The 57,671-nt window shown below is 60.4% G+C and carries 44 protein-coding genes, 1 pseudogene and 1 riboswitch (2 of these 46 only partly in view); of the genes and pseudogenes, 32 read left to right on the forward strand and 13 right to left on the reverse strand.

Features of this window, described 5'->3' with window-relative positions; all coding sequences use genetic code 11:
- The 8 genes from glnE to CFII64_RS24755 all read left to right on the forward strand — a co-directional run.
- On the forward strand, window positions 1-159 hold the end of the coding sequence (gene glnE, locus CFII64_RS24720) for a bifunctional [glutamate--ammonia ligase]-adenylyl-L-tyrosine phosphorylase/[glutamate--ammonia-ligase] adenylyltransferase (protein ID WP_020293600.1). It extends 2,799 nt beyond the left edge of the window; only the last 159 of its 2,958 coding nucleotides appear in the window; its start codon lies off the left edge, out of view; it ends in the stop codon at window positions 157-159.
- 227 nt (window positions 160-386) lie between these two features.
- Window positions 387-1,421 carry a lipopolysaccharide heptosyltransferase II gene (gene waaF / locus CFII64_RS24725; RefSeq protein WP_020293601.1) on the forward strand — a complete coding sequence of 345 codons (1,035 nt, stop codon included), beginning with the start codon at window positions 387-389 and terminating at the stop codon, window positions 1,419-1,421.
- A 1-nt stretch (window position 1,422) separates the two neighbouring features.
- Window positions 1,423-2,490 carry a lipopolysaccharide heptosyltransferase I gene (gene waaC, locus CFII64_RS24730; protein WP_020293602.1) on the forward strand — a complete coding sequence of 356 codons (1,068 nt, stop codon included), beginning with the start codon at window positions 1,423-1,425 and terminating at the stop codon, window positions 2,488-2,490.
- Entirely contained in the window at window positions 2,490-3,614 is a 1,125-nt protein-coding gene (locus tag CFII64_RS24735) for a glycosyltransferase family 4 protein (RefSeq protein WP_020293603.1), read from the forward strand. Before waaC ends, CFII64_RS24735 begins: the two co-directional genes overlap by 1 nt.
- Entirely contained in the window at window positions 3,611-4,417 is an 807-nt protein-coding gene (rfaP, locus tag CFII64_RS24740; protein ID WP_020293604.1) for a lipopolysaccharide core heptose(I) kinase RfaP, read from the forward strand. Before CFII64_RS24735 ends, rfaP begins: the two co-directional genes overlap by 4 nt.
- Entirely contained in the window at window positions 4,417-5,151 is a 735-nt protein-coding gene (locus tag CFII64_RS24745; RefSeq protein ID WP_020293605.1) for a lipopolysaccharide kinase InaA family protein, read from the forward strand. The genes rfaP and CFII64_RS24745 overlap by 1 nt, the downstream gene beginning before the upstream one ends.
- Window positions 5,148-5,927 carry a lipopolysaccharide kinase InaA family protein gene (locus CFII64_RS24750; RefSeq protein ID WP_020293606.1) on the forward strand — a complete coding sequence of 260 codons (780 nt, stop codon included), beginning with the start codon at window positions 5,148-5,150 and terminating at the stop codon, window positions 5,925-5,927. The genes CFII64_RS24745 and CFII64_RS24750 overlap by 4 nt, the downstream gene beginning before the upstream one ends.
- Window positions 5,927-7,366, forward strand: a complete 1,440-nt coding sequence (locus CFII64_RS24755) for a lipopolysaccharide kinase InaA family protein (RefSeq protein WP_020293607.1) — start codon at window positions 5,927-5,929, stop codon at window positions 7,364-7,366. The genes CFII64_RS24750 and CFII64_RS24755 overlap by 1 nt, the downstream gene beginning before the upstream one ends.
- 268 nt (window positions 7,367-7,634) lie before the next feature.
- Here the strand turns inward: CFII64_RS24755 and CFII64_RS24760 are convergent, their stop codons facing one another.
- Window positions 7,635-13,805, reverse strand: a complete 6,171-nt coding sequence (locus tag CFII64_RS24760) for a membrane-targeted effector domain-containing toxin (RefSeq protein WP_020293608.1) — start codon at window positions 13,803-13,805, stop codon at window positions 7,635-7,637.
- 603 nt (window positions 13,806-14,408) lie between these two features.
- On the opposite strand from CFII64_RS24760, the gene CFII64_RS24765 reads away from it, so the two are divergent.
- The 6 genes from CFII64_RS24765 to CFII64_RS24790 all read left to right on the forward strand — a co-directional run bounded on the left by CFII64_RS24765 (window position 14,409) and on the right by CFII64_RS24790 (window position 21,904).
- The gene (locus tag CFII64_RS24765; protein WP_020293609.1) at window positions 14,409-16,166 is read left to right on the forward strand and encodes a carbamoyltransferase; all 1,758 of its coding nucleotides are present in this window, start codon (window positions 14,409-14,411) and stop codon (window positions 16,164-16,166) included.
- Complete coding sequence (locus CFII64_RS24770) at window positions 16,150-17,280, forward strand: glycosyltransferase (protein WP_020293610.1); 1,131 nt, start codon at window positions 16,150-16,152, stop codon at window positions 17,278-17,280. The genes CFII64_RS24765 and CFII64_RS24770 overlap by 17 nt, the downstream gene beginning before the upstream one ends.
- Window positions 17,280-18,176, forward strand: coding sequence for an antimicrobial resistance protein Mig-14 (locus CFII64_RS24775; RefSeq protein WP_020293611.1), 897 nt, complete (start codon window positions 17,280-17,282; stop codon window positions 18,174-18,176). The genes CFII64_RS24770 and CFII64_RS24775 overlap by 1 nt, the downstream gene beginning before the upstream one ends.
- On the forward strand, window positions 18,173-19,582 hold the full coding sequence (locus CFII64_RS24780; protein ID WP_044901651.1) for a PIG-L deacetylase family protein: 1,410 nt from the start codon (window positions 18,173-18,175) through the stop codon (window positions 19,580-19,582). The genes CFII64_RS24775 and CFII64_RS24780 overlap by 4 nt, the downstream gene beginning before the upstream one ends.
- Before the next feature lie 28 nt (window positions 19,583-19,610).
- Complete coding sequence (locus tag CFII64_RS24785) at window positions 19,611-20,567, forward strand: glycosyltransferase (RefSeq protein WP_020293613.1); 957 nt, start codon at window positions 19,611-19,613, stop codon at window positions 20,565-20,567.
- 236 nt (window positions 20,568-20,803) lie between these two features.
- Complete coding sequence (locus tag CFII64_RS24790) at window positions 20,804-21,904, forward strand: glycosyltransferase (protein ID WP_020293614.1); 1,101 nt, start codon at window positions 20,804-20,806, stop codon at window positions 21,902-21,904.
- A gap of 18 nt (window positions 21,905-21,922) precedes the next feature.
- Here the strand turns inward: CFII64_RS24790 and CFII64_RS24795 are convergent, their stop codons facing one another.
- Window positions 21,923-22,528 carry a toluene tolerance protein gene (locus CFII64_RS24795; protein WP_044901652.1) on the reverse strand — a complete coding sequence of 202 codons (606 nt, stop codon included), beginning with the start codon at window positions 22,526-22,528 and terminating at the stop codon, window positions 21,923-21,925.
- Between the two features lie 625 nt (window positions 22,529-23,153).
- Between CFII64_RS24795 and CFII64_RS30345 the strand changes: the two are divergent.
- The 3 genes and pseudogenes from CFII64_RS30345 to hldE form a co-directional block, all read left to right on the forward strand.
- Window positions 23,154-23,561 (forward strand): annotated as a pseudogene (locus CFII64_RS30345) (O-antigen ligase family protein); the annotation flags it as partial.
- Between the two features lie 264 nt (window positions 23,562-23,825).
- Window positions 23,826-25,634, forward strand: coding sequence for a lipid A export permease/ATP-binding protein MsbA (gene msbA, locus CFII64_RS30350; protein WP_044901676.1), 1,809 nt, complete (start codon window positions 23,826-23,828; stop codon window positions 25,632-25,634).
- Window positions 25,635-25,761: 127 nt separating this feature from the next.
- Window positions 25,762-27,183 (forward strand): bifunctional D-glycero-beta-D-manno-heptose-7-phosphate kinase/D-glycero-beta-D-manno-heptose 1-phosphate adenylyltransferase HldE, encoded by a 1,422-nt coding sequence (hldE, locus tag CFII64_RS24805; RefSeq protein WP_020293617.1) that lies wholly within the window; start codon window positions 25,762-25,764, stop codon window positions 27,181-27,183.
- Window positions 27,184-27,314: 131 nt separating this feature from the next.
- On the opposite strand, the gene CFII64_RS24810 is transcribed toward hldE, so the two are convergent.
- Genes CFII64_RS24810 through CFII64_RS24825 form a run of 4 tightly spaced genes read right to left on the reverse strand, consistent with a single transcriptional unit; the run spans window position 27,315 to window position 30,680 of the window.
- Window positions 27,315-28,274, reverse strand: a complete 960-nt coding sequence (locus CFII64_RS24810) for a hypothetical protein (protein ID WP_020293618.1) — start codon at window positions 28,272-28,274, stop codon at window positions 27,315-27,317.
- 36 nt (window positions 28,275-28,310) lie between these two features.
- Window positions 28,311-29,126: an aldo/keto reductase gene (locus CFII64_RS24815; protein WP_020293619.1), complete on the reverse strand. Its 816-nt coding sequence runs from the start codon at window positions 29,124-29,126 to the stop codon at window positions 28,311-28,313.
- Window positions 29,123-30,298: an FAD-binding oxidoreductase gene (locus CFII64_RS24820; RefSeq protein WP_020293620.1), complete on the reverse strand. Its 1,176-nt coding sequence runs from the start codon at window positions 30,296-30,298 to the stop codon at window positions 29,123-29,125. Before CFII64_RS24820 ends, CFII64_RS24815 begins: the two co-directional genes overlap by 4 nt.
- A gap of 49 nt (window positions 30,299-30,347) precedes the next feature.
- Window positions 30,348-30,680, reverse strand: a complete 333-nt coding sequence (locus CFII64_RS24825) for a multidrug efflux SMR transporter (RefSeq protein WP_020293621.1) — start codon at window positions 30,678-30,680, stop codon at window positions 30,348-30,350.
- A 93-nt stretch (window positions 30,681-30,773) separates the two neighbouring features.
- Between CFII64_RS24825 and CFII64_RS24830 the strand changes: the two genes are divergently transcribed.
- Together CFII64_RS24830 and waaA are read left to right on the forward strand one after the other, a co-directional pair.
- Window positions 30,774-31,658, forward strand: coding sequence for a LysR family transcriptional regulator (locus CFII64_RS24830; protein ID WP_020293622.1), 885 nt, complete (start codon window positions 30,774-30,776; stop codon window positions 31,656-31,658).
- 14 nt (window positions 31,659-31,672) lie between these two features.
- Window positions 31,673-32,956 (forward strand): lipid IV(A) 3-deoxy-D-manno-octulosonic acid transferase, encoded by a 1,284-nt coding sequence (gene waaA, locus CFII64_RS24835; RefSeq protein WP_020293623.1) that lies wholly within the window; start codon window positions 31,673-31,675, stop codon window positions 32,954-32,956.
- A 69-nt stretch (window positions 32,957-33,025) separates the two neighbouring features.
- Here waaA and CFII64_RS24840 read toward each other — a convergent pair whose 3' ends face one another.
- Complete coding sequence (locus CFII64_RS24840; protein ID WP_020293624.1) at window positions 33,026-34,468, reverse strand: TolC family outer membrane protein; 1,443 nt, start codon at window positions 34,466-34,468, stop codon at window positions 33,026-33,028.
- Between the two features lie 158 nt (window positions 34,469-34,626).
- A riboswitch (TPP riboswitch) is annotated at window positions 34,627-34,731 on the forward strand.
- 155 nt (window positions 34,732-34,886) lie between these two features.
- Between CFII64_RS24840 and thiC the strand changes: the two genes are divergently transcribed.
- Together thiC and cytX are read left to right on the forward strand one after the other, a co-directional pair.
- A complete protein-coding gene (gene thiC, locus CFII64_RS24845; RefSeq protein WP_020293625.1) occupies window positions 34,887-36,776 on the forward strand; it encodes a phosphomethylpyrimidine synthase ThiC in 1,890 nt (629 codons plus the stop codon).
- Between the two features lie 107 nt (window positions 36,777-36,883).
- Window positions 36,884-38,173, forward strand: coding sequence for a putative hydroxymethylpyrimidine transporter CytX (cytX, locus tag CFII64_RS24850; RefSeq protein ID WP_020293626.1), 1,290 nt, complete (start codon window positions 36,884-36,886; stop codon window positions 38,171-38,173).
- On the opposite strand, the gene CFII64_RS24855 is transcribed toward cytX, so the two are convergent.
- Window positions 38,142-38,888, reverse strand: a complete 747-nt coding sequence (locus CFII64_RS24855) for an RsiV family protein (RefSeq protein ID WP_020293627.1) — start codon at window positions 38,886-38,888, stop codon at window positions 38,142-38,144. The two genes, cytX and CFII64_RS24855, sit on opposite strands and share 32 nt — an antisense overlap.
- Window positions 38,889-39,108: 220 nt before the next feature.
- Here CFII64_RS24855 and CFII64_RS24860 point away from each other — a divergent pair, with 220 nt between their 5' ends.
- From CFII64_RS24860 to CFII64_RS24900, 9 genes are all read left to right on the forward strand, one after another.
- Window positions 39,109-39,726, forward strand: coding sequence for an NUDIX domain-containing protein (locus CFII64_RS24860; protein ID WP_020293628.1), 618 nt, complete (start codon window positions 39,109-39,111; stop codon window positions 39,724-39,726).
- On the forward strand, window positions 39,717-40,169 hold the full coding sequence (locus CFII64_RS24865) for a DUF1249 domain-containing protein (RefSeq protein WP_020293629.1): 453 nt from the start codon (window positions 39,717-39,719) through the stop codon (window positions 40,167-40,169). Before CFII64_RS24860 ends, CFII64_RS24865 begins: the two co-directional genes overlap by 10 nt.
- Before the next feature lie 98 nt (window positions 40,170-40,267).
- Window positions 40,268-41,077 carry a 3',5'-cyclic-AMP phosphodiesterase gene (gene cpdA, locus CFII64_RS24870; protein ID WP_020293630.1) on the forward strand — a complete coding sequence of 270 codons (810 nt, stop codon included), beginning with the start codon at window positions 40,268-40,270 and terminating at the stop codon, window positions 41,075-41,077.
- A 96-nt stretch (window positions 41,078-41,173) separates the two neighbouring features.
- Window positions 41,174-41,791, forward strand: coding sequence for a YqiA/YcfP family alpha/beta fold hydrolase (locus tag CFII64_RS24875; protein WP_020293631.1), 618 nt, complete (start codon window positions 41,174-41,176; stop codon window positions 41,789-41,791).
- Window positions 41,792-41,853: 62 nt separating this feature from the next.
- Window positions 41,854-43,758, forward strand: coding sequence for a DNA topoisomerase IV subunit B (gene parE, locus CFII64_RS24880; protein ID WP_020293632.1), 1,905 nt, complete (start codon window positions 41,854-41,856; stop codon window positions 43,756-43,758).
- The gene (locus tag CFII64_RS24885; RefSeq protein ID WP_020293633.1) at window positions 43,758-44,738 is read left to right on the forward strand and encodes an esterase-like activity of phytase family protein; all 981 of its coding nucleotides are present in this window, start codon (window positions 43,758-43,760) and stop codon (window positions 44,736-44,738) included. Before parE ends, CFII64_RS24885 begins: the two co-directional genes overlap by 1 nt.
- Window positions 44,735-45,256 (forward strand): TIGR02281 family clan AA aspartic protease, encoded by a 522-nt coding sequence (locus CFII64_RS24890; RefSeq protein ID WP_020293634.1) that lies wholly within the window; start codon window positions 44,735-44,737, stop codon window positions 45,254-45,256. Before CFII64_RS24885 ends, CFII64_RS24890 begins: the two co-directional genes overlap by 4 nt.
- Before the next feature lie 10 nt (window positions 45,257-45,266).
- Window positions 45,267-47,531, forward strand: coding sequence for a DNA topoisomerase IV subunit A (gene parC / locus CFII64_RS24895; protein WP_020293635.1), 2,265 nt, complete (start codon window positions 45,267-45,269; stop codon window positions 47,529-47,531).
- 178 nt (window positions 47,532-47,709) lie between these two features.
- Window positions 47,710-48,405 carry a membrane integrity-associated transporter subunit PqiC gene (locus CFII64_RS24900; RefSeq protein ID WP_020293636.1) on the forward strand — a complete coding sequence of 232 codons (696 nt, stop codon included), beginning with the start codon at window positions 47,710-47,712 and terminating at the stop codon, window positions 48,403-48,405.
- Between the two features lie 283 nt (window positions 48,406-48,688).
- Here the strand turns inward: CFII64_RS24900 and CFII64_RS24905 are convergent, their stop codons facing one another.
- Complete coding sequence (locus CFII64_RS24905) at window positions 48,689-50,239, reverse strand: HAMP domain-containing protein (RefSeq protein ID WP_020293637.1); 1,551 nt, start codon at window positions 50,237-50,239, stop codon at window positions 48,689-48,691.
- Window positions 50,240-50,369: 130 nt separating this feature from the next.
- Here CFII64_RS24905 and serB point away from each other — a divergent pair, with 130 nt between their 5' ends.
- Window positions 50,370-51,584 (forward strand): phosphoserine phosphatase SerB, encoded by a 1,215-nt coding sequence (gene serB, locus CFII64_RS24910; protein ID WP_020293638.1) that lies wholly within the window; start codon window positions 50,370-50,372, stop codon window positions 51,582-51,584.
- Window positions 51,585-51,782: 198 nt separating this feature from the next.
- Here the strand turns inward: serB and CFII64_RS24915 are convergent, their stop codons facing one another.
- From CFII64_RS24915 to CFII64_RS24930, 4 genes are all read right to left on the reverse strand, one after another.
- On the reverse strand, window positions 51,783-53,570 hold the full coding sequence (locus tag CFII64_RS24915) for a hypothetical protein (RefSeq protein ID WP_020293639.1): 1,788 nt from the start codon (window positions 53,568-53,570) through the stop codon (window positions 51,783-51,785).
- A 209-nt stretch (window positions 53,571-53,779) separates the two neighbouring features.
- Window positions 53,780-54,679, reverse strand: coding sequence for an archaetidylserine decarboxylase (asd, locus tag CFII64_RS30095; RefSeq protein WP_177325452.1), 900 nt, complete (start codon window positions 54,677-54,679; stop codon window positions 53,780-53,782).
- Between the two features lie 51 nt (window positions 54,680-54,730).
- Window positions 54,731-55,546 carry a thiosulfate sulfurtransferase gene (gene rhdA / locus CFII64_RS30100; RefSeq protein ID WP_020293641.1) on the reverse strand — a complete coding sequence of 272 codons (816 nt, stop codon included), beginning with the start codon at window positions 55,544-55,546 and terminating at the stop codon, window positions 54,731-54,733.
- Between the two features lie 46 nt (window positions 55,547-55,592).
- Complete coding sequence (locus CFII64_RS24930; protein WP_020293642.1) at window positions 55,593-57,128, reverse strand: HDOD domain-containing protein; 1,536 nt, start codon at window positions 57,126-57,128, stop codon at window positions 55,593-55,595.
- A gap of 210 nt (window positions 57,129-57,338) precedes the next feature.
- Here CFII64_RS24930 and motA point away from each other — a divergent pair, with 210 nt between their 5' ends.
- Window positions 57,339-57,671 carry the 5' end (the start) of a flagellar motor stator protein MotA gene (motA, locus tag CFII64_RS24935; RefSeq protein WP_020293643.1) on the forward strand. The gene runs 519 nt beyond the window's last position, so only the first 333 of its 852 coding nucleotides appear in the window; the start codon lies at window positions 57,339-57,341; its stop codon lies off the right edge, out of view.

The following is a 57,671-nucleotide window of genomic DNA, read 5'->3' on the forward strand; positions in this document are numbered from 1 at the left end:
GCCACCGATGCCAACCTGTTGCGGGAGGCGTATAAAGTCTATCGCTCGGCCGCTCACCGCCAGGCGTTGCAGAACGAAGCCGGCGTGGTCCGGGGTGATCAGTTCGAGCCTGAGCGGCGTGAAGTGATGCGGATCTGGGGTGAGTTGGGATTGGGTTAAGCTAGGTCCGTAAGTGCGACTGTAGGATCGACCGTAGGAGCGAGAGCGTCAATTGCCCTCCCGGCTAAAGCCGGTCCTACAGTTGTGAGAGCATTAATGCTCTCCAAGCTAAAGCCGGTCCTACAGCGAGCCTCGCTCCAACTATATAAAGCTAAGACAGGGAGGCGTCAGGTTGTGTGGGAATGTCACGCAGTCTGACCGGCCTCCCTGGTCGTTTTGGAAGAAGCATGAGAATTCTGATCGTTGGGCCTAGCTGGGTCGGTGACATGGTGATGGCGCAAACGCTGTTCCAGTGCCTGAAACAGCGTTATCCCGAATGCGAAATCGACGTGTTGGCGCCCGAGTGGAGCCGGCCGATTCTTGAGCGCATGCCAGAAGTGCGCGCGGCGCTGAGCTTTCCACTGGGTCACGGCGCGCTTGAACTGGGCACGCGGCGCAGCATCGGTCGGTCCCTGAAGGGCCAATACGATCAGGCCATCCTGCTGCCCAACTCGCTCAAGTCGGCTCTGGTGCCGTTTTTTGCCGGCATCCCGAAACGTACCGGCTGGCGCGGCGAATTCCGCTACGTGCTGCTCAACGACGTGCGCACCCTCGATAAAGAACGTTATCCGTTGATGATCGAGCGCTTCATGGCCCTGGCGTACGAGCCGGGTGCCGACTTGCCGCAGCCGTATCCGCGACCGAGCCTGCGTATCGACATCGCCACCCGCGACGCTGCCTTGAGCAAATTCGGCCTGACGCTGGATCGTCCGGTGTTGGCCCTGTGCCCCGGCGCCGAGTTTGGCGAGTCCAAGCGTTGGCCCGCCGAGCATTACGCGCAAGTCGCGGAAGCGAAGATTCGTGAAGGCTGGCAGGTCTGGCTGTTCGGTTCGAAAAAAGACCATCCGGTGGGCGAAAGCATTCTGGAACGCCTGATTCCCGGCCTGCGCGAAGAAGCCGTTAACCTGAGCGGCGATACTTCCCTGGCCGAAGCCATTGATTTGCTGTCTTGCGCCGATGCCGTGGTGTCCAACGATTCCGGCCTGATGCATGTAGCTGCGGCGTTGAACCGTCCGTTGGTCGCAGTCTATGGTTCCACATCGCCAGGCTTCACGCCGCCGCTGGCCGATGAAGTGGAGATCGTGCGTCTGGGCATCGAATGCAGCCCGTGTTTTGACCGCACCTGCCGTTTCGGTCACTACAATTGCCTGCGCCTGCTTGAGCCTGAGTCGGTGATCAATGCGCTCTCAAACATGGGCGGCACGCCGGTGGAGGTTGTCTGATTTGCGGGTCTTGCTGATCAAAACTTCGTCCCTCGGGGATGTGATTCACTGTCTGCCAGCGATTACCGACGCAGCGCGGGCCTTGCCCGGTATTCAGTTCGACTGGGTGGTCGAGGAAGGTTTCGCGGAAATTCCGACCTGGCATCCGGCGGTGGGCGAGGTCATCCCGGTGGCGATTCGCCGCTGGCGCAAAAACCTCTGGCAGACGTTCAAGACCGGCGAATGGCGCCGCTTCAAGCAACGTTTGCGCGACACCCGTTATGACCTGGTGATCGACGCCCAAGGCCTGTTGAAAAGCGCCTGGCTGACCCGTTATGTGAACGCACCCGTGGCCGGGCTGGATAAAAATTCTGCACGCGAGCCGCTGAGCAGCCGCTTTTATGACCGCACCTTTCCAGTGGCGCGCGGCCAGCACGCAGTGGAACGCTTGCGCCAGTTGTTCGCTCAGGCGCTTGGCTATCAAGTGCCTGCGGGGCTGGGCGATTACGGACTGGATCGCCAACGATTGCTGGACGCGGATGCAAATCAGGCACCGTTCGTGCTGTTCCTGCACGGCACGACCTGGGCCACCAAACACTGGCCGGAGCTGTACTGGCGGCAATTGGCCGAGCGTATGGTTGAGCGCGGCCTGCAAGTGCGGCTGCCGTGGGGCAACCCGGCGGAAAAAGCCCGGGCCGAACGTATCGCCCAAGGGCTGGAGCACGCGGTGGTCCTGCCCAAACTGAATCTGGCTGGCGTCGCCAAGGTGTTGGCCAGCGCTCAGGCGTGCGTCGCGGTCGACACCGGCATCGGCCATCTGGCCGCAGCGCTGGATGTGCCGACCTTGTCGCTGTTCGGCCCGACCAACCCCGGCCTGACCGGCGCCTACGGCAAGTCGCAAGTGCATCTGGCCGCTGATTACCCAGGCTGCGCGCCGTGCCTGCAAAAGAAATGCACCTATCAACCGACGGATGAAGACCGCCGTCAGTTGGATCTCAAACGCGAGTGGCCAGTGTGCTTCACTCGCTTGAATCCCGAGCGAGTGGCGAGCCAACTGGGCGCGCTGTTGCTGGCAAAGGAACCTGTCTGATGCAACTGGCTTTCGTACTCTACAAATACTTCCCGTTCGGCGGGCTGCAACGCGACTTCATGCGTATCGCTCTGGAGTGCCAGCAGCGCGGGCATCAGATTCGCGTCTACACCCTGATCTGGGAAGGCGAAGTGCCGCCGGGTTTCGAAGTGCTGGTTGCCCCGGTCAAGGCGTTCTTCAACCATCGACGCAATGAAAAGCTCTCCGCCTGGATGGCGGCGGACCTGGCCAAACGCCCGGTGGATCGCCTGATCGGCTTCAACAAAATGCCGGGCCTGGACGTGTATTACGCCGCCGACGGCTGTTTCGAGGACAAGGCGCAAAACCTGCGGCACTCGCTGTATCGCCAATGGGGCCGTTATCGCCACTTCGCCGAATACGAGCGTGCGGTGTTCGCCAAGGACGCGAAAACCCAGGTGCTGATGATTTCCGAAGTGCAGCAGCCGCTGTTCATCAAGTATTACGACACGCCGTTGTCGCGCTTCCATCTGCTGCCGCCGGGCATTGCTCAGGATCGTCGCGCACCGCCGCAAGCGCCGCAGATTCGCGCTGAGTTCCGCAAGGAATTCGGCCTGGCCGACGACGATTTGCTGCTGGTGCAGATCGGCTCCGGGTTCAAGACCAAGGGCGTGGATCGCAGCCTCAAGGCGCTGGCCGCATTGCCCGCCGAGCTGAAAAAACGCACGCGGCTGTTTGTAATCGGCCAGGACGACCCCAAAGTATTCCAACTGCAGAGCGCCACCCTGGGCTTGGGCGATCACGTGACCTTCATGAAAGGCCGCAGCGATATCCCGCGTTTCCTGATGGGTGCCGACGTACTGATTCATCCGGCTTACAACGAAAACACCGGCACCGTGTTGCTTGAAGCGCTGGTTGCCGGCTTGCCGGTGCTGGTCAGCGCCGTATGCGGTTACGCCCACTACATTGCCGAGGCCGACAGCGGGCTGGTGCTGGACGAGCCGTTCGATCAGGCTCAGCTCAATCAATACCTGAAAACGATGCTTGCCGACGACGCCGCGCGTGCAGCGTGGAGCAAGAACGGTCTGGCTTTCGCCGATTCAGCGGACCTGTACAGCATGCCGCAGCACGCGGCCGATGTGATTCTGGCGGAGCACTACCCATGAAGTTGTTCCTTGCTGAACCTTTCAAGACGCTTTGGGCCGGACGCGATGCGTTCGCCGAAGTCGAGCGTCTGGACGGTCAGGTTTATCGCGAACTCGAAGGTCGGCGCACCCTGCGTACCGAAGTCGAGGGGCGCGGGTATTTCGTCAAGATCCATCGCGGCATCGGTTGGGGCGAAGTCGCCAAGAACCTCATTACCGCCAAATTGCCGGTGCTGGGCGCGGGCAAGGAATGGGAAGCCATCGCCCGCCTCAAGGAAGTCGGCGTGCCCACCATGACCGCCGTGGCTTATGGCGAGCGGGGCAGCAATCCGGCGGCGCAGCATTCGTTCATCGTCACTGAAGAGCTGGCGCCCACCGAAAGCCTGGAAGACGTCAGCATCAATTGGCGCAACGAGCCGCCGGAGCCGCGCCTGAAACGGGCGTTTATCGCCGAAGTGGCGCGCATGGTCGGCATGATGCATCGCGCCGGGGTCAACCATCGCGACTGTTATATCTGCCACTTTCTGCTGCACACCGACACGCCGGTGACCGCTGATGATTTCCGCCTGTCGGTGATCGACCTGCATCGCGCCCAGACGCGCCGGGTGATTACCCCGCGCTGGCGCAACAAGGATCTGGCGGCCCTGTATTTCTCGGCGCTGGACATCGGCCTGACCCGACGCGACAAACTGCGTTTCCTCAAAGGCTATTTCCAGCAGCCGCTGCGCCAGATTCTCGCCGAGGAAGCCCGGCTGCTGCGCTGGCTGGAAATGAAAGCCGACAAGCTGTATCAGCGCAAAGTGCGTTACGGGGATGCGCTCTGATGGCGGGTTGGAATCTGGAACCGGCTTACGCCTTTCTCGCCGAGGACTTCGGCAGTCTGGACGCCGTGTTCGCCCTGCAAGGCGAGCGCCTGACTCGCGACCCCTTGTCCGAAGTGATCCGCGTGCAGCGCGATGGGGTCAATTACTACGTCAAACGTTACGTCGGCGCGGGCAAAGGCTTGCGTCGCTATCTGGGCCGCCCTCGGGTCAAGTCCGAATGGCAAAACCTCAAGCGCTTCGCCAAATGGGGCATTCCCACGGCGGACGTCATTGCCTGGGGCCTGGAGCGCAAGGGCACATCGTATGACCGTGGCGCATTGATCACCCGCGAACTACCCAACACCGAAGACTTGTCAGCATTGGCGCTGCGCAACGATCCGCTGCTGGCTGATCGGCAGTGGGTCGATGGCGTCAGCCGCCAACTGGCGCGCTACACCCGCGCCATGCACGATCAGCACTTCACCCACAACGATTTGAAGTGGCGCAATTTGTTGGTGGATGATCAGGCCAAACTGTTTCTGATCGACTGCCCCAACGGCGCTTTCTGGTGGAGTTTCATGCTGCGCTACCGGATCACCAAGGATCTGGCCTGCCTGGACAAAGTGGCGAAATATCATCTGTCCGCCACTCAGCGCCTGCGCTTCTATCTGCAGTATCGGCAGCGGGCGCGACTCAACGCTTCCGACAAGAAACGTATCCGCCATATCGTCAGCTTTTTTGAGGGACGCGAATGACCGATTTCATTGCACAAACCGAGCGGCCTTTGCTGGAACGCCACGGCCTGGCTGATTTTCAGTCGCTGTGGGAAGTCCAGCTGGATGCCGTCGATGAGCCCAACACCGGACGCGGCGGCTGGAGCAGTGTGTTTCGTCTGGAGCTGGAAGGCTCGGGCTTCTATCTGAAACGGCAGAGCAATTACCTGATGCACACCTGGCATCACCCGTTTGGCGAGCCTTCGTTCTCACGGGAATTCCGCAACATCAGTCGCTACGAAAAGCTCGGTATCCCGGCGCTGCACGCGGTGTTCTACGGTGAGATCAAGATCGGGCCCGAGCGCCGGGCCATTCTGTTGACCCGTGCGCTGGACAGCTGGACCGATCTGGATACCTTGCTGCAGCAATGGCCGGAACTGACCACGTCCCAGCAATCGGCGATCCTGCAAGCCTGCGGCCAACTGGCGCGCACGCTGCACGGCGCGGGGCAGGTGCATGGCTGTTTTTATCCCAAGCATATTTTCCTCAAGGCCAAGGCCGATGCCTACCTGGCACAGCTGATCGATCTGGAGAAAACCCGGACGCTGCTGTTCGGCAAGCGGGATCGGGTCAAGGATCTGGAGCCGTTGTTGCGCCGCGCGCCGATGTGGAGCGAGTCCCATGTTCGCGAGCTGCTGGCGGCGTATCTGCAATCGGGCATCGACAGCCCGGTTGTCGATCAATGGTGCGCACGCCTGGGCAAGCGCGGCAGTCACAAGCGCAGTCTGCAGCGCAATGACCAGAAAGAGACCCGCTGATGCGTTTGTCTGAACTCAAGGCGGCGGGCCGTACGCCTGCAATGCCAATGAATCTGGCTCTGGCCGACGCGGCAGGCCCGGCCGAGCTGCAACTGTTGAGCTTGTTGCGCGTGCTGCCGGGGCAACGTTATGTCGGCGCTGGCGTGTGGCGCGGGCGTCCGGTACTGGCCAAATTACTGGTTGGGCCCAAAGCTGCGCGACACTTTCAACGCGAACTGGCCGGTGTCCGGTTGCTGGCTCAGCAAGGGCTGACCACGCCGCTGCTGTTGGCTGACGGCTTGCAGGAAGGCGAGGGCGGCTGGCTGTTGTTCGAACTGCTGGAGCCCGCGCAAAGCCTGGGCAATGCCTGGGCAGAAGTGGAAAACCAGACGTCGCTGAGCGATGAACAGCAGAGCGTATTGGCCGAAGCACTGACCGCCATCGCGCAGTTACATGCCAAGGGCCTGTGGCAGGAAGACCTGCACCTGGACAACCTGCTGCGCCACGACGGCAAGTTGTACTTGATCGACGGCGCCGGGATTCGTGCCGAAGAAGCTGGCAAGCCGCTGTCCCGGCAAAAAGTGCTGGAAAACCTCGGCGTGTTTTTCGCGCAACTGCCCAAGGCGTTCGAGCCGTTCATTGAAGAATTGTCGGTGCATTATTTGCTCAGCAACGGCGAACATGGCTTGCCCATGGAAGCCTTGCAGAAGCAGATCGACAAGGTGCGCAGCTGGCGCCTGAAAGATTTTCTCGACAAGACCGGGCGTGATTGCAGCCTGTTCAGTGTCGTTGACGGCGCGTCCGAACTGCGGGCGATCCGCCGCGAAGAAGAAGCGGCGATGTTGCCAGTGCTGGCCGAGGCCGATGCGCTGCTTGACCAAGGTCATCTGTACAAGACCGGCGGCGCGGCGAGCGTCGGCAAAGTCCAGGTCGACGGCCGTACGCTGGTCATCAAGCGCTACAACATCAAGGACTTTGCCCATTGGCTGAAACGCTTCTGGCGGCCAAGCCGGGCATGGCATTCCTGGCGCGAAGGCAACCGGCTGATGTTCCTCGGCATCGCCACGCCCAAACCGCTGGCGGTGCAGGAGCAACGTTTCCTTGGCTTGCGGCGCACGGCTTATCTGGTGACCGAGTTTCTGCCGGGGCCGGACATCATCGAACGATTTGCGCCCTATGTCGCATCGGGTGAAGCGCCGGAGGCGGAGCTGGTGGCACTGGATAACCTGTTCGCGCAGCTGATTGGCGAGCGCATCAGCCACGGCGATTTGAAGGGCCACAATGTGTTCTGGGATCAGGATCGCTGGGCCTTGATCGACCTTGACGCCATGTGCCAACACAGTTCGGCAGCGTCCTTCGCCACCGCCTTCGCCCGCGACCGCGCCCGCTTCATGCGCAACTGGCCAGTGGACAGCGCGCTGCACCAATTGCTGGAGCAGCGCTTGCCGAAGATAGTTTGACCTGGGTGGGCCGTACTCGTGGGACCGGACTTGTCCGGGAAAGCGGTCGGTGCAGGTACCGCGTTGGTCAGGCTCATTTATGCTGGCCCAGCTGACGCCATCGGGGACAAGTCCCCTCCTACCGGGTTGCATATCACTTGTAGGACCGGACTTGTCCGGGAAAGCGGTCGGTGCAGGTACCGCGTTGGTCAGGCCCAATGATGCTGGGCCATCTGACGCCATCGGGGACAAGTCCCCTCCTGCCAGCTTTGCAACAGCAATTTGCTTATCAAGCCATGCGCGTCAGGTTCATTTCCTCCAGTGCTCTGATCAGCGCATCCATGTCGTCGAAAGGCTGGGCATGCACCGGGCGCCAGGTGGGGCGCTCGATGTAGATCTTGCCTTCAGCGTTAACCTCGACCGGGGTGTGCAGAATGCTGCTGTCCCGGGAGTGGTGAATGATGGTCATTTGTCCACCTGCGTGGGGCTCGATGGCGAACATGCCGGCTCGCGGCAGGCGTTGTTCGATTGACAGAGGCATTGGTGCGCGTGGCTGGGCCGGCGCGACGGCGGTATCGAGCTCTACCCGATAATCGCTTTTGAGAAAACTGGATGTGCTGCCCAGCTGATCGCTCACCGTGGCACCCGTGTCAAAGGCCGGAGGCCTGGCTTGGCCTGGCCTCACGTCGATCACGCGCAGGCCGATCCCGCCTTCAAGTTCGGCCAGCCCGGGAACGATTTTCTCGAACGTATTGACATGAGTATTGCCTACCAGGGCGATCCACTTATGTGCCCCGATGACGTCCTGATGCCTGCGAATCGTGCGGGAAGCGTAATAACTGAACATCTGTTGACGCGTGGTGGGTCCGGAATCGATACCTTTGATGTGGTAACTCGCGGCGCAGTCCAGGGCGCGCACTTCGATGCCGTTCTGCCGGGCTTTGATCACCAGATTTTCGAAGGTGTAGATTTTGCCGGGGTCGGTCATATGGCCGCTGTCCATTTGCTTCAGTTCGTGCAGCAATGTTTTGGTTATCTCGCCGGTTTCGAAAAAACGCTCCAGATCGGCCTGGTGCAGGTCGCTGAGCAGATGCTCCATGTACAGCGTCTTGACGTTGTGCTTTGTCAGCAGTGGCAGGTTGTCGAGGATCAGTTTTTTACTGGCAACCGACGCGTGAGCCTCTCCCACCACTACGCTATCGGTCTTCGCATAGAGGGCGTTCAGGAAATCCGCCAGGCTGGTGTCAGGCGTGATAACCGGCAATTCAGGCCGTGGCGGCAAGTCTGCGGTGATGATGGCGCGGGCGTCCTGTTGCAGTTTGCGGCGTAGCTCGAAAAACTGTTCCTGCACGGCCCTTAGTTCCTCGTCACGGAGGAAATAACCCGAGTCAAGCCCGCGCCGCTCGAAGTTTGCCAATTGATGCAGCGTATTGCGTGAAGGAACCGGTATTTCGTAAACCGGGTCACTGAGTGACAGTGCGATAGCGGTTGGCGGATGCTCAGTGGCCCAGCTTTGCGGGTCAACCCGGTCCCAGCCTTTGTAGGCGTCCCAGCGGAACCCGTGTGCGCCGGCGTAGCGATCAGTTCTCGGTTTGCGGGTGGTCGCGACTTCCAGCGTAGAGGGGTTCAGATGAATCTCCACTGGCGCCTCGCCGGTCAGATATAAATACAGTTTGTCGTCCAGACCCTGGGTATGACTTTCCGTGAATACCGGTGTCGGAGCGGCTTCGGGAATCGCCGGGTTGGCAACTTGCAGCCGAAAGTCCGCCTTGGCTGCCGGGTCGCTGGGAATATAGCCGGCGACATCAGGAGCAATACGGGTTGAGGTTCGCGCGGGCACATCTTCGATTCGTACGCTGATAACACCTTGCAGCTCAGCGATGCCAGGTAGTTCTTTGTGGGTGGTGGCCAGCTTTTGGTCAAGCAACGCTATCCAGCGCCTGGCCGGATGCGCCGCGACGTCGCTGCTGATGAGTTTGTGGCCGAAGAAATTGCTCATTTTCTGAGCAGCTTCAGGGTCGCCCACTACCGCCTTCATAGGATGGTCGGCGTAGGGGTAGCTGACCGCAGAACTGAACGGGCGGACCTCAATGTCGTAACGATGGGCGGTTTTCACCAGGTGGTAATAGTCGAACTCGGCGACTTCGGTATTCAATTCGCCATCGTTGAGCGACCGCAGGTGATATCTGATGTTGTGGGAGCCCGAACGATTGTTTTGGGCGAGCTTGCGATATTTCGCCAGTTTTTCCAGATGCTGGTCGGTGAACAGGTGTTCGATATACAGCACCTGGACCCGGTGTTCTGCCAGCAGTGGCATGTTGAGGATAAGCAAACGCTTGCTCGCCACGGATCTTGGCGCTTCAGCTATGACCAGGCCATTGGTCTGTGCGTAGGCACTTTCCAGTACGCTCTGCAGGCTGGCCGATGCATCCAGCGCTGGCAATGTCGGGTGTGGCGGGAGCGGCGGATGCGCGAAAAAGGCGTTGGCGTCGCGGTATAGATCCTGACGCAAGGTTTGATATCTGCCACGCATCACGGCGTATTGTTTGTCAAAGTAACTTTCCAGGCCCAGCCCGGTCGGATCGAGACTCTTGTGACTGATGATCTGTGCCAGATGCTGGCGCATGTGCTCGGGCAGTTCATAGTTGCTCAGCGCCGACAAGTCAGCCGTCTCTTCCTGCAGCGCCGTGAACCCCGTCTGACCCTCGCGCCCGCCGCCTTGCAAGCGGGTGCGGTCGATCAGTTGCCACTTGCCCTGCTGGTCCAGGCTTACCGGCTGCTTGCCGAAGAACGCGTACGGATTTGCCGGATCAACGATGTTCCAGACCCGCATCCGGGCATCGAATTGCACTTGATAGGTGGCTCCGCTCAGCTCGATGTAGTGCTGGCCGTTGACCTGACTCACCCCCGCCCCATGACCGTCAGCAATGGGTTGTACATCACGCAACGAGACGTCCACGACGAACTCGCGCTTGATACCGTTGTGAACCTTCGCGGTCGCGGCATCGATGTCGTGGGCCAGTGGTTGCCAGCTACCGCTTGTGCCTTGCCTGACGAATTGCCCCGTCACTTCGGGTTCGCCGGAAAAATACGAATTTCGGAACACAGGCGCATGGCCGTTAGCGTTGGCGTGCCCGATCCAGAGCGGTTCGTTGCCCACGCGCACGGGAAACAGGTCAGCGTATTGGGGCAGTCCGGATGCGTGCTCGACAGGTTTGAGCACCGATTGTCGTCCGGTCGGGTAGTTGAGTCGTCGCAACACACCGCCAAAACCCTTCAGGCCCACGCTTGCATCACCTGCGGCGCCGAGGCTGTTGAGCATGGAGGTCAGGATCCACGCGCTGGCGGCTTTGGTGTCACCCTCTCCCAGCGCCTGAAATGCGCGCACGGTGTCATGCATGGCCAGCAGTGCGCCGACGGCAAAGCTGACGGGTGGAAATGGCAGGGTAGCAACCGTGACGATCAGTTCAACGGTGTTCCAGACCAGCCTGGTGATCATCTCGTTGCGCCCGGTCGTGGTTTCTTCCACGTCACGAAGCCTGCGCAGGAGCGGACGGTTGAAACAGACGTCAGCAACATTCGCGATGAATTCCTTGGGCAGGAAGGGCGGCTTGCTGGCGTTGCCCTCGCGCATGTCGTGGAGAAAAAACGACAGGTTTTTGCGCGCCTTGATGCGGCAGCGATCCTTGTAGTAATCGATCATGCCCTCGTTGTCGAGCGAGGCGGTGAAGTCGCCAAATAGACGGAACTCGATCCCGTCGGGTGCTTGCGGCGTATACAGGAGCGCAGCCTGCCTGATGGTGGTCGGCAGGATCGCGAAGCAGCCCTGTACCGTTTCTACATGCGTCAATTGCGTGCTGGGGATGACCAGTTGATCCACACCTGTCAGCTTTGTGGCGATGAACGGTTTGTCGACATGGATCTGCAACGGATACAGCGGGTATTGCTCGCGCGTGCTGACATCATCCAGATGAAGGCGCTCGATCGACGCTTGCAGCCACGCATACTGTTGCTCGTTGATATGGCCTTTCAGGTGACTGCGCAGCGCCGCCGCTTTCATCTGCAACTGGGTCATCACAACGCTGGTCTTGCGGCGATAGGCGTAGCCTTCGCTGTCCGCGTTGAGCAGCGAGTGCCTGATCAACGCAATGTAGTCGTCGCCCAGCCATTTGCCGCGCACTGAACCTGCGACTTTGCGTGGCGACAACGCGCTCAGGTCCACGCCATCCGGGCCGCTGAACGTTGCCATGGTATCGGCGCTGCTGTGGACGAAATCGACGCTGTCGTCGTAGCCGTTGAGCAGCATGTCGGTGTATGTAACGGTTTCCCGCTCGCTGGTGATCACAATCAGGTCGGGGTCGACCGTGCCGGCCGGCTTGTTCAGGAGTTGATTGATTTTCTGGCTGGCTCGCTGATGGACATACTCCTTGAACGGCTGGACGCGGGTGTGGGGCTTGGCCTGGTAATTGTCTAGCGCGCCCGCAGCGGCATCTTCCAGCGCCACCAGTTCCTGACGCTGCGCCGCGCTGGCCTGTACGTACCATTGAGGACTGTGGCTGGCCTGTTCGGAAAGCGCCACGCGCACATGCTCCTCGGCGAAGGTGCGCAAACCGGCGTCGAAATCCGGCAGGTCGATCAGTTGCAGGAAGTCCGCCGCCGGATAAGGCTTGAGCCTGAGCGCCGCCAATTGTGCTTGCAACTGCGGGCGAGCGGATAGCTCGGCTTGCTTGAGCAAGTAATCGCAAAGTGTATCGGAGGCCGCCCAGCCGACCAGTTCATGTAGCAACCGGGTTTCAGTGTTGAACGCCATGCAGCGCCGGTCGCGTGGCGCATCGGCGGCGAACAACACCAGGCGCTCGAGCTGTCCCCGAGCGTTCTCTTTACGCAAAATCAGCAGTTTGCCCATGACGTTGCGATTGCTCAGCCTGATCTGCTGGACCCGCAGCGTTGGATTGGCAGCGGCCCGAGTCGGGTCTGCAGCCGTCTCGAACAGGACAAAATCTTCGGGCTGGATATGGCCCTGCATTTTTGCCGTGCAGGCCAGCGCGGTGATCTGTCTGCGGGTCAGCATCGTCATGAGTTGGCGATGACCTTCATTGTGATAAGTCGCCCGCTGATACTCGATAAAGCTCATTCGTACGTCGAGTTCGTCTATCTGTCGAGCAATCCAGGCCGGGTTCAAGGACGCGCAGGCGGCCTCCAGCGGAGCATCGTCAAGGCTGAACGTGGTGCGAGTGAGGAACGGCGATCCCTCCTGGCGATCTCCCGGATGCAGGCCGTACAAAGCCAGCTCACTCAGCGAGCGGGTCACGGTGTAGGACTCGCCCGTCAGTGGCAACGTTCGTCGCGTGCTGATCATGATGGCGCCGGGGTCCAGTTCAAAGCCCAGATCATCCGCCATCCTCCTGCGTAGATTCGCTTCGGCAAAGCGCGCTGGCGACCCCGCCGGCCCAAGTGCGCTGAGCGTTGCTGCACGGGCGTCATCGTAGCGGCGCAGGTGTTCGGCGTAAGTGTTCAGGTCATCCGGGCTGGCGATCTTGATCCAGTCCGGCAGGCTTCGGCGGTAACGGCTCTCAAGGTAAGCCAGTTCGCGTAGCTCCAGCATCGCGGTCGGCCCGAACAGACCGAGCATGTCGATGGCGCCTTGAATAAGGACTTGGCCATTTTGCGGGCTGTGGTCATCAACATTCGCGCAGGCGTAGCGCACATCATCGCGCTGTTTGTTCAGCAGACTGTCGAAGGCGTGAGCAAAGGGTTCCCCGGTCAGAAGCTGCATCTGCACATCAGGCTCGATGAATGGCTCCAGATGCAGGTCCGGGTCGCGGCTGATTTTTGCCAATTGGTCGTGGTGGCGCTGCGCCAGACAATTGAATAGAGCCTCCTTGTGCAGGGGGTTATTCAGCCATTGGACAAGTGTTTCGCGCATCTGCGTCCGGGTCGCAAAACCCGTCACTCCAAAACCGGGCAGCAGCAATAACGTCCGGCCTTGCGTGTGGGTGAACACCAACGCTCCGGCGATTTCAACCGGCTCGCCATCATCCAGGCTCAAGTGCAGGCAATAGGTTGTCGTCGTGGCGGCTGTCGGGGCTTCCTCGCGGCCAGCAGAGGCGGGAAGGCAGGCCGCATCGTCGGGATAAAGGTCACGCTCGTGAATCTTGACGCTCACTTCGTCACGCAATGACCGTCGCATGGCGCTGACGAACTGTTCATAGCGACTCTCGCCCATTTGGCTCGGCGCGTCCCAATAGGCATTGATACGTTGCAACAGACGGGACACTTGCGACGCTCGTCGAACAGCATTCGGCGTCGCCAGAGCATCCAGTAGTGCCGTTTCAGGTGCGGGTAATGCCTTGAGCTCATTGGTCAGGCCGGCACTCAGTTCGCCAAGCCTTTTCAGCGCTGCCGTGGCCATGGGTAAGGTGATGGTGGGAAATTGAGGAACCGGGGTCAGTGTCTGCATCTGATTTCTACTTCGCGATAGGCACTCCAAAAGAGCACCGAGGTTTGATTGAGAGCCGTAAGGCTGTTGAAATTTTTCTCAATCAATCAGAAGCGGAGGGCGGGTGGGGTGTAGATAAATATTGGAGTGTGAAAGTGCAGTGGGGTGGTGTATCAGAAAGGTCCGACAAACATCGTATCCAGGTAAGCGGAGCCGATTAGGCTGTGAACATCTGACGACTCGACAATCAGCGGAACGTCTTGTTGATGTGCAGATGTCGAGCTGCAAACGAACCGGAACCCTGTAAGAGGTCGGCAGATTGGCGGATGAAGGAGGTGCGCTCAATGCGCGAAAGGGCTTTTGGGAAATGCCCTACGAGAAATGTCGTGATTTTCGCCATGGCGAGCGGTCAGGCGCTGTTGGGACCCTTATCAACCCGGAAGCCGGCCTGGACGCGTGCGTCGCTCAGTCAGGCAGCGCGTACGGGATTTGCCGACTGACAAGCAAATCCGCCTGTCATTACGCTATAATCCCGCGCTTTAGCTGTTCCTCGCCCGTGCGCGAGGGCACACATTTTTCTCAGGCGCCTGCCGCCTGCATGCAGACTAAAGAGGCTAGACCCTAGTGGCATTGACGATCCTTGGCCTGTCCGGCGCCCTTAGCCATGATCCTTCCGCTGCCCTGTACATCGACGGCAAGCTCGTCGCGGCGGCTGAGGAAGAGCGCTTCGTTCGCGATAAGCATGCAAAGAACCGCATGCCCTACGAGTCGGCGAAGTTTTGCCTTGAGCAGGCGGGCATCAAGCCTTCGGACGTGGATGTGGTGGCGATTCCTTTTGCGCCCATCAGCCTGTTCGGCAAAGCGCGCTGGCATTACGCCAAGCGTTACTGGTACGCCCCGGATCGTGCGCTCGATGCCCTGCTGATGGGCAATCGCCGCTACAAGCGCTATCGCAACAAGATCGTCTGGTGCCTTGAGCAGCTGGGTTTCGATCCGAAGAAAATCAAGATCGAACCGGTCGAGCACCACCTGGCCCACGCTTCCAGTGCTTACCACTGTTCCGGTTTTCAAGAGAAAACCGCGATCATGGGCATCGACGGCAAGGGTGAGTACGCCACGACCTTCTTCGGCTACGGCGAAAACGGCAAGATCCACAAGATCAAGGAATTCTTCGATCCGGATTCCCTGGGCGGCCTGTACGGCGCGATCACTGAATTCCTCGGCTTTGAAATGCTCGATGGCGAGTTCAAGGTCATGGGCATGGCGCCGTACGGCGATGCCAGCAAGTATGACTTCTCACGTCTGGCGACTTTCGAGAATGGCGAACTGGTGATCAACACCGAGCTGGCCAACGTGATTGGCCTGCGTCGCTATAAAGAGAACGGCAAGGGCTTTTACTTCTCGCCGAAGCTGATCGAGTGGTTGGGCCCGAAACGCGTCGGTGACGTGGCCGACGAGCCTTACATCCATTACGCCGCCAGCATGCAAGCGCTGTTCGAAAAGCTGGCGCTGCAGATGATGGATCACTACCTGGGCGACATTCTCAAGGAAACCGGCAAGATTGCCTTCGCCGGTGGCTGTGCGTTGAACGTCAAGCTGAACCAGAAGATCATCGCGCGCCCAGAAGTCAAAGAGCTGTTCGTGCAGCCGGCTTCCGGCGATGCGGGTACGGCGGTGGGCGCGGCGGCGTATGTGTCCCATGCGCGTGGCGTGCCGGTGGAGAAGATGGAACACGTCTACCTCGGCCCGTCCTACAGCAACGAAGACGTTATCGCGGCCTGCGCACGGCACCCGAGCAAGCCGGTGTGGCGCCAGATCGAAAACACCCCTGAGCGCATCGCCAAAATCATGGTTGAAGGCAATCCGGTGGCCTGGTTTCAGGGCCGCATGGAGTTCGGTCCGCGCGCCTTGGGTGGTCGTTCGATCATTGGCTGCCCAAGCATCCCGGGCGTGGCTGATCGCATCAACCATCAGATCAAGTTCCGCGAGCGCTGGAGGCCTTTCTGCCCGTCGATGCTCGACACCGTTGCGCCACAGATGATCAAGATCGATCACCCCGCGCCGTTCATGACCTTTACGTTCGAAGTGGCTGAAGAATGGAAGACCCGCGTGCCGGAAGTCGTCCATGAAGATGGCACTTCCCGCGCCCAGGTGCTCAAACGCGAGTACAACCCGCGTTACTACGACATGATGAAGGCTCTGGAAGTCTTGACCGGCAATGGCGTGTCGCTGAACACGTCGCTGAACCGTCGTGGCGAACCGATGATCTGCTCGCCGACCGACGCGTTGAACATGTTCTTCGGTTCGGATCTGGAATACCTGATCATGGAAGACATTCTGGTGGTCAAAGACGGCGTGGAAACCTATGACACGCTCGGCTGAGCGCCATGTGCTGCAGTTCTGTCACGGCTATGATGGCCCGTTTCTGGACTGCGCCCGGCAATACGCCAGCCTGTTCGCCGGCAAGGGCTACCGTGTCACCACGGTATTCCTGACCGGTGCCGCTGATGCCGAGGTCGCGGCGGGTTGCGCCTCGGATGAAGTGCTGTTTCTGGAGCACAGCTCCAAAGCCATTCGCGGCCTGAAAATCCGTGCGATCCGCGACCTGCGCAAGATCGTCGCGTCCCGGGATTTCAGCTTCTGCATCGCCCATCGCTTCAAGCCGGTGTACATCGCCCTGCTGGCAACGCGCTTGCCGGTTATCGGCGTGCATCACGCCTTTGGCGACTATCAGCGCCGCAGTCGCAAACTGTTCGCGCAGATCTTTCGCTGGCGGCTGAGCCTGCTCGGTGTGTCCGATGCGGTGCGCGACGACATGCGCAGCAGCCTGCCGAAGTGGCCGACGGGGCGCATTCAGACGCTGTACAACCGTATCGATATCGAGCAACTGCAAGCCAGCCAGTTTTCCGCTGAGCACGCTCGTGAAGAATTGGGCCTGTCGCCATCAGCCTGGATCGTCGGCAATGTCGGGCGTCTGCATCCGGACAAGGATCAAGCCACGCTGTTGCGCGGTTTCGCCAAGGCACTGCCTGATCTGCCGTCGAACAGCCAGTTGGTGATTCTTGGCAAGGGGCGTCTTGAACAGGATCTCAAGGAGCTGGCGCTGGAACTGGGTATCGGTTCCCAAGTGCTGTTCCTCGGCCAGGTCCAGGATGCGCGTCGTTATTACAAGGCCTTTGATGTGTTTGCCCTCAGCTCGGACCACGAACCGTTCGGCATGGTCCTGCTGGAAGCCATGGTGGCCGGCGTGCCGCTCCTGGCCACGTCGTGCGGCGGAGCCAGGGAAGTGGTCGAAGGCGTCGGCGTGCTGTTTCCGCTGGGTGATGACGAGCGTTTGGCCCAAGGCCTGCTGCATTTGTCTGCGCTGGATGCCGAGCAGCGCCAGGCGTGTGCTGATCTGATGTTGCTGCGCCTGCGTGAGCGCTTCTCCGATCAGGCTGTGCGCGACGTGTTCTGGCGTCTGCCTCAAGTCATCAGCGTGACGGCGGAGTCCTGATGCTCAATCGATTGCAAGGCTGGCGTGAGCGTGGCTGGAACCTGATCGATGCCGACGCTTATCAACAGGCCTGGCAGCGTTTCGGTGGCAGCGTGGCGACTCATCCGCTGGTGGTCGAACGCCTTGCCGGACTGGCTGATATTCCCGTGCGTTATCTGGCCTGGGAGCAAGACGGCGATATAAAGGCAGCGATTCCGACCTGGGGTCGCTCGCTGGCGCTGTCCAAAGATGTGTTGAAAAGTCGCGGCAAGAAAGGCTTGTTCGATCTGGGCAACGCCGAATTGATCCTGCCGATTGCCGCCGATGTGCAGGTGCCCGTACGGCATCGCGGGCGCTATCTGTCGGCGCTCAATGAAGGCCGCGTCACGACCTTCAAGCCTCAGGCTGAATCCCTGGCGATGGCGCGAACCCCGGAAGAGCTGTCGAAAAAGTTTCGCTACAACCAGCGCCGCGAACTGCGTCTGCTGGAAGAGGCTGGCGGCATCGTGCGCCCGGTCAGCGAGTTCAGCAGCGCCGAAATGGCCCGCATGTATTGCGACCTGTTCCAGCGCCGCTGGGGTTTCCCGGCGACAGGTGCCGAGCGCATGGGTGAAGTCATCGAATTGCTGCGTGAGTTCCTGACCGGCTCGGTGGTGTTTCTCAATGACGCGCCCATCGCGATCCAGCTGGTGTATCGCGTCGAAGCCCCCGAGTGGATCAGCGTCGAGTACGTCAACGGCGGCGTCGACCCCGAAACCCGGGACTTCAGCCCCGGCAGCGTGCTGAGTTTTCTCAATACCCAAAGCGCCTGGGAAGATGCCCGCGCGCTGGGCAAACCGCTGCGTTTCTCGTTCGGTCGCGCCGACCGCGAGTACAAGGATCGTTGGTGCAACCCCGTGCCGGTATTCCAGATTTGAGCCGTAAACAGGAGCTGCTCAAGCGCCATCGCCGTAACAAGCGTGTGGCGCTGCTGATCGGCTTGCTGTTGCTGATTGTTGTGGGCGTGCTGGTGGCGTGGTGGTTGCCGCTGTTGCTGGCGTTGCTTGGATGGATCGCTCACGAAGCCTGGTTTGCCGATCACCTGTTTTATTCGCCCAAAGACGATTATCAGTACAACTTCCCGGTGGATGCCGAAATTGCCGGCGTCAGCCTGGACGGCGAACGCTTGCACCTTGAAGCGCCATTGCAGCTGTCGGGGGATGAAACCCTGATCCTGGCGATAAAACTCAAAAGCACCTGGCTTGGACGTTTTCTGGACCCGGTCATTGAGATGCAGGGTACTGAAGTCGCGGATCGCCAGGCCTTCGAACGTGGCGTCGACGGCGTGCGTTACCTGAATCTCAGCGGGCTCGGTGCGGCACTGCTCGACGGCTCGTTGCGTCTGCACGCTCGCTTCTGTGGTCTTCAGGGCCCGCCCCGGCTTTGGGTGTTTCGTCAGCCGGATGCCCGTCAGCAAAAAATCATGGTGATTGCGCCTCACGCCGACGACGCCGAGCTGGCGGCGTTCGGTTTGTACAGTCAGGCGCAGGATGCCTGGATCGTGACGCTGACCGCAGGTGAAATCGAAGCCGAGCATTATCAGCAAATGGGCATGCAGCGCGCCGAAGCCGCGCGAATCAAGGGCCGCCTGCGTGCCTGGGACAGCATTGCCGTGCCACGTTGGGGCGGTGTTGCGGAAGCGCAGTGCGTGCAGCTTGGTTATTTCTGCCTGCAACTTGCGGCGATGCAGGCTGCGCCGGATCAGCCCGTGGCGTCGCGCGAAGCGGATCTGAGCGATACCCGACTGTTCCGTCAGTTCAATTCGTTGCCGCTGCCCGGCGACGTCGATGGCGCTCCGACCTGGAATAACCTGCTTGCCGACCTGCGGGCACTGCTCTTGCATGCTCGACCCGAGGTGCTGGTAATGCCGCATCCGGCGATTGATCCGCATCCGGACCATATCTGCGCCCAGGCTGCGGTACTCGAAGCGTTGCAAGGCCTGCAATGGCAGCCGCAGGTGATTCTGGGCTACGCCAATCACTTGCATGACAATGATCGCTGGCCGATGGGTGATGCCTATAGCGGCATCAGTTTGCCGCCGGTTTTCGATGCCGGGCTGCAACTGACGCCTTATACCCTGCAATTGACTGCCGCACAGCAACGCGACAAAGCCATGGCGCTGGGTATGATGCACGACCTGCAACCGCCCATGCCGCTCAAGCGCAAGGTTCGGCGCTGGTTACAAGGATTGTTGGCTGGCCGACGCTGGCCGGCAGAGGGTGAAAACGAATTCTACAGAAAGGCTGTTCGCCGCCACGAGCTGTTCTGGCGCAAGGACATCTGATTCAGCAGGTTGCGGTTCAAGGAAAATAATGAAAGTTCTACTTCTGGTCCAGAAAGAACAACGAGCCATTCTGGATCGCTTGTATGAAGGCATCGCCGCGCACTGCGAGTGTGATCTGCGCTGGCTGACGTCGGCCGAGCAGAGAAATCTGCGCGCCTACTTTCGACGTGAAGTGGATGTCACGCAGTACGACCGCATCGTTTTTTTCCTGCGCTTCAAACAGGAAATCCGTCAGGTTGCATTCATTCGCACCCTTCCCAATCTGGTGATCCTCGAACACGATGCTTACCAGAACTACATTTCCTGCAAGTACACCGGAAAATTCAGCGCCCATTATCGGAAGCTGCCATGGGTACGAGTGATCTGTTCCGGGTTTATAGTGAGCGAGCGTTTGCGGGCTGAAGGTTTCGATGCGGTGTTCGTGCCCAAAGGTTATGACCAGAGCCTGTTGCAGGATCAGGGACGCGAGCGCGATATCGAACTGGCGTTCGTTGGCAGCACCAATAGCGTGGCTTACAGCGGACGCAAGGCGTTGCTGGACGAGTTGGGCCAGGTCGAGAACCTGGTGGTGACACGTACCAAGTCGGGCGAAGAGTACTGCGAGACACTCAACCGGATTCGTTTTTTCGTCAGTGCCGATGTGGGCATGGGCGAGTACATGATCAAGAATTTCGAGGCCATGGCCTGCGGCTGCGTGTTGCTGGCCTATGATCAGGGCGAAGGCGAAAATCGCGCCCTGGGTCTGCAGGATATGGAAAACGTGGTGTTCTATAGCAGCATTGCGCAGTTGCAGGGGAAGCTGGCCGTGCTGCGCAGCGATCCGCAATCGGCGGCGCGTATTGCCGTCAATGGCCGTAATCTGGCAATGTCGCAATTCAGTTTTGCAACGATTGGCCAGCGTATTGTCAAAGAGCTTGAGCCTGCGCTTCGAACGCCTGCACCTTTGACGTGGTTTGAGCGGATGCGGGCGACGCTGGGGTTCTGAATTCAGGCACGATCCTGATCGCGGATTGTTAATGCGGCGTGTTGTTGGTGTTGTGGTTATACCTATTACTTTCAGGTTTCACGGGTTACCTTCCTCGGCCTTGCACGCTGTGTATTGCTGATCAAGACAAGTGAATATCTGGGCTTACGCTGCCGTCTGGAGTGTGCATTGGCTTTACCAATAATTGATCGCGCCTTGGTGGATGTGGGCTTGCCTGCATCGAGGCTCAACATCAGATGAGCATCATTAATGTGATGTGGGCCAGCGGCTCGCCGTTTTCCTCGGTTCATAAGGTGCATCAGCAGATCGTCTCGCAACTCGATCCGAGCATCGAGATCAAGACCTGGTTTCTCCAAGGAGACATCAGCGACTGTTCCGAGCCTGTAAAAGACGCCCGCGAATGGCGACTGTCCTCGCGGTTGCTCAAAGAGCGGCATGTCTGGCGTTTGCTCAAACCCTGGATGCACGCACGTTTACGCAAAGCGCTGCTGGAAAGCGGCGCGAAAATCGTCTTGCTCGATGGCCTCGGCGTCGCGCGCGTGATGCTGCCCATTCTGAAAAACATGCCGGGTATCCGCGCTGTCGTGGTTTTCCACGGCTCCACGCGCTTGCGCGAGCAGCATCGCTCCCTGTTTCGTCAATTCCCGGCCGAGCGCCTGACGCTGGCGGCGGTCTCGCAAACCCTCGCCGTAGCCCTGCAGGAAGATCTGAAGCTGCCGGTGCAGGCGCTGCGCAGCGCACTTGAGCCTACGGCGTTTTGTATCCGGCTGCTGGAGCGCAAGCAAGCGCGCAAGGTGCTGGACTTGCCCGCCGATGGCATCCGCGTGCTCGGTGCCGTGGGGCGACTGGTTGCCGACAAGGGCTTCGACTATTTGCTGGACGCCTTCGCGCAATCGCTGCCGCGCCATCCGGACCTCAATCTGGTGATCATTGGCGAAGGGCCTGATCGCGGCGTGCTTGAACGCAAGGTCAAACAGCTGGGGCTGACCGGCAAGGTGTTCATGCCGGGCCACAAGCCGGGCCTGGCCAAGTTGTATCGCGGTTTCGACTGGGTAGTGATTCCTTCTCGGGAAGAAGGCCTGGGTCTGGTTTTGCAGGAAGCAGTCATTGCCGGCGTGCCGGTACTGGTCAGCGATCTTGAAGTGTTTCGCGAGCAGTTGGGCGACGCTGGCTATTATGTGCCGGTCGCCGATGTTGCCGCGTGGGTCAAGGCGATTGGAACGCTGGTCTCGCAGGAAGGCGCCGATGTTTCCGCCTCCCAGTTCCAGGCCCTCGCACCTGAGGCGGCCTGGGAACGGTTCTGCGAGGATTCCCGAGCGCTGCTGTCGACTCAGTGAGTCGGCGCTGCAAATGTTTCAGGCTGCGAGCAATGCCTGTTCCAGCGCTTGCAAAGGGAACTCGTCGCCCAGGTTCTCGCGTTTGATATAGCTGGAGAAATGCTGGACGTTGCGCTTGATCAAGCGCTCGGACAGCGGCGCCTTGAAGAAACGCATATCGGCCACATCGATCAGGCCCAGCTTTTCCTCCGGCGTGACGACGATGTTGCCCAGGTGCAACGATCTGAAATAAATCCCTGATTGATGCAGACTGCGCACCAGCTCGATAAGCGCCGGGAGCTGCTGCTGCCAGCTGAAACCGGGTTGACGGGCCCGCTGACGCAGGGTTTCGCCGGGCAGCGGGCGATACAGAACGGCGGTCATGCCGGGTTTGTCGAGGGTGTAGAAATGCGTCACCTTGAGGGTTGGAACCCCCAGTTTCTCGAGCTTTGCGGCGTTATCGATGAAGCGTTTCGAATAGGGGCGCAGCAGTGCCGATGAAAACCATCGCTTGCGGCGGAACAGTTTAAGGATTTTGCCATCCTGCAACATGTACACTTTCGCGCCATAGCTGTCGGCCTCCAGCACTTTGGCGCCGACGATCATTTGATTTAAAGCGGCCTTTGAGAGCCGTAAGCATTGCATCAGTAGAAAGCCTTGTTGGAATGCGAGCGGATTGACGCGCAATGATGCCGAAAAGTTGCCGCTTGCACCATGCCGGGCTGATCTGGTCTGAAAATTAGGAGTCAGGATGTACGCACGCCGTTGGGCACAAGTCTGGTTATCCGCCGGGCTGCTGTGGTTTTTGCTGGCGATTGCCTTCGCTCCCTCCAACAAGATTTACCAGCAAGGCCTCGTGGCATTGGTCTGGGTGCCCGGCCTTGCATTGGCGTGGTCGGCGCGTGCGCGGCTGGGTGAGTTTTGGCGGCAGCAGCGGGTCTTGTGCGTTTCCTTGCTGCTGCTCGGACTCTGGTCGACGATCAGTCTTTATTGGTCGCACGCCGAGGAACCGGGTCGCGAATTCAAGCGCATGCTGTACATCGGCCTGTTCGTGCTGTTTTTTCCGATCCTGGCCGATGCTCGCCCGGACCGGGTGATTCGCCTGATGCAGTGGGCCGGGATCGGCATGGCGCTGGCCGCGCTGGTGTCGATGATCGAGTTCTTCGGCATCCGGCATAACCTATGGCATGCGCGGCTGGAAGGCATTGGCGAACTGTCCCACCCGATTCTCGGCGCTTATGTGGTCGGACTTGCCGCCATCTGGATGCTGATGTGGCCGCCGAAACGGCTGCCACTGCGCGGGCTCTGGTTGCTGGCTCTGGTGTTGACCGGCGGCTTTGTCGTGCTGTCCCAGAGTCGCGGCGCCGTGCTGGCGCTGTTTTTTACCGTGGTGGCGATGCCCATCTGGTGTCGCAACCGACGCGCCTATCTGGTTGCCGGTACGGCGGTGTTGCTGGCCGCTATCGGGTTCTGGCTGCTTGAGCCGCTGATGATGGCGCGTGGCTCATCGTATCGTCCCGAGATATTTGTCGCGGCAATCAAGATGATTGGCCAGCATCCATGGATCGGAATCGGTCTGGGAGCGCCTTACGACGTGGTGGTCGCCGATGGCCTGCGTTTTGATCATTCGCACAATCTGTTCACCCACACGGCGATTCAGTTGGGCGTCCCGGGAATGCTGCTCTGGGCGGTGGTCTGGCTGGCGGTGCTGCGCGAAGCCTGGCGCGGTCGCGATACGCCGCTGGGGCGCGGCTTGCTGGGGATGTGGCTATTCTCAACCCTGGCCATGCAGTTCGACGCGGCCAGCCTGACGGGTTCGCCGCGTGCCGAGTGGTTTATCAGCTGGCTGCCGATCGGGCTTGCCACTGTCATGGTTTGGGCCAGGGCCCAGCGCGACGCCTGTGATAAAATCGCGCGTTCTTCTACTTCAGCGAGCTTTAAGATGAGCGACAAAGCGTCCGACGCCGGACAAAGCTCCAGCCTGAAAATCTATTTTCGACTGTTGAATTACGTCAGGCCCTACATCGGGATCTTCCTGCTCAGCATCATCGGCTTCGTCATTTTTGCTTCGACCCAGCCCATGTTGGCCGGCATTCTGAAGTATTTTGTCGATGGCCTGAGCAACCCGGAAGCGGTTCTGTTCCCCAACGTGCCGTATTTGCGCGACCTGCAATTGCTGCAGGCCGTCCCGCTGCTGATCGTGCTGATCGCCGCCTGGCAAGGGCTGGGTTCGTATCTGGGCAACTATTTCCTGGCCAAGGTCTCCCTGGGGCTGGTGCATGACCTGCGGGTCGAGTTGTTCAACAAGCTGCTGGTCTTGCCCAATCGTTATTTCGATACCCATAACTCGGGCCACCTCATCTCGCGCATCACGTTCAACGTGACCATGGTGACGGGCGCGGCGACCGATGCGATCAAAGTCGTCATTCGTGAAGGTCTGACCATTGTTTTCCTGTTCATCTACCTGCTGTGGATGAACTGGCAACTGACGCTGGTGATGCTGGCAATCCTGCCGCTGATCGCCACGATGGTAGGCAGCGCCAGCAAGAAATTCCGCAAGCAGAGCAAGAAGATTCAGGTCGCCATGGGCGATGTCACCCACGTGGCTTCCGAGACCATCCAGGGCTATCGCGTGGTGCGCAGCTTTGGTGGCGAGAAGTACGAGCAGGACCGCTTCGCCGGTGCCAGCCAGAGCAACACCGATAAGCAGCTGCGCATGACCAAGACCGGCGCGGTCTATACGCCGATGCTGCAACTGGTGATCTACACCGCCATGGCGGTCTTGATGTTCCTGGTTCTGTACCTGCGTGGCGATGCGACTGCTGGCGATCTGGTGGCTTACATCACGGCCGCAGGCTTGTTGCCGAAACCGATCCGGCAGCTGTCTGAAGTCAGCTCAACTATTCAAAAGGGTGTTGCTGGCGCTGAAAGCATATTCGAACAGCTAGATGTCGAGCCGGAATTCGATACCGGTACGGTTGAGCGTGAGCGCGTGACGGGCCATCTGGAAGTCAAGAATCTCAGCTTCACGTATCCGGGCACCGAACGTCAGGTTCTGAATGACATCAGCTTTGCGGCGGCTCCGGGGCAAATGATTGCCCTGGTCGGGCGTTCGGGCAGCGGCAAGTCAACGCTGGCCAATCTGATTCCGCGTTTCTATCAGCACAACACCGGGCAAATCCTGCTCGATGGCGTGGAAATCAGCGATTACACCCTGCGTAATCTGCGTCGTCACATCGCCCAGGTTACTCAAAGTGTCACGCTGTTCAATGACAGCGTCGCCAACAACATTGCCTACGGCGATCTGGCCGGCGCTCCGCGAGCCGATATTGAAGCCGCAGCGGCGGACGCTTACGCCAAGGAGTTCATCGACCAGTTGCCCGAAGGCTTCGACACGCAAGTCGGCGAAAACGGTGTCTTGCTGTCCGGCGGACAACGTCAGCGCTTGGCAATCGCCCGCGCGCTGCTGAAAAACGCGCCGTTGCTGATTCTCGATGAAGCAACGTCGGCGCTGGATACCGAGTCCGAGCGTCACATCCAGGCAGCGCTGGATCAGGTGATGAAAGGCCGCACCACGCTGGTCATCGCTCACCGCTTGACCACCATTGAGCGGGCCGACCTGATTCTGGTGATGGACGCCGGTCGGATCGTCGAGCGCGGCACCCACGCCGAGCTGTTGGCGCAGAACGGCTATTACGCCCGCCTGCACGCCATGGGCCTGGACGAGCCGGCTCCGGTTGGGGCGATCTAAACGCCGCGTTATTTTGTAGGAGCGGCTTTAGCCGGGAGCGCGTTCTCCCGGCTAAAGCCGCTCCTACGGATCCGGTCTGCCCCTGTGCTAAGATTCCGCCCCTGTCCATTTAGTCACGGGTTGTTCGATGAAGTTGTCCATGCCGCGTTTCGATCAAGCACCAGTCTTGGTAGTGGGCGATGTCATGCTCGACCGCTATTGGCATGGCGGTACCTCGCGGATTTCACCGGAGGCGCCGGTGCCAGTGGTCAAGGTCGAGCAGATCGAGGATCGTCCAGGCGGTGCCGCCAACGTTGCCTTGAACATCGCCGCACTGGGCGCTCCCGCTTCTCTGGTAGGCGTTACCGGGGAAGATGAGGCTGCCGAAAGTCTGGCCAATAGCCTGAAGGCTGCTGGCGTGCTGGCACGTTTCCAGCGCATCGCCCACCAGCCGACCATCGTCAAGCTGCGGGTCATGAGTCGCCACCAGCAATTGCTGCGCATCGATTTCGAAGAACCGTTCTCGACCGATGCCGAAGCCTTGAGCGCTGAAGTCGATGGCCTGCTCGACGGCATCAAAGTGTTGGTGCTGTCGGATTACGGCAAGGGCGCGCTGAAAAATCATCAGGTGCTGATCAAGTTGGCCCGTGAGCGCGGCATTCCGGTGCTTGCCGATCCGAAGGGCAAGGATTTCGCCATCTACCGTGGCGCCAGTGTGATCACGCCTAACCTCAGCGAATTCGAGGCCATCGTCGGCCATTGCGTCGACGAAGCCGAACTGGTCGCCAAGGGCGCACAGTTGATGAGCGAGCTGGAGCTGGGCGCGTTGCTGGTCACCCGTGGCGAACACGGCATGACGTTGTTGCGCCCGGATCACCCGGCGCTGCATTTGCCGGCGCGTGCCCGTGAAGTTTTCGACGTCACCGGTGCCGGCGACACGGTTATTTCCACGCTCGCCGCAGCGATCGCCGCAGGTGAAGAACTTCCCCACGCAGTGGCATTGGCCAATCTGGCTGCTGGCATTGTGGTCGGCAAGCTGGGTACGGCTGCGATCAGCGCCCCTGAGCTGCGTCGGGCGATTCAGCGCGAAGAAGGTTCCGAGCGCGGCGTGTTGAGCCTGGATCAATTGCTGCTGGCCATCGACGACGCGCGTGCGCACAAAGAAAAAATCGTGTTTACCAACGGCTGCTTCGACATCCTGCATGCCGGCCACGTGACTTATCTGGAGCAGGCTCGCGCCCAGGGCGATCGCCTGATCGTCGCCGTCAACGACGACGCTTCGGTCAGCCGCCTCAAAGGGCCGGGTCGTCCGATCAACAGCGTCGACCGGCGCATGGCCGTACTTGCGGGATTGGGCGCTGTGGACTGGGTGATCAGCTTCCCCGAAGGCACGCCGGAAAACCTGCTGAGCCATGTCAAGCCGGACGTATTGGTCAAAGGCGGCGATTACGGCATCGACCAGGTGGTCGGCGCGGAAATCGTCCAGGCTTACGGCGGCACCGTGAAGGTATTGGGGCTGGTTGAAAACAGCTCGACCACGGCGATTGTCGAGAAGATCCGGCGGCAGTGAAGATTCGGTCCGGCAACGACTGAACTCCGTAGGAGCGGCTTTAGCCGCGAGTCGCGAGTCGCGAACCATGAGCCGCGCTGGCACAAATGACGTGCTCCCGGCTCAAGCCGGTCCTACGGGGATTCGCCTTTTCAGCCTTTCAAACCCTTCACCAACCGCAACAACTGCCGGGCCTTGCCGGTCAGGCGCTTGAGGCCGGTTTTTTTCGGCGGCGGGGTCATGCCCTGTTGGCGCAGCCAGTCTTTCCAGCGAATCCGCTCTTCACGCACCACCCAGCCGTCCTGAGCCGCAAAGCTCTCCGCCAGATACAACCCGCGTGTTCCCGCTGGCGTCAGCTTGTCGCGTTTGAGGGTGTACAGCTCGGGCAGCGGCACACCGTTTTCCAGCGGCATCAGGTACAGGTCAGGCTTGCTGCGATTGAGGCGGGCCACCAGTTCATCGTTTTCCAGGCATTCATCCACGTGAAACAGGCTCAACGGCCGTGCTTCCTTGGGCACTTCCAGGCGCATGTCGTAGATCAGCTGCAATGACGCGGTGGGCAGATGCACGTAGGCGCGTGGCCGCTCGATCAGCGTCATGCTGCCACAACGTACCGGTCGCGCCGCGCCGGACAAGGGCGTCAGGCGAAACGGCATGGCTTCGCGATAGTGCAGGGCGGCGGAGTAGGGCGCCGGCAGCCAGGTGTCATTGAAACGTCCGCTCAACCAGCCTTGCGGGGTTTCGATCAGGCATTCTTCAGCCACTTCCTGAATCGCGGTATGCAGCGGCAGATTCAGTTCGTGGGCCGGAACATAACCGGAGATCAGCTTGAGCACGATGTCGCCGCGATCCTGCCGACGTTGACGCACCAGCACCCAGTAATCACGATTTTGCCAATTCAGCGTCAGACGTACCGAAACCCCGAGATTGGCCAGCTCCGTATCAAAACGCGAGCTGTCCGCCACTTCGATCTTGCGGCGGCGCTGCTGGGTCTGGGCAAAATTCAGCGGCATGCCGATGCTCTGGTAGCTCAGGCCTTCGGGGGTGGCTTCGACGAACAGCGGCAGGGTTTTGAAGTTGCTGGGGTTTTTCCGAATCAGGGTTCGCGGCATATCGGCTCCTTCTTGCGTTGGGGTCGGCCGCCTGCATCAGGCTTGACGGCGAATCACGGCAGCGGCAGTGGCGACGTTGTGGGCCAGATGGAGCGGATCAATGGTCCCGACAATAGCACTGGCGACCGCCGGATGCGCAAACAGCAGCTGGAAGCTGGCCTGTACCGAGTCAACACCGGGGCTCAGGCAGACGTGACCACTGGCCAGCGCCTTCTTGATCAGAATGCCTTTGCCGTGAGCAGCAGCGTAGTCCAGCACTGGCTTTTCGCCCTGTTCGTTGAGGTTGTACGTGACCATCGCACAATCGCCTTCACGCAACGCCAGCAGGCCTCCCTCGACGGTCTTGCCGGAAAAGCCGAAGCCACGAATCTTGCCTTCGCGTTTCAGATCAGCCAGCGCCTGATAAACGCCGCTGTCGTTGAGCACGGCCAGATCGTTGCCGTCGGAATGCACCAGGACCAGATCGATAAAATCGGTTTCCAGACGTTTCAGGCTGCGTTCCACGGACTTGCGGGTGTGTTCAGGGCTGAAGTCATGGCTCGACTCGCCGGCTTCGAATTCCTCACCCACTTTGCTGACGATCACCCAATCCCGACGCTGACCGCGCAGCAGCGGGCCGAGGCGTTCTTCGCTGGTGCCGTAAGCAGGCGCGGTGTCGATCAGATTGATGCCCATGTCTCTGGCCATCTTCAACAGCATTTGCGCGTGTTGGTCGTCCGGGATCTTGAAGCCGTTGGGATACTTGACCCCTTGATCGCGGCCGAGCTTGACCGTGCCCAGGCCCAGCGGCGAGACGATCAGGCCGGTTGTGCCCAGCGGGCGATGCAAATCGTGCAGTGTTTTGACGGTCATGGCAGCAGTTGATCCCAGACGGGTACAGCCAGCGGCGGTCGTGGCAATCCTGCCAGCGGCGGCTGCGGCGTTGGGTGGATTTCATCGTGCGACAGCGCGGCCAGCACCCGGTCGGCGAAGTCCGGAGCCAGCGCCAGTTTGGTCGGCCAGCCCGTCATCAATCGCCCCTGCACGTTGAGGAACGCGTTGTCTGGGCGAGTCAGGCCGGATTGCGCAGGTTCCGCACGATCCACGCGCAAGGTTGCCCATTGCACCTGACTGAGATCGATCCAGGGCAGCAAAGTGCCCAATTCTTTTTTCACAGCAGCGATTTGCGCGGCCGGTTCGCGGGCAACCCCATCCGCCTCGGCGACGTCGCCGCCGACGTACCAGACCCATTGGCCATCCGCAGCCGGATGAGTAGTGACGGTAAGGCGCGGCTTCGGTCCGCCGCCCAGGCAGTGTGCGTACAAAGGTTTCAGGGTTGGCCCCTTGGCGAGGACCATGTGCAGCGCACGGCGTTGCATGGTCGGTTGCGAGACGCCGAGCGTCTTCAGCAGTTCGGCATTGCCGGCACCGGCGCTCAACACCACTCGTTGCGCAATGATGTTGCGCCCGTCAATGCACAGGCCGATCAGCTGGTCGCCATCGTGCAGCGGTTCGATATTCTGTCCGGCCAGCAAACTGTCGCCCGCCAGCTCGGCAAGGCGTGCGATCAGGCTCGGCACGTCGATCACCAGTTCTGCCAGCCGATACACCTTGCCCTTGAATTTCGGGTCTTGCAGCGCGGGGGGAAGGTCGCTGCCTTTGACCTGGTCGACACGACCGCGCACGGCTTTGCTGGCGAAAAAACTGGTGAGATTGCCGGCGAGAGTGCCAGGCGACCACAAGTAATGCGCTTCGGACAGCAGACGCACGCCGGTCAGATCCAGCTCGCCCTTGCCCGACAGCGCCTCACGCCAGCGGCGCGGCATGTCGGCGATGGCTTCAGACGCGCCGGACAGCGCGCCATGCAGCGCGTATTTGGCGCCGCCGTGAATGATGCCCTGGGACTTCAGGCTTTGCCCGCCGCCCAGTGCCGAGCTTTCTACCAGAATTGTCGAGAAGCCTTGACGACGCAGCCGGGCATTGAGCCAGAGACCGGCAACACCGGCACCGACGATCAGGACGTCAGTGGAAATAGCAGAACGCATGCGCACCTCAGTGGCCGGAAGAATGCGGCCATTATAGAGGATCGCGTTTTCAATGCCCGGCGGTTTTCGAGAACAACTGAATCACCACCACGCCCGCGACGATCATCGCCATGCCCAGCACCGCTGGCAGGTCGAGTTTCTGCCCGTAAATAAACAGCGCGGCGACGCTGACCATCACGATGCCCATGCCAGCCCAGACCGCATAAGCCACGCCGACGGGAATGGTGCGTACCACCAGAATCAGCATCCAGAACGCGATGGCATAGCCGCAGATCACCAGCAACAGCGGCAGCGGCGTGCTCAAGCCTTTCACGGCTTTCATGGAAACGGTGCCGATGACTTCGGCGCAAATGGCGATGGCCAACAGGTAGTAAGCAGACATGGCGTAACTCCTCTTCACAGGCTGCGCATTCTAGAGAATCCTGAAGTGCGGTAAAGTCATTACCTATCTGTATTAGAGATAGGTTGGCGCGTGATGCAATGGAATATCGAGCAGATACGTTTATTCGTCAGCGTCGCCGAGCAGCGATCGTTTTCCGCTGTGGCGCGGGACATGCGCCGGGCGCAATCGGCGGTCAGCAGCGCGGTGGCCATGCTTGAATCCGATCTCGGTGTCAGCTTGTTCGAGCGCAGCAGCGGCCGCCAGCCACGCTTGACCGAAGCCGGAACTGCGTTGCTTGAAGAAGCTCGGGAGCTGCTGCGCCAGTGCGAACGTCTTGATGGACGCGCGCTGGCCCTGGCCCGTGGCCAGGAAGCCCGCTTGCGCCTGGCCCATGACGAGGCGATGCCGTATCAACCGGTGCTGGACAGCCTCGAAGAACTGGCCGAACGCTTTCCCGGGGTCGAAGTGCAACTGGCCAGCGCCGCGCAAGGTGACGTCGCGCGCAAGCTGCTGGAACGACGGGCCGATCTGGGTTTGCTGTTTCATCATGAGCAAATGCCCGAAGCCTTGGAGCGTCGCGGCCTGGGCAGCGTTGAAATGGTCACGGTCTGCGCCGTGGGTCATCCGCTGGCGGGTCAGACTCGGGTCAGTCGCCAGCAGCTCGGCCGCCATCGGCAATTGCTCATCGCGCCGCAACAAAGTGGCTATCCCGGCGGCGAGCAGCTCAGCGCGCAGGTCTGGCGGGCCGACAGCTTTTACGTCATGGCCGAATTGCTCATGCGCGGGCTGGGTTGGGCCTGGCTGCCGCGCCATGTGGTGCAGTATCCGGCGTACCAGAATCAGATGACCGAGTTGCTCAGCGAGTGGACGCCGCCGCCCTTGGTGGTGGAGATGGTCTGGCGTCGCGACGAACCGCTCGGACCTGCCGCGCAATGCCTGGCGCAAAGTTTTGCCCGGCATTTGCAGGCCATTGGCTGATAAACTCCGCGCCCATGAATAGAACTCTATATACCCTGCTGTTTCATCTTGGCCTGCCGTTGGTGGCCCTGCGACTCTGGCTGCGGGCGCGCAAGGCGCCGGCTTATCGTCAGCGGATCGGCGAGCGTTTCGCCCTAGGCCTGCCGCCGATGCAGCCGGGCGGGATCTGGGTGCATGCGGTTTCCGTGGGTGAAAGCATCGCGGCGGCACCGATGATTCGCGCGCTGCTGGCGCGTTACCCGCAGTTGCCGATCACCGTGACCTGCATGACGCCCACCGGATCGGAGCGGATCAAGGCCCTGTTCGCGGGCGAGTCACGCATTCAGCATTGCTACTTGCCTTACGATTTGCCTTGGGCGGCGGGACGTTTTCTCGATCATGTGCGGCCAGTGCTGGGCATCATCATGGAAACCGAACTGTGGCCCAATCACATCAATCAGTGCGCCAGACGTGGCATTCCCGTGGTGTTGGCCAACGCGCGTTTGTCAGAGCGGTCGGCGCGAGGTTACGGAAAGTTCGCCGGGTTGACCCGACCGATGCTGGCACAAATGAGCTGGATCGCGGTGCAGACCGAAGCCGAAGCCCAGCGTTTTCGGGATCTGGGCGCAAGGCCTGAATGCGTGGCGGTGACCGGTTCGATCAAGTTCGACCTGAGTATTGATCCGCAGTTGCTCAAAGACGCCGCCGACTTGCGCGAGCAATGGCTGGCGACGCAACGTCCGGTGTGGATCGCCGCCAGCACCCATGCTGGCGAAGATGAAAGCGTGCTGTCGGCCCATCGGCAGTTGCTGGCAAGCCATCCTGATGCGTTGCTGATTCTGGTGCCGCGCCATCCCGAACGTTTTGCCAGCGTGCATGACCTGTGTGTGCAGCAAGGTTTTGCGACGGTTCGGCGTTCATCGCAGCAACCGGTCAGCGCGCAAACTTCAGTGTTGCTCGGCGATACCATGGGCGAACTGCTGTTTCTCTATGCGCTGGCGGATATCGCCTTTGTCGGCGGCAGTCTGGTGCCCAATGGCGGGCATAACCTGCTGGAGCCAGCCGCGCTGGCCAAGCCGGTATTGAGCGGGCCGCACCTGTTCAACTTTCTGGAAATTGCCGCGTTGCTGCGCAATGCCGACGCGTTGGCCGAAGTTGCCGACGCCGCAAGCCTGACAGCCGCCGTGCAACGCCTGTTCGATCAACCGCAACAGGCGCGCGCCATGGCCGATGCCGGGTTGCAGGTGATGAAAGCCAATCAAGGCGCGTTGCAGCGGTTGTTGGATGGGATTGGTCTGTTGGTGAAGGGGCTGCCGTAGGAGCGGCTTTAGCCGCGAGCCACGAGACACGAGCGCAATCTCCCGGCTAAAGCCGGTCCTGCGGCGGTCCTACGGTCGCTCCGACGGCCTTTCAAAGTTCTTGCGCGCAGCCGCTGCCAGATCCGGTGGCAGGAAGTCCTTGTCCGGGTTGTAATCCGGTTTCAGGTAGCGCGACAAATCCTGCAGGTCGCCCGGATTCAGGGTTCCTGCGGCTTGCTTCAAGCGCAGATTGTCGAGGATGTAGTCGTAGCGGGTGTTGTTGTAGTCGCGCACCGAGGCATACAGCTGGCGTTGCGCGTCCAGCACATCGACGATGTTGCGCGTGCCGACCTGATAGCCGATTTCCGTGGCTTCCAGCGCACTCTGGTTGGAGATGATCGACTGCTTGCGTGCCTGGACCTGCTCGACATCGGTGTTCACCGCGCGGTGCAGGTTGCGGGTGTTTTCCACCACTTGCCGACGCAGGCCTTCGCGACGTTGTTCGCTCTGGCTCAGGCGTGAATAGGCTTCGCGCACCTGCGAGCTGGTCAACCCGCCGCTGTAGATCGGAATATTCAGCTGCACGCCGATGCTGCGTTGTTCCACGTCGCCGCTGTAGCTCTGCCCGGTGTAGTTCGGGTTGCTGAAGCCCAGTGCATCGTTGTCGCCGCGCTTGTAGGTCGCCACCGCATCCAGCGTCGGAGCGTGTCCGGCCTTGCGCTGGCGCAGGGTTTCTTCAGCGGCGTTGACGGCGTAGTTACTGGCCAGCAGATTCAGGTTCTGCTGCGCGGCCGTGTCGACCCAGGCCTTGGCGTCATTGGGCGTTGGCGCGAGCACCGGCAGCGTATGGACGATGCCTTCGATGGCGTTGTAATCGCGATTGGTCAACGTTCCCAAGGCCTGAAACGCATCGTCGACCTGGCGTCGGGCGATGATCCGGTTGGCCCGCGCAGTGTCGTAGCTGGCCTGGGCCTGCAGCACGTCGGTCTTGTCCGACAGGCCGACGTCGAAGCGCTCATTGGCTTGATCCAGCTGACGTTTGAATGCGGCTTCTTCGGCTTTGGTCGAGGCCAGATTGTCCTGGGCGCGCAGCACGGTGAAGTAATCCTCGGCGCTTTGCAGGATCAGGTTCTGTTCCGTGGCCGAGAGTTCCAGCGCGGCTTGTTCGTTAACTGCCTCGGCAGCCTGCAACTGGAACCAGCGGTCGGCGCGGAAGATCGGCTGGCTGAGGGTTGCCTGATACACCGTGCCGCTGCGGGTCGCCGTGATATTGGGCTGGTTGATGCTGGTGCGAGTGTTGTTCACATCGGCACCAGCCGACAGGTTGGGCAGCAATCCGGCGCGCGCCTGGGGCACGATTTCCTTGCGGGCGGCGTAATCGGCGCGGGCCGCTGCCAGATCGGCGTTGTTGTTGACCGCTTCCTGATAGACGTTGACCAGTCCGGTCTTGGTCGGAAGAGGCAAATCCGCTGCCCAGGCCACTGCATTGCACGTACACGACACGGCGATGGCCAATGAAAGTTTGCGCAGCATGGGGCATTCCCTGTTGGTAATTGTTCTGCGGGTTGGCGAGTCAAACCAGCCTGCGAGTGTAGTGGTTGGCCTCGTTTGCAACAATCCGGCATATCAGCCATTTATCGAGCGTTTGAAAACGGGCTTGGTAATCCGGGCGCGTCCCGACTAGACTGGCGACGTTCTTGTCGGGGTGCCTTGCTAAGAGGCTGAGATCGGTTAATCCGGATCCCGTTGAACCTGATCAGGTTAGCGCCTGCGTAGGGAACAAGATTTCTCGTCTCCCGGCGAGTCCTCTTGAGTGTCGTCCGGGGTCGTTGGTTCAGCATGAGCCGCCACACCTTCGCTCGATACTCAGCACCGCTCCAGGTGCGTCTTCTCGTCTTCAGGTTCGCTCCGACAATTAATCCGCCGCTGGATGATGTCTGGAGAGCCCGTGATGAGTACAAATCTAAAAAACGCCGCCAATTTGAGTGAATCCGCACAAGTCGATTCCGGATCGGTGCAGCCGTTTACCCGCTCGCAAAAAATCTACGTCGAGGGTTCGCGCCCGGACATCCGCGTGCCGATGCGCGAAGTTCACCTGGACGTGACGCCGACTGACTTCGGCGGCGAAATCAACGCGCCAGTGGTCGTTTATGACACGTCCGGCCCGTACACCGACCCCAACGTGATCATTGATGTGCGCAAAGGCCTGGCCGACGTTCGTTCGCCATGGATCGACTCGCGCAATGACACCGAACGCCTGCCGGGCCTGAGTTCGAGTTTTGGCCAGCAACGCCTTGGCGATGCCGAACTGACGCGCCTGCGTTTCGCCCATGTGCGCAATCCGCGTCGGGCCAAGGCCGGCGCCAACGTCAGCCAGATGCACTATGCGCGTCAGGGAATTATTACCGCCGAGATGGAATACGTCGCCATCCGCGAGAACATGAAGTTGCAGGAAGCCCGCGCCGCCGGTCTGCTGACCCAGCAACACGCCGGGCACAGCTTCGGCGCCAGCGTACCGAAAGAAATCACCGCTGAGTTCGTCCGTGAGGAAATCGCCCGCGGGCGCGCAATCATCCCGGCCAACATCAACCACACCGAACTTGAGCCGATGATCATCGGCCGCAACTTCCTGGTGAAGATCAACGGCAACATCGGCAACAGCGCGCTGGGTTCTTCCATCGAAGAAGAAGTCGCCAAGCTGACCTGGGGCATTCGCTGGGGTTCGGACACGGTCATGGACTTGTCCACCGGCAAACACATCCACGAAACCCGCGAGTGGATCATCCGTAACTCGCCGGTGCCGATCGGTACCGTACCGATCTATCAGGCCCTGGAAAAAGTCGGCGGCGCCGCCGAAGACCTGACCTGGGAGCTGTTCCGCGACACGCTGATCGAGCAGGCCGAGCAAGGCGTCGATTACTTCACCATCCATGCCGGCGTGTTGCTGCGCTATGTGCCGCTGACCGCCAAGCGCGTGACCGGCATCGTCAGTCGCGGCGGTTCGATCATGGCCAAGTGGTGCCTGGCGCATCACCAGGAAAACTTCCTCTACACGCACTTCGAAGACATATGCGAAATCATGAAAGCCTACGACGTCAGCTTCTCGCTGGGCGATGGCTTGCGTCCGGGCTCGATTGCCGACGCCAACGACGCCGCGCAGTTCGGCGAGCTGGAAACCCTCGGCGAGCTGACCAAGATCGCCTGGAAGCACGACGTGCAGACCATGATCGAAGGCCCCGGTCACGTGCCGATGCAGTTGATCAAAGAGAACATGGACAAGCAGCTGGAATGCTGTGACGAGGCGCCGTTCTACACCCTCGGCCCGCTGACCACCGACATTGCGCCGGGTTACGACCACATCACCTCGGGCATCGGCGCAGCGATGATCGGCTGGTTCGGTTGCGCCATGCTCTGTTACGTCACGCCCAAGGAACACTTGGGCCTGCCGAACAAGGATGACGTGAAGACCGGGATCATCACCTACAAGATCGCCGCGCACGCCGCCGACCTCGCCAAAGGCCATCCCGGCGCGCAGATTCGCGACAACGCCTTGAGCAAGGCGCGTTTCGAGTTCCGCTGGGAAGACCAGTTCAACCTCGGCCTCGATCCGGACACCGCGCGTTCGTATCACGACGAAACCCTGCCCAAGGATTCGGCCAAGGTCGCGCATTTCTGCTCCATGTGCGGGCCGAAATTCTGCTCGATGAAAATCACCCAGGAAGTTCGCGAATACGCGGCCAACCAGCGCATTGAAACGGTGGATGCGGAGGTTGCCAAGGGTTTGGCGGAACAGGCTGAACGCTTCAAGCAGGAAGGTAGCCAGCTGTACAAGAAGGTTTGATTGTACGAGGCATCGTTGCCCGACCGTAGGACCGGCTTCAGCCGGGAGGGCGTCCTCCCGGCTGAAGCCGGTCCTACGGGATATCCGCATCTCTTCGAGATCACCCCATGAACACCCCCAGCACCTATTCACCCGATATTCCCGTCCCCGCAGGCAAGCGTGTCTTCGGCGGGCGAGATTTGTTTTCCCTGTGGTTCTCTCTCGGCATCGGCCTGATGGTCCTGCAAACCGGGGCCTTGCTGGCGCCGGGGCTGGGCATGGCGGGTTCGCTGCTGGCGATTTTCCTTGGCACGCTGGTTGGCGTTCTGCTACTGGCGGCCGTTGGCGTCATCGGCAGCGACACCGGTTTGTCGTCCATGGCCGCACTCAAGCTCAGCCTGGGCAGCAAAGGCGCGTCGTTACCGGCCGTCCTGAACCTGCTGCAATTGGTGGGTTGGGGCTCGTTTGAAATCATCGTCATGCGTGATGCCGCCAGTCTTTTGGGCGCACGAGCGTTTGGCGAGGGCAGCATGTTGAACAGTCCTTTGCTTTGGACGTTGTTCTTTGGCGGCCTGGCAACCTTGCTCGCCGTCAGCGGCCCGCTGACGTTCGTGCGGCAGATTCTGCGCAAATGGGGCATCTGGCTATTGCTGGCCGCGTGCCTGTGGCTGACCTGGAACCTGTTTGCCAAGGCGGATCTGGCCGCGCTCTGGTCCCGCGCCGGGGACGGTTCGCTGCCGTTTGCAGTCGGCTTTGATATCGCTATCGCCATGCCATTGTCGTGGCTGCCGCTGATTGCCGATTATTCGCGCTTCGGCAAGCGCGCGAAAAACGTCTTCGGCGGTACGGCGCTGGGCTTCTTTATCGGTAACTTCTGGCTGATGAGCCTGGGCGTCGCGTACACGCTGGCGTTCGCGCCGAGTGGCGAAGTCAATGCGCTGCTGCTGGCGTTGGCCGGGGCTGGCCTGGGGATTCCACTGTTGCTGATTTTGCTCGACGAGTCGGAAAACGCCTTTGCCGATATTCACTCGGCGGCGGTATCCAGCGGGATGTTAGTGCGGGTGAAGGTTGAACACCTGGCGTTGGCCATTGGCCTGATCTGCACGCTGATCGCCTGTTTCGCACCGCTGGCGCAGTATCAGAACTTCCTGTTGCTGATCGGCTCGGTGTTCGCGCCGCTGTTCGGCGTGGTGCTGGTGGATCACTTCATTCTGCGCGGGCGCAGCAGCCAGGTCGCAACCGTCGGTTTTCGCTGGTTGACGCTGCTGGCCTGGCTGGGCGGGGTCAGCACGTATCACTTGCTGGCCAATCTGTATCCGGATGTTGGCGCAACACTGCCAGCGATCATCGTCGCTGGCGTGCTGCAACTGCTGTTGGGAAAAACCCTCAACCGCGGCCGGGGAACAGTTCCGGCTTGAGGATGCCATTGAGCTGCGGATATGGAATCTTCAGCTCGATGTGGCCCATGGAGTAGGGCGCGATGGTCGTCACCGGATACTTGAGGATCATCGCGCCATAGGTCAGGGCGATGTTTGGCGTTTTCTTGAACGGCCAGGTTTTGCTGAACTCGGCATCTTCGTTCATCTTGGTCGAGACCAGCCAGCCCTGGTGCGACAGTTCGGCTTTCTGCCAGAACTCGCTTTCCTTGCCCGGGATGATCATGTCGGCAAGGGTCAACACGCGCTGCTGCGGCCGCGAATAGTTGATGAACGCCCGACCCGGCTCGCCGTGGGCGCCGCCGCCATCGAGATAACTCGACAGCTCGATCACCACGATACCGTCATGCTGCTCGCGTACCTTGGCCTGCAGATAGCTGGCATTGCGGCCTTCGGTGTCGCGCAGGTATTGCTCCTGATACGCCTTGAGCGTCGGCGCCACGGGGGCGCTTGAGTCGGTGCGCGTCAGTTGCAGCAAGGTTTTCTGCACGATGGCGTCGAGTTTCGGCTCGTCGGCAAAATGTACGGTATCGATGTTGACCAACGGACAATCGGCCGTGGTGCAGCCCGGCTTGATCAGCTCGGAAGCGTCGCGCTGGACTTGCAGCGGGGCACGGTAGTTAGGTTGGAACAGACTCTGGCAAGCGCCCAGCATCAAGGCCAGGCAAGCCAGTGAAGCGATCCTCAGTAACGACATGTTGATCCTTTGCGGTGGCAATTAAGGCGGTTACGTTGTTCGTATGCAGGCTGCTTGGACTGCAAACAGGGCCATCGGTTCGCCGCTTGGCGGATTAGAGTTCGTTTCGCTATCGCCCGTCTACCCTGCATATTTGAAGGGGGTGCGACGCGGCTTGTGTTGAAACGGCATCAGACTCTAGGATGGCACGAAGCCAAAGATTGCCTTAAGCGAGAACTGTATGACTGAACCGACCCGATCAAACCCGACGGCTTATGAAATTACCCAGCGCGACAACTGCTTCCAGGGTTTTTACAAACTGGACAAGCTGTTCCTGCGCCATGAGCTGTTCGCCGGCGGGATGAGCAAGCAGATCAGTCGCGAGCTTTTCGTGCGCCACGACGCCGTTTGCGTACTGCCGTACGACGCCAAGCGCGACGAAGTGGTCTTGATCGAGCAGTTCCGGGTGGGCGCCGTGGAGAAAACCGGCAATCCGTGGCTGATCGAATTGGTGGCGGGTCTGATCGACAAGGCCGAGGAACCGGAAGAGGTTGCCCACCGCGAGGCAGAAGAGGAAGCTGGGCTGGTGTTCAGTGCGTTGTGGCCCATCACCAAATATTTTCCTTCGCCCGGCGGCAGTGATGAATTCGTTCATCTTTATCTGGGTCGTTGCGAAAGCGAGGGCGCCGGGGGATTGCACGGACTGGAAGAGGAAGGGGAAGATATCCGCGTGACGGTCTGGGCACTGGACGATGCACTGCAAGCCGTACGTGACGGCACAATCAAGAACGCTTCGACGATCATTGCCTTGCAATGGTTGGCGTTGAACCGTATCGAAGTCAGGGGGTTATGGTCGTGAATCCTGTGCGCGAGCGCTATCGAGTTGATCTGGTGGGCCTGCAAGCGGCCTGCGAGGCCAACTATGCGCGCTTGATGCGATTGCTGCCGGACATGCGCAATGAGCAACGCTCGCGGCGCGTGGCTGTCACCCAGGGCGACCAGATGCTGGGCGTGCTGGCCGTCGAAGTGCTGCTCGATTGCCCGTACACCACCACCTTGCAAGTGCGCCAGGAACACAGCCTGCCGTGGCTGCCAGTGCCCCAACTGGAAGTGCAGGTTTACCACGACGCCCGCATGGCCGAAGTCATCGGTGCCGAACACGCCCGTCGTTTTCGCGGCATTTACCCGTATCCCAATGCCGACATGCACCAGCCTGACGAAAAGGCCCAGCTCAACCTGTTCCTCGGCGAATGGCTGAGCCATTGCCTGGCGTGCGGCCATGAGTTTGAAGCGGTGCGCTGAGTGATGTCGGCACATTTGTGATCCAGGCCCGTCTTGCGGGTTTACCCGCCTTCATCATCGCCACATAATCGCGCTGAATCCGCTCAAGGAGACGGCCTTTGCCGCGCCCATCCGATAACAGTTCTTCGGTCCTGATGGTCCAGCTGTCCGACAGCCATTTGTTCGCCTCGGCGGATGGCACGCTGTTGGGCATGAAAACCCGGGACAGCCTGCAGAAGGTCATCGAACAGGTGTTGGCCGAGCAGCCGCAGGTTGATCTGGTGGTTGCCAGTGGCGATGTCTCACAAGACGGCAGTGTTGAGTCCTACGAAGCGTTTCGGCAATTGAGCGGCCAGATTGAGGCTGAAAAGCGCTGGTTTCCCGGCAATCACGATGAATCCCTGGAAATGCAGCAGGCGGCGCAGGACAGTGATTTGCTCGACCCCATCATTGATGTCGGCAACTGGCGCGTTACGTTGCTGGATTCGTCGGTGCCTGGTTCGGTGCCCGGTTTGCTCCGGGACGGCCAATTGCAGCTGCTGGCGCAGTCGTTGCGCGCTGCGCCCGAGCGCCATCACCTGATTTGCCTGCACCACAATCCGGTGCCGATTGGTTGCGCGTGGATGGACCCGATTGGGTTGCGCAATCCAGATGCGCTGTTTGCGGTGCTTGAGGGTTTCCCGCAGGTGCGCGCGGTGCTCTGGGGGCATGTGCATCAGGAATACGATCAGCTGCGCGGTGCTATTCGCCTGCTGGCCTCGCCATCGACCTGCATCCAGTTCGCGCCGGGCAGCACGGACTTCAAGGTCGATACCGCCGCGCCGGGTTATCGCTGGTTGCGTCTGCATGATGACGGACGGCTTGAAACCGGGGTTTCCCGGGTGGTTGGCATGCACTTCGAGGTGGATTACGGTGGCGACGGTTATTGACCATTTCACCTGGAAACACCTGCGCACGAGTCTTCTGACGCTAGTCCCTGTAAACTGCGCGGCTTTGCACGGCTCAGTGTTCCAAGAGGGGACGACGTGAACAGCGAAAAACCCACACTTTTGTACATCCACGGCCTGAACAGCTCGGCTCAATCGAAGAAAGCCAGTCAGTTGATCGCCTTGATGCAGTCACTTGGCTTGAGCGAGCAATTGCGCGTGCCGGAACTGCATCACCACCCGCGCCAAGCCATGCTCCAGCTGGAATCCGCTGTCGAAGCACTGGGTCGGCCACTGCTGGTCGGCAGCTCGCTCGGCGGCTACTATGCGACTCACCTGGCGCAGCGCCATGGACTGAAGGCCGTGCTGATCAATCCGGCGGTCAATCCGCACCAGTTATTCGACGGATTTGTCGGCACTCAGCAGAATCTTTACACCGGCGAAACCTGGGAGTTGACTCACGATCACGTTGTGGCTTTGAGCGAGCTGGAAGTCCCCGCGCCTCAAGACCCGCAGCGTTTTCAAGTCTGGCTGCAGACGGGCGACGAAACCCTGGATTACCGCCGTGCCGAAACGTTTTATCGCGCTTGCGCTCTGCGCATTCAGGCTGGCGGCGATCACAGTTATCAGGGTTTCGCCGCACAATTGCCCGCGCTGTTGAGTTTTGCCGGGTTTGCGCCTGAATTGTTGCAGGCGATTGATGTTTCGACGTTGTAACCCGAGACATGTATTACCTATTGAAACTCTGTAATCCCACGAACATCTGATGACGAGACCCCATGGCCACTCCCAGCGCTAGCTCTTATAACGCCGACGCCATCGAAGTCCTCTCGGGCCTCGACCCGGTTCGCAAGCGGCCGGGCATGTACACCGACACCTCGCGGCCGAACCACCTCGCCCAGGAAGTCATCGACAACAGCGTCGACGAAGCCCTGGCCGGTCATGCGAAATCGGTACAGGTCATCCTGCACGCCGACAATTCCCTGGAAGTGTCCGATGACGGGCGCGGTATGCCGGTGGACATTCACCCGGAAGAAGGCGTGTCCGGTGTCGAACTGATCCTGACCAAGCTCCACGCCGGCGGCAAATTCTCCAACAAGAACTACCAGTTTTCCGGCGGCCTGCACGGCGTGGGTATTTCGGTGGTCAACGCGCTGTCGACCCTCGTCAAGGTGCGGGTCAAGCGCGACGGCAACGAATACGAAATGACCTTTGCCGACGGCTATAAAGCCTCGGAACTGGCAATCGTCGGCACCGTTGGCAAGCGCAATACCGGCACCAGCGTGTATTTCGCGCCTGACCCGAAGTATTTCGATACGCCGAAATTCTCGGTCAGCCGCCTCAAACATGTGCTCAAGGCCAAGGCCGTATTGTGTCCGGGTCTGCTGGTCAGCTTCGAAGACAAGGCCAGCGGCGAGAAAGTCGAGTGGCACTACGAAGACGGCCTGCGCTCGTACCTGGAGGATTCGGTCAGCGATTTCCTGCGCCTGCCGGACGAGCCGTTCTGTGGCAGTTTCGCCGGCAACAAAGAAGCCATCGACTGGGCGTTGCTGTGGTTGCCGGAAGGCGGCGACAGCGTGCAGGAAAGCTACGTCAACCTGATCCCGACCCAGCAAGGCGGCACCCACGTCAACGGTTTGCGTCAGGGCTTGCTGGATGCGATGCGCGATTTCTGCGAATACCGCAACTTGCTGCCGCGCGGCGTGAAACTCGCTCCGGAAGACGTCTGGGAACGCATTGCCTTCGTCCTGTCGATGAAGATGCAGGAACCGCAATTCTCCGGCCAGACCAAGGAACGCCTGTCTTCCCGTGAGGCGGCGGCGTTTGTGTCCGGCGTGGTCAAGGATGCGTTCAGCCTGTGGCTCAATGCCAACTCCGAACTTGGCGTGCAACTGGCCGAGCTGGCGATCAACAACGCCGGTCGTCGCCTCAAGGCCAGCAAGAAAGTCGAACGCAAGCGTATTACTCAAGGACCGGCATTGCCGGGCAAGTTGGCGGACTGCGCCGGACAGGACCCGATGCGTTCCGAGCTGTTTCTGGTGGAAGGTGATTCCGCAGGCGGTTCGGCCAAGCAGGCGCGGGACAAAGAGTTTCAAGCGATCCTGCCGTTACGCGGCAAGATCCTCAACACCTGGGAAGTCGATGGCGGCGAAGTGCTTGCCAGTCAGGAAGTGCACAACATCGCGGTCGCCATTGGTGTCGATCCGGGCGCGGCGGACATCAGCCAGCTGCGTTACGGCAAGGTCTGCATCCTCGCCGACGCCGACTCCGACGGTTTGCACATCGCGACCCTGCTCTGCGCTTTGTTCGTCCAGCATTTCCGCCCGCTGGTAGATGCTGGCCATGTGTACGTGGCCATGCCGCCGCTGTATCGCATCGATTTGGGCAAGGACATTTATTACGCTCTGGATGAAGCCGAGCGTGACGGGATTCTCGATCGTCTGGTCGCCGAAAAGAAACGCGGCAAGCCGCAGGTCACGCGATTCAAAGGTCTGGGCGAAATGAACCCGCCGCAGTTGCGCGAAACCACCATGGACCCGAACACGCGGCGTCTGGTGCAGCTGACGCTGGATGATTTCGAAGCGACCTCGGAAATGATGGACATGCTGCTGGCCAAGAAGCGCGCCGGTGATCGCAAGTCCTGGCTGGAATCCAAAGGCAACCTGGCCGAGGTTCTGACTTGATGCGAGGCTGGCTTGCCGGTTTGTTGCTGATGGTTGCTGTACCGGTCTTTGCAGTCCCGCTGGAAGAGTTGAGCCTGGTTTCCGAGCATCCCGTGGATGGCATGGTGGGCGGCAATCTATCCGGCCTGGCTGCCTGTGGCGGCCAGTTGTGGACGGTTTCCGACCGCGATGATGACGTGCTGTACAGCCTGGATATCGCAGGTGTGGTCTGGCAAGCGCAGGCGAATGCGCTGCAGATTCCGCCGGTTCCCGAAAGCCATTTGCCGGGTACGTTACAGTCGATGGCCAAGGTGTCTGCGCTGGTTCGTGGCGGCAGCCTGGACTTTGAAGGTGTGAGCTGTGACGCCGCAGGCAATCGGTATCTGGTCAGCGAGGCTTTCGCCTTGGTCCTCAAGGTGCCTGCACAAGGCGCGCCGGTCTGGCTGGATTTGCCCGCCGCACTGGTGGAACAGGCTCGGGCCAAAGGCATGTTGCAGCACTTCAACGGTATTTTTGAAGGCATTGCGGTCAATCCGGCGGGAGACCGGTTGTGGCTGGCCGCCGAGCGCGAGCAGCGCGGCTTGCTGGTCGTCAGCCGGGAAAACGACTCGTGGCAGTGCAAGGGCAGCTGCGTATTGCGCACTGAACCGGGCCAGGACGTGCTGCCGGCGCAAGTGGGCGGCAAAACGGTGTCACGGGATTTTTCCGACCTGTCGCTGTTCAACGGCAAGCTGTACGCGTTGGAACGCTCGGCATACCGCATTTGTCGGCGCACGTTGGAAACCGGCAAGACCGAGCGCTGCTGGTCGTTTGCCAGGGAAGCGTTGCGGCCTGATCGTCTTTATAGTCAGCGCTACGGCCTGACCGAGGCATTGGTGGTTGATGCTACCGGGGCGTGGGTCGGCACCGATAACAATTTTGGCGAGCGCGCCGATGGCGAGAAACGCCCGGTGGTGTGGCGTTTCGCAGCCCCCAAAAGCGGCTGGAGTGAGAAACGATGAGTCAACAGCCGCCCGGCAAGCGTGCGGGCAAGGTGTTGATGCTGCTGGCGTGGGGCGCCGGGCTGTTTCTGGCGACCCGTTATTTTGGCGAATGGGAGCAGCGTCAGGAAAATCCCAACGCGGTCGTCACGTCGCAACACGGTAACGGTTACATCGAAGTGCAGCTGGTGGGCAACCGACAGGGGCACTTCGTCAGCACGGGCAAGATCAATGGTCGAACCGTGCAGTTTTTGCTGGATACCGGCGCCACGGACGTGGCAATTCCGGGCAAGGTGGCGGACATCTTGCAACTGCCGCGAGGCGTGCCGTTGGTGGTGAGTACCGCCAACGGGCGTACCGAAGGCTTTCGAACTTCGCTGGAACGCCTGCAGATCGGCGATATCGTGCTGCACAATGTGCGCGCCCTGGTGGTGCCCGGGCTGGACGGCGAGCAAGTGCTGCTGGGCATGAGCGCTATGAAACAACTTGAATTCACCCAGCGCGGCGGCAACATGCTGCTGCGCCAGACGACCAAATAATGAGGCCCGCATGAGCGACATCCTTGCAGACAGCTTAGATGGCGTAGAACGCCGATCACTGGCTGACTTCACCGAACAGGCCTACCTCAACTACTCCATGTACGTAATCATGGATCGTGCCTTGCCGCACATCGGCGACGGCCTCAAGCCCGTGCAACGGCGCATCATCTACGCCATGAGCGAGCTGGGCCTGGACGCTGATTCCAAACACAAGAAGTCGGCGCGTACCGTCGGTGACGTGCTCGGCAAGTTCCACCCGCACGGCGACTCGGCCTGCTACGAAGCCATGGTTTTGATGGCGCAGCCGTTCAGCTATCGCTACACGCTGGTGGACGGCCAGGGCAACTGGGGTGCTCCGGATGATCCCAAGTCCTTCGCCGCCATGCGTTACACCGAAGCGCGGCTGTCGCGCTATTCCGAAGTGCTGCTCAGCGAACTGGGCCAGGGCACGGCGGACTGGGTGCCGAACTTCGACGGCACCCTGAACGAACCTGCGGTATTGCCGGCACGTTTGCCGAATATCCTGCTCAACGGCACGACTGGCATCGCGGTCGGCATGGCCACCGACGTGCCGCCGCACAACCTGCGCGAAGTGGCCACGGCGTGCGTGCGTTTGCTGGATGAGCCGAAAGCGACGGTCGCCGAGCTGTGCGAACACATCCTCGGCCCGGATTACCCGACCGAAGCGGAAATCATTACGCCCCGCGCCGATCTGCTGAAGATGTACGAAACCGGCAAAGGCTCGGTGCGCATGCGTGCCGTCTACCACATTGAAGATGGCGACATCGTCGTCACCTCGCTGCCGCATCAGGTCTCTGGCGCCAAGGTCATCGAACAGATCGCCGGGCTGATGCAGGCCAAGCCCTCCAAGGCGCCACAGGTCGCCGACCTGCGTGACGAGTCGGACCACGAGAACCCGTGCCGCCTGGTGATCATCCCGGTCAACAGCCGGGTCGACCATGACGCGCTGATGCAGCACCTGTTCGCGACCACCGATCTGGAGTCCAGCTACCGGGTCAACATCAACATCATTGGCCTGGACGGCAAGCCGCAGCTGAAAAACCTGCGCGCCTTGCTGGTGGAATGGCTGGAATTCCGCACCAATACCGTTCGCCGCCGCTTGCAGTTCCGCCTCGATAAAGTGGATCGTCGCCTGCATCTGTTGGACGGTTTGCTGATCGCTTACCTGAATCTGGATGAAGTGATTCACATCATCCGCACGGAAGAGCATCCGCGCGCCAGATTGATCGAGCGCTTCGAACTGAGCGAAATCCAGGCCGATTACATTCTCGATACGCGCTTGCGTCAGTTGGCGCGCCTCGAAGAAATGAAGCTGCGTAACGAACAGGATGAACTGAACAAGGAGCGCGCCAAGCTCATGGCATTGCTGGGCAGTGAAGCCAAGCTCAAGAAGCTGGTGCGCAGCGAAATCATCAAGGACGCCGAAACCTATGGCGACGACCGCCGCTCGCCGATTGTCGAGCGTGCCGAAGCCAAGGCGCTGACCGAACACGATCTGCTGCCCAACGAGAAGGTGACCGTTGTTCTGTCGGAAAAAGGTTGGGTGCGCTCAGCCAAAGGTCACGACATCGATGCGACCGGGCTTTCCTACAAGGCGGGAGACGGTTTCCTGACCGCCGCTGCGGGCCGTTCCAATCAATACGCGGTGTTTATCGACTCGACCGGGCGCAGCTATTCCTTGGCGGCTCACACGCTGCCGTCGGCGCGAGGCCAGGGCGAACCCCTGACCGGCAAGCTCCAGCCGCCGCCGGGCGCGACCTTCGAATGCGTGTTGCTGCCTGAAGATGACGCGCTGTACGTGATCGCCTCGGATGCCGGCTACGGCTTCGTGGTCAAGGGCGAAGACCTGCAAGCCAAGAACAAGGCGGGCAAGGCGTTGTTGAGTCTGCCTGCCGGAGCCAAGGTGATTCTGCCGCGCACAGTGCCGGATCGTGAGCAGAACTGGCTGGCGGCGGTGACCACTGAAGGCCGCCTGCTGATCTTCAAGATCAGCGATTTGCCGCAGCTGGGCAAAGGCAAGGGCAACAAGATCATCGGCATCCCGGGAGATCGGGTGGCGAGTCGTGAAGAGTACGTGACCGATCTGGCAGTGATCCCGCAAGGGGCGACATTGGTCCTGCAGGCGGGCAAACGAACCCTGTCGCTCAAGCCTGATGACCTCGAACATTACAAGGGCGAGCGAGGTCGGCGGGGTAATAAGTTGCCAAGGGGCTTCCAGCGTGTCGATGCGCTGTTGGTGGAAAACGTCGGATAATGGCGGTTTAGAGCTATTAGTCTTCGTTTTGCCATGAAGATCGCCGCATAATCGCTGGAGTCATAGCGCATATTCACGGATGATATGACGTCTTGTGGCGTCGGCGTGGCTGAATGCCTTCATGATTTGTGAGTATTTGCACTGTGGTTCGCCTCGCGGCTGCCACCTGGATGGGACGATGAATCTTCTACGCCTTCCCGTTGTTTTGTTGATGACCAGCGTTTTGGGTCTGGCTGGTTGCAGTGTGCATCAGCCGACTGCGCTTTATCAGTTGGACAGTGGTACACCTGGGCAGCCTACCCGCAGCACAGGGTTGGCTGTTTTACTGGGTCCGGTAACCGTGGCCGACTACCTGCAACGCGAAACGCTGTTGCAGCGTCAGCCAGATGGCAGCCTGACTGCGTCCCAGGAAGGACGCTGGGCGGGTAGCCTGTCTTCGGACATTGATCAGCTTCTGCTGCGCCAATTGGCCTGGAAGCTGGACAGCCAGCGCGTAGTACTCGCGCCGGCCGTCACTGATTTCACGCCTGACGTGCAGGTGGTGCTTTCCATCACCCGCCTGGATTCCGGTGCCAAACAACCTGCAATCCTGGATGCCCAATGGCGCTTGCTGGACCGCAAGGGTCAGGTACGCGACAGCCGCATTGTCCATCTGCAGGAACTGCATGCCGGAACTTCGGCCGATCAGGTTCGTGCTCAGGGTGTCTTGTTGCAGCGTCTGGCCGATCAGCTGAGCTCGGCGGTCAAGCCGATTTCCTGGCAGCCGGTCGAGCAACCAAAGAAAGCCCCGGTGGCTCGCGCCAAAGAGCCGGAGAAGCCCAAGATGCCGATGGCACTGCCGATCCGTACCGATCTGGAAGTGTTCCGCTTCTGACCGGCAGAATCAAAAAACCCGCAGCGATGCGGGTTTTTTTTGTATTCAGATTGGCGTGTATCCACAGGAGCGGCTTTAGCCGCGAATTACGCCCTCCCGGCTGAAGCCGGTCCTACGGCATTGGCGTCGATCCACAGGAGCGGCTTTAGCCGCGAATTACGCCCTCCCGGCTGAAGCCGGTCTTACGGCATTAGCGTGTATCCGTAGGAGCGGCTTTAGCCGCGAAGTACGTTCTCCCGGCTGAAGCCGGTCCTGCAGCATCGCGGCATAGCCGTCATTCGGATCAGGCCTTGCGCGTCTCGTGCATGCGTGCGAGTTGGCGTTCGAGCATGGATGGATAGGGTTCCATCAGGCGCTCGACGCAGCAGGCGCCTTCCGGACTGGCGATCGGGCGGATGCGCGCACGTTGACGAATCAGCGCGTCGTCGTTGATCTTGCGCTCGACCAGCAGCAGGTTGCGGCTGTGCTGGGAAAGGGCCAAAGCATCCTGCGCCGTTTCGGTGAGCAGCAGATCGATCTGGCTCAGGCCGGACAGCCCTTCGCCCAGTGTCAGGCCCAATTGCAATTGCAGGGTGATGCCGCTGTCGGCGACTTCGATCTGCAAGGCATGGCTCAGCGCCCGCAGCAACTCGCCGCAGCAAATGGCGTTGGTCAGGTAGTCGTCGCCGCTTGCTTCGCTGTGGAACAGCATCAGGGTGCTGCCATCGTTGAGCGTATGCAGTTCGCCTTCATACAGCGACGAAGCCTGATCCAGGCAATCGCGGTAACGTTGCAGCAAATCCGTCAGGCGGGCGCGAGGCAGGCGGCGCAGTTGATCCTGGGAGCCGAGTTGCACAGCCAGGACTGCGCTCGGTTGCGGCGTGCTCGGTGCGAGCGGCGCCTTGCTGACGACAGGCGCCGGGCTGGCGCTGTCACGCAGATCGGCGAACGGATCGTCTTCGTCCTCTTCATCTTCCTCGGCAACCAGTCGACGCTGCACGGGCGGAGCTGGCAAGCGTGGCTTGGGTGCTTCATCGAAGCCTGGCTCGCGCGCATTGCGGCCTTTGAACGCCGGCTCGGCTTCTTCTTCCTGCTCCAGATACGGATCGTCGCCTTCGTCGTCGACGTATTCCGGCTCGGGTTCAGGCTCGGGCTCCGGCATTGGCGGGGCAAAGGACGTTTGCAGCTGGCGGGCCAGATCACCGATTTCGTCCTGACGCTCCACCGCTGGGGTGTACGGATCGATATCGCGCAGCCAGACGCGCAATTGCAGCAGCGGCGTGGAAATATGGCGACCCAGGCGCAAGCTCAATGCCAGGGCCAGCGCGAGCAGAATCCCGGCCAGAATGCCCATGCTTTGCAGGCTGATGGTCATCGGCTGCTGGAATTGACTCATGTCCAGGCTGATGCGCAGGTGCCCGGCCATCACATCCTGAAAGGTGATCTTGATTTCATACAGGCCTTCGGCTTCGCCCAACAACCCGTTTTTCGGGCGCTGACCGGCTTCGGCAAGGATGCGATTGTCCACGCTGTAAATGGCGGCATGGGCTACAAGCGGGTTCTTCACCAGATTGCCGAGCAGCACGTTGAGGCTGAGGATGTCGTTGGACACCAGCAGTTCAGTGGCTGAGGTTGCGGTCTGCGTGGTGAGTGCCTGGCCAAGTGCATCGGCCTGCTCATGCATGGCCTGCTTGAATTGCAAACCCATCACGCCCGCGTAAATCACCAGCGCCAAGGCGACGAGGATCACGTTATGGCTGGCAATGCGCAAAGCAATCGGAACACGGCGATGGCGCAGTGCACGGAAGATAAGCAGGAAGAAATTATCGGTTTTAACTGGCGTGGGCCGGTTCACAGAGCACGGCTCTTTCGGTGAAGTTGCCGCGCAGTATAACGACCGACCCAGTAGCGGCAAAGCGCTGCCTGTGCCCGGTGGTCACTGAAAGTGGTTAGAATGCGGTTTTTTTCCACTGCTGGGGTGCGTCTTGCGCGAAATCGTCCTGATTAACATCACAGGTGTTGACCGTCCGGGTCTCACTGCCGCCATCACTGGCGTGCTCGCGCAAGGCGGGGTGAACATTCTCGATATCGGTCAGGCGGTGATCCACGACACCTTGTCGTTCGGCATCCTGGTCGAAATTCCTGGCACCGAGCAAGGCTCTTCCGTGCTCAAGGACATTCTGTTCACGGCCTACAAGCTCGATCAGCAAGTGCGCTTCACGGCGGTGTCCGAAGAGGATTACCAGCATTGGGTCGACGGGCAGGGCAAGTCGCGGCATATCGTGACGCTGCTGACCCGCAAGGTCACCGCCGAGCAGTTGCAGCGGGTCAGTTCCATCACTGCCAGATACGGGCTGAACATCGACCAGATCGATCGTCTCTCCGGACGCATGCCGCTGGACACCCCCGCCGATCAGGGCAAGGGCTGCATCGAGTTTTCGGTGCGCGGCGAACCGGCTGATCCGAAGGCGATGCAGGCGGAATTCCTCAGCGTGGCTCAGGCGCTGAATGTCGATATCGCGTTCCAGCAGGATTCGCTGTTCCGGCGCAATCGGCGTCTGGCGGTGTTCGACATGGACTCGACGCTGATCGAAGCCGAAGTCATCGACGAGCTGGCCAAGGCCCACGGCGTGGGTGAGCAGGTGTCGGAAATCACTGAGCGCGCCATGCGCGGCGAACTGGATTTTCGCGCCAGCTTCAAGGAGCGCCTGGCGCTGCTCAAAGGGCTGGATGTCAGCGTGCTGGATGAAATCGGCGCATCGTTGCGTCTGACCGAAGGCGCTGAAACCCTGTTCGCAGAACTCAAGCGCCTGGGCTACAAGACGGCGATTCTGTCCGGCGGCTTCACCTATTTCGCCAAGCAACTGCAGACCAAGCTGGGCATTGATTATGTGTTCGCCAACGAGCTGGAAGTGGTGGACGGCAAATGCACCGGCAATGCCATCGAGCCGATTGTCGATGCGCAGCGCAAGGCGGACCTGCTGCGTGAGCTGGCGATCAAGGAAGGCCTGAGCCTGGAGCAGACCATTGCCGTGGGCGACGGCGCCAATGACTTGCCGATGCTGGCAATCGCCGGCCTGGGCGTGGCATTCCGTGCCAAACCGCTGGTCAAGCAGTCAGCCAAACAGGCGATCTCGACGCTGGGCCTGGACGGGATTCTTTACCTGCTCGGTTTCCGTGATCGGGATGGGCGTAACTGATTTTTCGCAGGGCCGGCTCGTTGGACCGGCTTTTCGTAGGACCGGCTTTATCCGGGAGGACACTATTCCTCGCAACAAGCCTGCATGGAATAAACAGGAGCTCTCCCGGCTAAAGCCGGTCCTACGAGCCGGTCCTACGAGTCTGTCCTACGAGCCGGTCCAACGTAAAGGTCCAGCAAGCCGGTCCAGCCGTTCCTGTTACAACGACGACCAAAGCGAATCGAATTCCTGCTCTGCCTTGGGCTGGTCGTTGCCGGTTTCCTTGGGCGCTTCGAAGGTTTCGTATTCGAACTGGTTGTAGCTGCCGCTGCTGGCGCGTCGGTTGTTGAGGGAGCCGCCGCGTTCTTCGCCGCCGATGTTGATCATCACGCTGTTGCCTTCCTGGAATGGCAGACGCGGGGCGAGGATTGTCGCGGGCTGTTCGATGGCGCGCACTTCCGGGAGCAGCAACGAACGCATGTAAGGGCTGTTCTGTCCGGGTCTGATCATCTGCAGGCCGCAGGGTTGCGCGAATGGCGCGATCAACTCGATCCCCATTTGCGTGCCGCCGCTGCGCACCTGGCGCACCCATCGCACAACCGCAATGCTCCAGCCCTGGCAGGCATCGTCCTGAATACCCACCAGTTCGCCCGCCTGCAACTGTGGCGGGACTTCCTTGGGCCACGCCAGGCAATATCCGCCGGGGCTGTGATTGACGATGTGCAGGTCGAAGGTCGGGAAGGTTTGCTGCGCATTGGACGCCGCTTCACCGCCTTCGGCTTCGGTTTGCTGATACTGGATCTCTTCAAACGGCAACAGCACTGACGAGGTGTTGCCGCGCTGGGTATCGAACGCAGTGGCCCAGGGATCGTCCGGTTTATCGCTGGCCAGTTCCATCTTGAATTGCGCGGCCTTGCTGATGACCGGTAATTGCAGCATGTCGCTGAATGAGCGCCGGCCACCGAGGTAATAATGCAGCGCGCTCATGCCGATGCACAGATTCAGCGTGCCCTGGCCCGGCGTGCGCTGAAACGTGCGCTCTGCCACGTCGCCCCATGCCGCAGCCAGATGCTGCAGCAAGTCGGTGGTGATGCCTTGAGGCACCAGCAATGGCAATTGCGGTCGCAGGTCGGCAGGCGTTTCCAGATAACGATTGATCATCGCCGCCAACGCCTGGGTATGCATGCCCAGCAGATCCGGGATCTGTTGTTCGGTGAACAGCGAGGTATAGAGCGGCGGTTTGTCCTGGTCGGGCGCGAGGGCGAACAGGCTGTTGTCGTCGGCCGGAAGTTGCAGGCGGACCAGTGAACTCCACGAATCCAGGACCTCGGCGAGACGACCTATATTGAGCTGACGCATCTGGTTGCAGCGTGAACAGCCCATCAACAACGCAACGAGGTAGGTCTGTTCGACAGTCATCGCCTTGACGTTATGCGCCAGCTCATCGTTCACCGCAACCAGATGCAACTGGTGCTGGCGGGCGATCTGATAAATCTTGTGCATCTCCAGCCACAGGCCTTCCTGGACCGGGCAATACAACTGATTGGCGCGAATCAAGGGGCCGTTGAGGCAATGCAGCGCCCGTTGTAACGCAGTGCTCAACAGCGAGATGCGGTCCTTGGTCAGGCGCGCAGCCACGCGCTGGATGATCAGCTTGTAACCCACGGCGAGATGGTTTTGCAGCGCCTGGCAAAGGTTGGCGACCTTGCGCGGGCGCTCGTCGAGCACGATGGCCTGATTGAGGAAGTGCCGCTCCAGATGCTTGCAGACGAAGTACACCTCGGGCCGCAGCAGTTCAAGCAGTTGCAGGCGGTTGTCGCTGGGCGTGAGTAACTGATTGAGTTCGCTGAGGCCCTGATAGAGCTGGCGCGCCATTTCGCCAAGATTGGCTTTGGGCAGGGTTGAGATCCAGCGTTTCAGGTCGCGAGGGTTTGCTTCACAGAATGTCAGGCTCGACTGCGTCGGCGTAGGGACACGCAACAACACGGGAAGGCTTGAAATGCTCATGTGACAGGCTGACTCCAACTGCTTACTGGCCCGAACGGCGGCATTCGATTCGCGCGTTAATAGCATTGACTCATTGAGAGTCGTGCAATCTGCATCAATGAAATGCGAAGTTTCCTACAGCGCCGATGCCGTGACTTTAACAGCATCGGCGTGCAGTCGCAGCCCTTGTTCTACAAACGGGAACGCTAGCCGGGTTACTGGCTCATGCGTTACAGCTCAACAGGGGCAACGCTCTGTACCTGGATTTCGACCGGCGATGCCAGTTTCTCGCCCATTTTGACGGATGAACCGGCCGCCAGTTCCTCGGCCCATTTAATCTGGTTGGGTCCGAACAGCACGATGGCGGTGGAGCCCAGTTTGAAGCGGCCCAGTTCGGCGCCTTTCTCCAGATGGATCGGCGCGCGTGCGGCTTCGTCGTAGCGGAAGGTTTTCAGCTCGCGTTTCGGTGGAGTGACCAGGCCGGCCCAGACGGTTTCGATCGACGCAACGATCATCGCGCCGACCAGCACCACGGCCATCGGTCCACGCTCGGTGTCGAACAGGCAGACCACGCGTTCATTGCGGGCGAACAGCTCCGGCACGTTCTCGGCCGTGGTCTGGTTGACTGAAAAAATCCGCCCCGGCACATACACCATCTCGCGCAGGGTGCCCGCCAATGGCATGTGCACCCGGTGATAGTCCTTGGGCGAGAGGTAAACCGTGGCGAACTCGCCGCCCATGAACGGCGCTGACAGGCTGGCGTCACCGCCCAACAGTTCAAGCACGCTGAAGCTGTGGCCCTTGGCCTGGAAGATGCGGCCGTGATCAATCGGACCCAGCTGACTGATCGCGCCATCGGCCGGGCAGAGAATCGCGCCCGGCGTGACGTCCAGCGGGCGAGCGTCGGATTTCAACGCGCGGGTAAAGAACGCGTTGAAGTGCTCATAAGCGGTGAGGTCTTCCACCAGCGCCAGGGACATATCCACCTGATAGCGACGGGCGAACCATGCGGTGAAGGCGTTCTTGAACCAGCGCACCCGGCATTCGGCAACGCAGCCAGCCAGACGGGACAGCAAGTGGTGCGGCAACAAATACTGGCTGAAGATAAACAGACGCTTTTTCATCAAAATTCCTAAAACGATAAAGGTGTGCTGAACGTAATGTTACAGGTCGGCCCGCTGTCAGCGTTCGACCGGTGTGTCCGGGTGGTTGCCCCATTCGCCCCAGGAGCCGGCATAGCCTTTGACTCGCGGGTAACCCAGCGCCTTGGCCACCAGATAGGTGAAGCCGGAGCGATGGTGGGTCTGGCAATGGGTGATCACTTCCTTGTCGGCGGTGATGCCCAGGCTGTCGAGGATTTCGGCAATGTCTTCGCGAATGCGCAGATTGCGCGCCGGGTCCATGCCTGCGGTCCATTCGAAGTTGACTGCGCCGGGTATGTGCCCGGCCTTGGCCGCCAGGACCTTTTCCCCTGAGTATTCCGTGGGGCCGCGCGCATCCCAGACGGCCAGATCGGCCGCGCCGAGACGGCTTTGCAGGTATTCGCGAGTGGCGGTGGGTTCGCTGTGCAACGTCAAAGGCACCGGCTGGCCGGCCGATGGCGGGACGTCAGTTGAGAGCGGCAAGTCTTCCGCCTGCCAGGCAAGCAGTCCGCCATCCACGTAGTGATATTGATGGTGTCCGATAACATCCAGTAACCAAATAAACCGCCCGGCCCAACCGCCGCCTTCGTCGTCATAGACCACGTAGACCGCGTTCGGGTTATGGCCCAGCTCGCCGAACAAGGCTTCGAGCTGCGGTTGTGCCGGCAGCAGGCCGGGGGCTGGAGGCTGGCCCAGTTGCGTGCGCTTGGGATCGACAAAGCGTGCGCCGGGGATGTGTCCGGCGTCATACCGGGCGCTGCTGGTCAGATCCACCAGAATCAGCTCCGGCGCGTCGAGGCGTGCCAGCAGGTCGCTGGGTTCGATGACCAGCGGCAGGCTAGAGAAGACGGACATGTGCAGCCTCCAATATCGGAAAAAGAGGCGAATTGTAGCCCAGCTGTCAGGCTTTGCGACCACTAAAGCTGGTCATCGCCCGCTCGATGCATTGACAGGTTTTTCCGAAAGCCTGTACGGATATCTCCGAAAGCGGCCCGCCGCCCTGGTCGGCGAACACCAGCATCACCACTTTGCCATTGCTGCTCAGGGAGCGAATCAACCAGTGCTGACCCTTGAACAGGCCCCTGATGCTGCCCGGCAACAACGCTGAAAACTGATCGATGTTGGCCGGTGTCATGCGCAGTTGAGTGGGTTGCGCGAGCAAGCGCTGCAACACCGTGCTTTCTTTTATATACAGCACGGTTTCTGCGGCTTCCTTCTGTAAGCCACCGATCTGGTGAACCCGCAGCATGGTGGCCGTCTTGTCCGTCATCATCAGCATGACCCGCTGCATGCCGCAGGACAGCAAGGCGTCACGGGAAGAGGTGGTCAAGTGCATCGCGTTATTGAACGGGCTCGGTTCGATCAGCAGCTCGGCACAGTGTTTGCGCCAGATTTGCAACGCTTCGGCAGAGGGCGGCGGGGCGGGCAGCATGCCGCGATGGACCCGACGCGTGTCCCACGGCCAGAGCAGCGCTTCGGCAGGATGCCATGTTCCCGGAGCCGCGTGCTGTCGGGCGCTGCTGGCGGCGTTCTGGTGCACCTGTTGTTGCACGACATCCAGCGGTTGTTGCAGATACAGACTGGTCAGCAGCTCCCAGCGCAGGCAATGCGGGCTGTCCCAGGCTTGCTGGGCCGCCAGCGCCAGGCCGTTGCCGAGCAACACCGTATTGGCGGGCTGATTCAGCCAGCGATGCAAATGAGGGTCGGCGTCCATCAGCTGTTGCTGGAGCAACGGATCGTCATTGTTGCGGGCGATGCGCATGGCTTTCACCAGTTGGCGCCGCTCGCTGATCAGCAAGCGATAACCCTGAGTCACCCACAGCGGCAGATGCCAAAGCTCGGCCAGGGTGATGCACAGCTCCAGCAGGCTGACGCCAAACAGTTCTTTTTCCACCACGCGAGAAGACTCGCCTTGATGGATGACGCGCATTTCCCATTCATCGAGCAGCTTGGGATACGTCAGCGCCATCGGCCACAAAGGCGAGAGAAACAGCAGGCTGCCCAAGTGAATGTCCTGCCAGAGCCGGGCCAGACGCCCGGCGAACAGACCGCTGGCCTGCTGGGTCGCGTGTTGGCTGACCAGTAACAGTTGGCGAAACGTGGCGGGAATTTCGTCCGCTTCCAGCGTCGGCAGGCGATTGAGCAGCACTTCGGTGCGCGCCAGCCCAAGACGATTGATTGCCACCTCAAGGCTCTCGGCGGGCTCCGCCAGTTTGTTGGTGTGGTGATTGGCCTCGCGCATGACGCTGAGCACCAGCGCCGGGCTGTCCTGAACCATGTCGGCGATATCACGCAGCGAGCGGCGACTGTCGTTGAGTGCCGAGCGCACGCGTTTGTGGCTGGCCGCAGGCACCGGCAATGCAACGCCGTCGAGCTGCTTGACCCAGGCATCCAGGGTCTTGGGAACAGGTAGCGGTGTCGAGGTATCTGGAGGCATGCATCAGGCCTGTACGACTGGATATTTTAGGCAGTATGGACTGCGAAATTTCAGGGTAAGACATCAGTTTGCGGGCCGCCGTTCAAGGCCCGGCTGGCTTTTCCACATTACGGCCTATAGTCTGGCCCACATATGCCGATAAGTAGAAGAAGAGTTTCACGAACTTCCGCAACATGTCCCTGAATCCGACTTGGTAAGTAGTTTCTACCTATGGCTAAAATTATCGGCATCATTGTCGTTTTCGCGAGCGTGCTCGGCGGATACGTTCTGTCCCATGGCAAGATTGCGGCATTGATCCAGCCCTTCGAGGTTTTGATCATCGGCGGCGCGGCATTGGGTGCGTTCCTCCAGGCCAACCCCGGCTACATGACCATGCACGTGTTCAAGAAGTCGCTGAAAATGTTCAGCACGCGCTTCACTCACGCGTATTACCTTGAAGTCCTCGGCCTGGTGTACGAGATCCTCAACAAGAGCCGTCGCGAAGGCATGATGGCGATTGAAGGGGATATCGAGGACGCAGCGGCCAGCCCGATCTTCGCCAAA

Source organism: Pseudomonas sp. CFII64, assembly GCF_000416235.1.
Taxonomy (GTDB): Bacteria; Pseudomonadota; Gammaproteobacteria; order Pseudomonadales; family Pseudomonadaceae; genus Aquipseudomonas.

Coding starts and splice junctions, on each gene's coding strand:
- waaF (WP_020293601.1), top strand. CDS start 387: ATGAGAATTCTGATCGTTGGGCCTAGCTGGGTCGGTGACATGGTGATG.
- CFII64_RS24735 (WP_020293603.1), top strand. CDS start 2,490: ATGCAACTGGCTTTCGTACTCTACAAATACTTCCCGTTCGGCGGGCTG.
- rfaP (WP_020293604.1), top strand. CDS start 3,611: ATGAAGTTGTTCCTTGCTGAACCTTTCAAGACGCTTTGGGCCGGACGC.
- CFII64_RS24745 (WP_020293605.1), top strand. CDS start 4,417: ATGGCGGGTTGGAATCTGGAACCGGCTTACGCCTTTCTCGCCGAGGAC.
- CFII64_RS24750 (WP_020293606.1), top strand. CDS start 5,148: ATGACCGATTTCATTGCACAAACCGAGCGGCCTTTGCTGGAACGCCAC.
- CFII64_RS24755 (WP_020293607.1), top strand. CDS start 5,927: ATGCGTTTGTCTGAACTCAAGGCGGCGGGCCGTACGCCTGCAATGCCA.
- CFII64_RS24760 (WP_020293608.1), bottom strand. CDS start 13,805: ATGCAGACACTGACCCCGGTTCCTCAATTTCCCACCATCACCTTACCC.
- CFII64_RS24770 (WP_020293610.1), top strand. CDS start 16,150: ATGACACGCTCGGCTGAGCGCCATGTGCTGCAGTTCTGTCACGGCTAT.
- CFII64_RS24775 (WP_020293611.1), top strand. CDS start 17,280: ATGCTCAATCGATTGCAAGGCTGGCGTGAGCGTGGCTGGAACCTGATC.
- CFII64_RS24785 (WP_020293613.1), top strand. CDS start 19,611: ATGAAAGTTCTACTTCTGGTCCAGAAAGAACAACGAGCCATTCTGGAT.
- CFII64_RS24790 (WP_020293614.1), top strand. CDS start 20,804: ATGAGCATCATTAATGTGATGTGGGCCAGCGGCTCGCCGTTTTCCTCG.
- CFII64_RS24795 (WP_044901652.1), bottom strand. CDS start 22,528: ATGCAATGCTTACGGCTCTCAAAGGCCGCTTTAAATCAAATGATCGTC.
- msbA (WP_044901676.1), top strand. CDS start 23,826: ATGAGCGACAAAGCGTCCGACGCCGGACAAAGCTCCAGCCTGAAAATC.
- hldE (WP_020293617.1), top strand. CDS start 25,762: ATGAAGTTGTCCATGCCGCGTTTCGATCAAGCACCAGTCTTGGTAGTG.
- CFII64_RS24810 (WP_020293618.1), bottom strand. CDS start 28,274: ATGCCGCGAACCCTGATTCGGAAAAACCCCAGCAACTTCAAAACCCTG.
- CFII64_RS24815 (WP_020293619.1), bottom strand. CDS start 29,126: ATGACCGTCAAAACACTGCACGATTTGCATCGCCCGCTGGGCACAACC.
- CFII64_RS24820 (WP_020293620.1), bottom strand. CDS start 30,298: ATGCGTTCTGCTATTTCCACTGACGTCCTGATCGTCGGTGCCGGTGTT.
- CFII64_RS24825 (WP_020293621.1), bottom strand. CDS start 30,680: ATGTCTGCTTACTACCTGTTGGCCATCGCCATTTGCGCCGAAGTCATC.
- CFII64_RS24830 (WP_020293622.1), top strand. CDS start 30,774: ATGCAATGGAATATCGAGCAGATACGTTTATTCGTCAGCGTCGCCGAG.
- waaA (WP_020293623.1), top strand. CDS start 31,673: ATGAATAGAACTCTATATACCCTGCTGTTTCATCTTGGCCTGCCGTTG.
- CFII64_RS24840 (WP_020293624.1), bottom strand. CDS start 34,468: ATGCTGCGCAAACTTTCATTGGCCATCGCCGTGTCGTGTACGTGCAAT.
- thiC (WP_020293625.1), top strand. CDS start 34,887: ATGAGTACAAATCTAAAAAACGCCGCCAATTTGAGTGAATCCGCACAA.
- cytX (WP_020293626.1), top strand. CDS start 36,884: ATGAACACCCCCAGCACCTATTCACCCGATATTCCCGTCCCCGCAGGC.
- CFII64_RS24855 (WP_020293627.1), bottom strand. CDS start 38,888: ATGTCGTTACTGAGGATCGCTTCACTGGCTTGCCTGGCCTTGATGCTG.
- CFII64_RS24860 (WP_020293628.1), top strand. CDS start 39,109: ATGACTGAACCGACCCGATCAAACCCGACGGCTTATGAAATTACCCAG.
- CFII64_RS24865 (WP_020293629.1), top strand. CDS start 39,717: ATGGTCGTGAATCCTGTGCGCGAGCGCTATCGAGTTGATCTGGTGGGC.
- parE (WP_020293632.1), top strand. CDS start 41,854: ATGGCCACTCCCAGCGCTAGCTCTTATAACGCCGACGCCATCGAAGTC.
- CFII64_RS24885 (WP_020293633.1), top strand. CDS start 43,758: ATGCGAGGCTGGCTTGCCGGTTTGTTGCTGATGGTTGCTGTACCGGTC.
- CFII64_RS24890 (WP_020293634.1), top strand. CDS start 44,735: ATGAGTCAACAGCCGCCCGGCAAGCGTGCGGGCAAGGTGTTGATGCTG.
- parC (WP_020293635.1), top strand. CDS start 45,267: ATGAGCGACATCCTTGCAGACAGCTTAGATGGCGTAGAACGCCGATCA.
- CFII64_RS24900 (WP_020293636.1), top strand. CDS start 47,710: ATGAATCTTCTACGCCTTCCCGTTGTTTTGTTGATGACCAGCGTTTTG.
- CFII64_RS24915 (WP_020293639.1), bottom strand. CDS start 53,570: ATGAGCATTTCAAGCCTTCCCGTGTTGTTGCGTGTCCCTACGCCGACG.
- rhdA (WP_020293641.1), bottom strand. CDS start 55,546: ATGTCCGTCTTCTCTAGCCTGCCGCTGGTCATCGAACCCAGCGACCTG.
- CFII64_RS24930 (WP_020293642.1), bottom strand. CDS start 57,128: ATGCCTCCAGATACCTCGACACCGCTACCTGTTCCCAAGACCCTGGAT.